The following is a 56,033-nucleotide window of genomic DNA, read 5'->3' on the forward strand; positions in this document are numbered from 1 at the left end:
CAAGGGCGAACCGGAAGACGTCAACGCCTTTGGCCGCTTCCCCTGGAAGGCCGGCCAGTTCCTCGACCGACCGGAAGCGACACCACCCGCGGATGCGCCGGATGTCCTGAATGACGACGAGCGGCCACGCCGATAGCGAAGCCTGGTAGCCGAGGGATGGGGCGACTACGCTGCGCGAGGGGCGCCGGGGACAGGTCGTAGCGGAGGTTTCGATGCCAGGGATGGCATCGGTAGCGCCCAGGGATGGGTTCACAGCGCCTCCGCGAAGGCCTGTCGACGGATCAGCCCCGAGCTTCACTACGCCAGAGACGCCAGAGAGTCATCCGCGTCCCTCTTGCCCCGCCAACTGGTGCGCTTTGACCGGGTAGCCGCGGTCCTTGTAGGTCTTCCAGCAGGCGCGCTTGGCCCTCAGCACCTCCTGGTGCTGGTTGATGATCTCGGCGACCCGTTCGAAGCGCGAGAACCATTCGGGGATCTCGGGATGCAGGTTGAGCATCGCCTGGGGGTGCTCCTCGGCGGGGTCCGGCGGCCCCTGCCAGCCGATCACCACCGGCACCTGGCTGGCCATCTCGCTACCGGCCAGGGCGTGGGGCACATAGGCGTCGGCGCGGAAGGTCCACAGCAGCTCGTCGAGCTGGTGGGCCATGGCCTCGTCCTCGGCGTGGAGGTGCAGGCGGTAGCCCTTGCGCTGGATGGTCTCGGTGAGCCGGCAGGCGAAGGTCAGCCGGGCCTCCAGCGTGGTGTCGGGTAGGACGTAGAAATCGACTTGAGTCATACGGCTCGCCAAAAGGTGTGCTGATTATGGCATCGAGGCGGGGCTCTCCCGGCGACAGGGCGACGAGGGGGCACTACTTGCGCCCTGCTTCGTTCTCGCATCCTGCTCCGCTTGCAGGACCGGTGCTGGCCATCCATGGCCAGCCCGTTCGGAGGAATCCTCCTCACCCATGGCGCAAACCTCCGCTACGACCTGCCCGACGGCGCCCCGCCACGCTGGTGGCGGGCGCAAGCGCTGAGAGCGCGGATTATACCAGCCGGGTCAGCCAGCCGTGGGTGTCCTCGGCGCGGCCGTACTGCAGGTCGAGCAGGGTGCGGCGGATCTGCTTGGCCACCGGGTTGTCGCTGGGCTGGCAGCGGATGCGCTCATCCTCGCCGACCAGCTCGCCCACCGGGGTGATCACCGCGGCGGTGCCGCAGGCGAAGACCTCGGTGATCTCGCCGGAGGCGGCGCCCTCACGCCACTCGTCGATGCTGATATGGCGCTCTTCCGGCTGCAGGCCGGCGTCGCGGGCCAGGGTCAGCACCGAGTCGCGGGTCACGCCCTCGAGGATGGTGCCGGTCAGCTTGGGGGTGACGATACGGCCGTCCTTGAACACGAAGAACAGGTTCATGCCACCGAGCTCTTCGATCCATTTGTTTTCGGCGGCGTCGAGGAAGGCGACCTGGCCGCAGCCGTGGGCCTCGGCCTCCTTCTGCGCGGCCAGCGAGGCGGCGTAGTTGCCGCCGCACTTGGCGAAGCCGGTGCCGCCGGCGGCGGCGCGCTTGTAGTTCGACGACAGCCAGATCGACACCGGCTCGACGCCGCCCTTGAAGTAGGCCGCCGCCGGTGAGGCGATGACGTAGTAGTCGACCTCGTGGGAGGGGCGCACGCCGAGGAAGGTCTCGCTGGCGATCATGAACGGGCGCAGGTAGAGGCTGCACTCGTCAGCTTCGCTAGAGGGTGTCGGTACCCACTCATGGTCCTGGGCGAGCAGCGCCTTGAGCGAGCCGATGAAGTCCTCGTCGGAGAGTTCCGGCAGGGCCAGGCGGCGTGCGCTGCGGCGGAAGCGTTCGGCGTTCTTTTCGGGGCGGAAGGTCCACACCGAGCCGTCGGCGTGGCGGTAGGCCTTGATGCCCTCGAAGATCTCCTGGCCGTAGTGCAGTACCGCGGCGGCGGGGTCGAGGGTCAGCGGCCCGTAGGGGCGTACCTCGTGGCCGTGCCAGTCGGCGTCGAGGGTCCAGCGGATATGCGCCATATGGTCGCTGAAATAGCGGCCGAAACCGGGGTTGGCAAGGATGTCCTTGCGGATGATGTCCGCCGTGGGTTGGGCGTTGGGCAGTTGGGCAAAGCTTGCAGTGGGCACGGCAAAGGGTCTCCGCTACACCTGAGGCGCGTCATGGGCCCCCAGGGTGATACAGGAACACCGAGTCGCCGGGCGACTCGGTGCGTGAACAGTCGTCAGGCCTACCATGAGAAAGTCGCCGTGGAAAAAAGGCAACCCCCTTGGCCGGTCTGGCGTCATTCGTCGCCGGTTTCGACCTCGGCGTCGGCCTCGCGGTCGAGCAGGTACTGGGTCAGCAGGCCCACCGGGCGGCCGCTGGCGCCTTTCTGCTTGCCGGAGGTCCAGGCGGTGCCGGCGATGTCGAGGTGCGCCCAGGGGAACTGGTCGGCGAAGCGCGACAGGAAGCAGGCGGCGGTGATGGTGCCGGCCGGGCGCCCGCCGATATTGGCCAGGTCGGCGAAGTTGGAATCAAGCTGCTCCTGGTACTCCTCCCACAGCGGCAGGTGCCAGGCGCGGTCCCAGGCGGTCTCGCCGGCTTCCAGCAGGTCCAGAGCGAGGTCGTCGTCGTTGGACAGCAGGCCAGTGGCGTGGTGGCCCAGGGCGATGATGGCCGCTCCGGTGAGGGTGGCGATATCCACCACGCTGGCCGGTTGGAAGCGCTCGGCGTAGGTCAGGGCGTCGCACAGCACCAGGCGCCCTTCGGCGTCGGTGTTGAGCACCTCGACGGTCAGCCCCTTGAGGGTCTTGATGATGTCGCCAGGCTTGGTGGCCAGGCCGTCGGGCATGTTCTCGGCGGCGGCGACGATCGCCACCAGGTTGATCTTGGGGCGGATGGCCAGCACCGCGTTGACGGTGCCGAACACGCTGGCCGCGCCGCACATGTCGAACTTCATCTCGTCCATGGCTTCGCCGGCCTTGAGCGAGATGCCGCCGGTATCGAAGGTGATGCCCTTGCCGACCAGCACATGAGGGGCGTCGTCGGGATTGTCGGCGCCCTGGTACTTCATGACGATCAGCCGCGATGGCTCGGCGCTGCCGCGGCCCACCGACAGCAGCGAGCCGGCGCCCAGCGCTTCCAGCGCCTCTTCGTCGAGGATCTCGACCTCGAGTGCGCCATCGGAGCCCTTGCCCAGCGCCTCGGCCTGCTCGGCCAGGTAGCGCGGCGTGCAGACGTTGCCCGGCAGGTTGCCCAGGGTGCGGGTGACATTGATGCCGGCCCCGATGGCGGCGCCGATGCGTGCGCCCTGCTTGGCCGCCTCGGCGTCTTGGCCATCGCCGACCAGCAGGGTGACGCGCTCCAGCTTGGCCGCGGGAGCCGGGTCGGACTTGAATTCGACGAAACGGTAGATGGCGCGCTCGGCGGCTTCCAGGGTCATGCGTGCCTTCCAGGCACAGCCGTGCTCGCCGACTGGCACGTCGGTGAAGGCGGCAGCGGCGTCGCTCACCGGCAGCTTGGCCAGGGTGGCGAAGGCGGCGTCCAGTGCCTTGCGAAAGGCAGCCTCGTTGCATTTGTCGCGCTCGCCCAGGCCCACCAGCAGCAGGCGTTCGCCGCTGACGCCGGGGGCAAAGGGAATCATTTGCACGTTACCGAGCCCGGCGCTGAAGTCACCGCGCTCGATCAGCTGTCCAATCAGCCGCTCGCTGGCATCGTCGAGCTTGGCTGCAGCTGGCAGCAGGTCGCCGTCCTTGAATACCGGTACCACGAGACAGGCCGTTTCGACCTTGGCCGGATTGGCCGTCTGAACAGTGAATTCCATGACGTCTCCACAAGACAAGCGAAAGGGGATTCTGGATAATGCCGGCACGACGCCTTGGCGCAGCCGAATGCCGTCCAGTGTACGCAATGCGCTGCGCCATTGCATGGGGAGCGATACCTGCCCTGCATGGAGCACCGGGAGAGTTTCTTGATCATATTTCGCTACCTGACCCGCGAGATCCTGCTGACCATGGCCGCCGTGGCTGGGGTCCTGTTGCTGGTGATCATGGGCAGTCGCTTCATCCGCTATTTTACCGATGCCGCCGAGGGCGATATTCCGGCCAGCATCCTCGGCACCCTGATGCTCTTCCATCTGCCGGGCTTTCTCGAGCTGATCCTGCCGCTGGCCTTCTTTCTGGGTATCCTGCTGGCCTACGGCCAGCTCTACCTCAACAGTGAAATCACCGTGCTGGTGGCCTGCGGCACCAGCCCACGGCGGCTGCTGACCATCAGCCTGGTGCCGGCCACCCTGGTGGCGATCCTCGTGGCGCTGTGTAGCCTGTGGCTAACCCCGGCCGGGGCGCTAAACAATGCGGTCACCCTCGAGGAGCAGCGCAGCCAGCTTGACTTTTCGGCGCTGGCGCCGGGGCGTTTCCAGGACCTGGGAGCCGGTCGCACGGTTTATGTAGAGGGCTTCACCGACAACCAGACGCGCATGCAGAACGTCTTTATCAGTGAACGCCAGCGACGCACCGACGGCACGCCGGAAGACAGCGTGACCCGCGCTCAGAGCGGCTACCAGACCGTCGACGATGATACCGGCAGCCGCTTCCTGGTGCTGGCCGACGGTGAGCGCTACAGCGTCGATCCGGGACGCTTCGAGGCCGAACGCCTCGAGTTCGCCACCTACGCGGTGCGTTTGTCGCGGGCCGATGAAGTGGTCGAGATCGACTCCCCCGAGTACGCCACCACGCTGGCGCTGCTGGGCAGCGATGACCTCCGCGCCCACGCCCAGCTGCAGTGGCGCTTCGGGCTGCCGCTGATGGTCTTTATCCTGACCCTGATGGCGATGCCGCTGTCCAAGGTCAACCCGCGCCAGGGGCGTTTCGCCAAGCTGCTGCCGGCGATTTTCCTGCACATCAGCTATCTCAGTCTGCTGCTCGCCGCCCAGGATGCCATCGGTCGCGGTGCTCTGCCGGTGGCGGTGGGCATGTGGCCAATCCACGCCGCCTACCTGGCAATCGGGCTGGTGATGATGCAGCGGGCTCAGCAAAAGGGGATGCGCTGATGATCGCCGACCGCCTCGACCGCTATATTGCCCGCAACGTGCTGGGCGCGATCATCGTCGTGCAGCTGGTGCTGCTGGGTCTCGATTTGGTGATCTCCTACATCAACGACCTCGACGACGTCGAAGGCGACTACGGCGCTTTCCAGGTGCTGGTCTACCTGATCATGCGCCTGCCGTGGCGCTTTTATCAGTATGCCCCGGTAGGCGTGCTGATCGGCGCCCTGATCGGCCTGGGTAGCATGGCCTCGAGCAACGAACTGACCGTGATGCGCGCCGCCGGACGCTCGCTGTCACGCATCCTGTGGGGGGTGATGAAGCCGATCATCCTGGTGGTGGTGGTCGTGTTGCTGGTGGCTGAATACGTCAGTCCGCGTACCGAACAGTTCGCCAGCGCCTGGCGCATCGAACAGATGCAGGGCGAGGGGGCGGTGTTGACCCAGCGTGGCGGCTGGCAGCGCGAGGGTGATGCGGTCTACCGCTTCGGTGCCATCCGCGGCGACAACACCGTGCTCGACCTGACCCGCTACGAATTCGAGGGTGAGACGCTGCGTGCCGCCACGACGGCCGAGCGCGCGGTATGGAATGATGGTCATTGGGTACTGGAGGAGGTCTCGGTCACTCGCTTCGAGGAGGAGCGTACCGAAGCCGAGACACGCGAGCGGCTCGACTGGCAGACCAGCCTGACGCCGGATCAACTGAGTCGCCTGCTGCGCCCGGTCAATAGCCAGGCGCCCAGCGAACTGTGGGCCTATGCACGCTACCTGCAGGACCAAGGGCTGCAGGCGACCCAGCCGCTGCTCTATTTCTGGCAGAAGATGCTGATGCCACTGACCATGGCCTCACTGGTGCTGGTCGCCGCCTCGTTCGTGTTCGGCCCGTTGCGCACCGTAGCGGCCGGCACCCGGGTGTTCTACGGGGTGATCACCGGACTCTGCTTCAAGTACTTGCAGGACCTGCTGGCGCCGGCCTCGATGGTATTCGGCTTTTCGCCGGCGTGGGCGGTGCTTGGGCCGACGCTGATCTGTGCTGGACTCGGGTTCTATCTGTTACGACGCTCAGGCTGATACGAGGACGCTATGCGACGACGCTTTTCCGATCTTGACAGCGTGTGGCCGGCTGGTCTCGGCCGCCGCCTTGGGGCGATGCTCTACGACAGCTTCCTGGTGATGGCGATCTGGGTGTGTATGGCCTTAATAGCGGTGGCGCTCAACCAGGGCGAAGCCAACGAGTCGCCGCTGTTTCAAAGCCTGCTGTTTACGGCCACTTTTGCCTTTTTTGCCTTCTGTTGGATGCGCGCCGGCATGACCCTGGGCATGCAGGCCTGGCGGCTGCGCGTGCAAACCCTGGACGGTGCCAGTATCACCCTGGTGCAGAGCCTGGTCCGCTTTCTCGTCGCCGGCCTATCGCTGGCGCTGCTGGGCCTCGGCTACTGGTGGGTGCTGTTCGACGGCCAGCGTCGTAGCTGGCCGGATATCGCCTCGGGCACCCAGGTCGTGGTGCTTCCCAAGCCAAAAAAGACATCGATCTAATCAATAGGTCGTAGTTGCACTTGCAATGCTCTCTGCGAATCATTTACATTCGTCGTGTAGATGATCAGCGAGGTGATGGCATGTACGTGTGTCTGTGCAACGGGGTAACCGACAAGGCGATTCGCGAGGCCGTAGACGGCGGCGCGCGCAGCTGGCGTGAAGTGCGCGAGTCCACCGGTTGTGCCACCCAGTGCGGCAAGTGTGCCTGTGTCGGCAAGGCGCTGACCCGTGAGGCTGTCGTCACCAGCATGGTCGAGGCCAACCAGGATCTTGCCTATGCCGTGTGAGGCTGACTGACGCCCGTCAGTCATTGCTATCCGCGACTTTTCACAAATGCGAGAACGTCTCGCTAACTCACTGTCCTTATTGGTTTTTTTGCCTTTTCTCGGTTTTTTGTCGATACTGGTGACACGACGTCGCGCCCTGCGGCGACTCTAGCGTTTAGTGTCATGCATTTAGGAGACGATCGATGAAAGGCGACGCCAAGGTCATCAAACACCTGAACAAGGCCCTCGGAAACGAGCTGGTGGCCATCAACCAGTATTTCCTGCATGCCAAGATGTACAAGGACTGGGGCCTCAAGGCGCTGGCCAAGTGGGAGTACGACGAATCCATCGAGGAGATGCAGCACGCTGATCGCCTCATCGAGCGGATCCTGTTCCTCGAAGGGGTGCCCAACCTCCAGGACCTCGGCAAGCTGCACATCGGTGAGAACGTGCGCGAGATGCTCGAAGCCGACCTCAAGATCGAGCATGACGGCCGCAAAGACTACATCGAGGCCATCACCTACTGCGAACAGGTCAAGGACTATGTGACCCGTGATATCTTCCGCGACATTCTCGCCGACGAAGAGGATCATATTGATCATATCGAGACCGAGCTCGGCCTGATCGACAAGGTGGGTATCGAGAACTACATGCAGCGCCAGATGCAGATGGCCGGCGACGAGTGAGTCGTTAGGCGCGCCCAGCGCTCTGCCGCTTAGCAAACTCCGACACCGGCCCAATGGCCGGTGTCTTGCGTTGAGGAAAGCACGCTGTGGGTATCGTTGAATGTTCTATGCTGGTGCATGAGCAGCCGATCCCTGCACCTGAGGGGCGTTCGGGGGGCGCATCACGCCTTGCCATACGTGACGGTGAACGATGGTTCCGGGATGGCAAGAAACCTGCATGCTCAATAATGACAATCTCGTAACGCTGAGGCCCTTACCATGCATCGACCCCTGTCACGCTGGCTATTTCTTGGCACCACGCTTGGTGCGACCCTGCTGAGCGCCTCCGCTAGCGCCGCTACCGATATTCGTTTCCAGCTCGATTGGCGCTTCGAGGGGCCGTCTGCCCCCTTTCTGATGGCGGTAGAGCGCGGCTATTTCGAAGAGGAGGGGCTCAACGTCGAGATCGACTCCGGCAGCGGCTCGGCGGGGGCCATCAATCGGGTCGCCAGCGGCGCCTACCAGATGGGCTTCGGCGATCTCAATGCGCTGGTCGAGTTTCTGGCCGAGAACCCCGACGGCCCGGGGATCCAGGGCGTCTATGTGGTCTATGACGGCTCGCCGGCGGCGGTCTTCGCACGCAAGGATCGCGATATCGAGACGCCCGCCGACCTGGCCGGCAAGACCCTGGCGGCACCCACCTTCGACACCGGCTATCGGGCCTGGGGTATCTTCGCCAATGCCAACGACCTCGACGCGGATGCCGTAACCTGGCAAAGCGTCGATCCGGCGCTGCGCGAGACGCTGCTGGAGCGTGGCGACGTCGATGCCATCACCGGTTTCTACTTCACCAGCCTGCTCAACCTCGAGGCCCGCGGCATGCACGAGGATGCGCTCACCATCATGCCGTTCCCCGACTATGGCGTGCCGCTCTACGGCAACGCGATCATCGCTAGCGAGCAGTTCGCCGAGGAGCATCCCGAAGCGGTGGAAGGCTTCCTGCGCGCCTTCAACCGTGCCCTGGGCGAGACCCTGGCCGACCCAGAGGGTGCCATCGACTATGTGCGCAATCGCGACGGCCTGATCGATGTCGAGCTCGAGACCCGGCGTCTGAAGCTGGCCATCGAGGGTGCCATCGACACCCAAGACGCCCGCACCCACGGCGCCGGTGCCATCGACGAGGCGCGCCTGGCGGAGTCGATCCGGCTGGTCGCCGAGGCCTATGACCTGCCCGAGGTGCCGGATGCCGAGCGCGTCTTCACCTCGCGCTACCTGCCGGACCAGGAAGCGCGCATGATCTTCCCCGATTAACGCCAAGGGGTCCCATGACCGCCACGACCACTGAGACGCCCGCCGCCACGGCGGCGGGCAGCGAGCGCGCCTTTGTTGACTTCGAGGGTGTCAGCCTCGCCTATGACGATAGCGGTAACGCCATCGAGGACATCAGCCTGTCCATCCGCGACGGCGAGTTCGTCGCCATCGTTGGCCCCTCGGGCTGCGGCAAGTCGACCTTCATGAAGCTGTGCACCGGCCTGCATGGCCCCACTCAGGGCAGCGTGCGGGTGGCCGGCGAGCCGGTCACCGGGCCGCTGAAGATCTCCGGCATGGCGTTTCAGAACGCCAACCTGCTGCCGTGGCGCACCACCCTGGACAACGTGCTGCTGCCGCTGGAGATCGTCAGACCCTACCGCTCGCAGTTTCGCAAGCGGCGCGCGGAGTTCGTCGGCTGGGCACGCGAGCTGCTGCGCACCGTGGGGTTGGAGGGCTACGAGGATCAGTTTCCCTGGCAGCTCTCCGGGGGCATGCAGCAGCGCGCCTCGATCTGTCGGGCGCTGATCCACCAACCCAAGCTGCTGATGCTCGATGAGCCCTTTGCAGCCCTGGATGCCTTCACCCGCGAGGAGCTGTGGTGCGTGCTGCGCGACCTGTGGCAGGCACAGCGCTTCACCGTGGTGCTGGTGACCCACGACCTGCGCGAGGCGGCCTTCCTGGCCGACACCGTGTATGTGATGAGCAAGCGGCCGGGGCGTATCGTCGAGCGGCGCGAGATCGATCTGCCGCGCCCGCGTGAACTCGAGACGACCTACCGCGAGCCCTTTACCAGCCTGGTGCTCGAGCTGCGCGCCCAGATTGGCGAGATTCGTGGAGGTGCGGCATGAAGGCCACCACCAAGGAGCGGCTGGCGCCATGGCTGGCGGTGATCGCGCTGCTGGCGATCTGGGAGGGCACGGTGCGCGCGCTGAACGTGCCGCCGTTTCTGTTCCCCGGCGCCTTGGCCACCTTCGAGGCCATGATCACCTTCGCTGGGCCAATCAGCATGCACTCCTGGCAGACCCTGTGGACCACCGTGGTCGGCTTTGGCCTGGGGGTGGCGGTAGGGCTGGTGCTGGGCTTTATCATCGGCTCGTCGCGCTTCATGTACCGTGCCTGTTACCCGCTGCTGGTGGGGTTCAACGCCATCCCCAAGGTGGCTTTCGTGCCGATCCTGGTGGTGTGGTTCGGGATCGGCTCGGTGCCGGCCATCCTGACCGCCTTCCTGATCTGCTTCTTCCCCATCGTGGTCAACGTGGCCACCGGACTGGCTACACTCGAGCCGGAGCTGGAGGATGTGCTGCGGGTGCTAGGCGCCAAGCGCCTCGACGTGCTGCTCAAGGTGGGCCTGCCGCGCTCGTTGCCGTACTTCTTCGCGTCGCTCAAGGTCGCTATCACCCTGGCCTTCGTGGGGACCGTGGTCTCCGAGACCGTGGCCTCCAACCAGGGCATCGGTTACCTGATGATGAGCGCCGGCTCGCAGATGCGCATGCCGCTGGTGTTCGCCGGGCTGATCGTGATCAGCGCCATGGCCATGGTGATGTACGAGCTGTTCGCCGTGCTCGAGAAGCGCATGACCCGCTGGGCGCATCGCGGCCAGGATCGCTGAGCGCCGACTCTCCGGCCGCAGCCGCTGTCACTGGGCTGTAAAACAAGCGCAGTACCCTCGATGAGAATGACTCATCGAGGGTACTCCCATGCATAAGCGCTTCCTGGCTAGCGTGCAGGCATTGCTACTGGTGGGGCTGGCGCTACCGGCCCTGGCCGACCAGCAACTGGTGCTCTACACCAGCCAGCCCAACAGCGATGCCCAGCAGACCGTCGACGCCTTTCAGGCGGCCCACCCGGAGATCGAGGTGCAGTGGGTGCGTGACGGCACCACCCAGCTGATGACCCGACTGCGCTCCGAGCTCTCCGCCGGCGTCAGCAACCCCGACGTGCTGCTGATCGCCGACAGTATGACCATGGAGTCGCTCAAGCAGGAGGGGCACCTGCAGGCCTACCTGAGCCCGGAACGCGAGGTCTACGGCGCCGAGCTCTACGATTCCGAGGGCTACTACTACGGCACCAAGTTGATCACCACCGGCATCGTCTACAACACCGGCGCCGAGCATCAGCCACACAGCTGGCAGGAACTCATCCAGCCGCAGTATGCGGGCCAGGTCACCATGCCGAGCCCGCTCTATTCCGGCGCTGCTTTGATCCACATGGCGGCGGTCGAGGCCCACCCCGAGCTGGGTGAAGGCTATTACGAGGCGCTGCAGGCAAACCGTACCGAGGCCCAGGGCGGCAACGGCGGCGTGTTCAATGCGGTGGCAGCAGGTAGCAAGCCCTACGGTATCGTGGTCGACTTCCTGCCGATTCGCGAGGCGGCCAAGGGCTCACCGGTAGCGTTCGTCTTTCCCGAAGAGGGGGTGAGCGCGGTAACCGAGCCGGTTGCCATCATGCAGGGCGCACGCAACCTCGACGCGGCGCAGAAGTTCGTCGACTTCGTACTCTCGCGGGAAGGGCAGCAGCTGGTCAGCGAGCAAGGCTACCTGCCCGCCCATCCCGAGGTCGCCCCGCCCGCAGGCTTCCCTGACCGTGACGATATCTCCTTGATGCCGCTGGATACCCACAGCGCGCTGGCCAGGGAGGCCGAACTCAAGCAGCGCTTCGGCGAGCTGTTCGGCAACTGATCATGGCATCGGGTCTAACTGCGAGCGGCCAGCAGCGCTGGCTGCTCACCCTGTTGATGGTCACCATCGTCGCGCTCAGCCTGGTGCCGAGCCTGCGCCTGCTGCTGGAAGCCCTTGGCGATCTGGCCCAAGGCAGCGAGTCGCCGCTGTGGCGGGTGCTGCAGGCCGAGAGCACCTGGCGGGCAGTGTGGCGTAGCCTCTATACCTCAGGGCTGGGCATGCTGATTGCGCTGCTCCTGGGCAGCCTGTTCGCCTTCGTGATCACCCTCACCGACATTCGCGGCAAGGCCTGGCTGGTGTTCTGCTTCATGCTGCCGATGATGATCCCGCCGCAGGTCACGGCGCTGAGCTGGCTGCAGCTGTTCGGTCCCGCCAGTCCGCTACTCAAGAGCATCGGCATGGCGCCGCCGCTGGGCAGCCCGCAGCCGCTCTACTCCGCCGAGGGTATCGCCCTGTTGCTGGGTATCCAGAGCGCGCCGCTGGTGTTCCTGGCGCTGCGTACCTCGCTGCTGTCGCTGCCCCGCGAGCTGGTCGAGGCGGCGCGCATCAGCGGCGCCCGCCAGTCACAAGTATGGGGCCAGATCATCCTGCCGGTGACCCGCGGTGGCCTGGGCGCAGGCGGCGCCATGGCCTTTATCTCGAGCCTCGGCAATTTCGGGATTCCCGCTATGCTGGGCATCCCCGCCGGCTACTACGTGCTGCCGACGCTGATCTACCAGCGCATGGCCAGCTTCGGCACCGGCGTGCTGGCCGAGATGGCCTCGCTGTCGCTGCTGATCGGGGTGCTGGCGCTGGTTGGGGTGGCGCTGCAGCAGGCGTGGATGAAGCGCAGTCGCTTCGGCCTGGTGGGGCACTCGGGCCGTGCCCACGATTTCTCGTTGGGGCACTGGCGCGGCGGGGTGACCGCGCTGCTGGTAGCGCTACTGCTGGCCATCCTCGTCGCGCCCTTGGCGGCATTGGTGGTGAGTTCGCTGGTGCCTGCCGTAGGGGTGCCGCTCAACCTGGAGACCGTCACCCTGAACGCCTATCACGAGGTGATCGGCCGCCAGGGCGCGACCTGGCGTGCGGTGCGTAACAGCCTGTGGCTGTCGGGTGGCGCCGCGCTGCTGCTGATGCTGTGCAGCCTGCCGCTGGCCTACCGTGTGCAGCGCCTGCCACCGCGCTGGCAGAGCCTGGCCCTGAGCGCCATCGAGCTGCCCTATGCGCTGCCTGGTGTGGTGCTGGCGGTGGCCTGCATCCTGCTCTTCGTGCGTCCGGTTCCGCTGGTCAATGTGGCCCTCTATGGCACCCTGGGGCTGATCTTCGTCGCCTACCTGGCGCGCTTCCTGGTGGTGTGCCTCAAGCCGGTGGCTGCCGGCCTCGGTCAGCTCGACCCTTCGCTGGAGGAGGCCGCCCAGCTTGCCGGGGCCGGTCCCTGGCGGCGCCTGGCAGGCATCGTGCTGCCGCTGGTGGCACCGGCGCTGTTCGCTGGCGGGCTATTGGTGTTCCTGCTGGCGGTCAATGAGCTTACCGTCTCGGCGCTGCTATGGAGCGCCGGCAACGAGACCCTGGGTGTGCTGATCTTCAACCTCGCCGAAGGCGGCGAGAGCGTGCTGGCTGCGGCGCTGTCGGTACTGGTGGTGGCGATGGTGGCGGCGCTGATGCTGTGCCTGAGCCTGCTGGCGAAGCACCTTCCCAAGGGCGTCATACCATGGCAGGGCTGAGCATCGAGCGTGTCTCCAAGCGTTTCGGTGAGCACACCGCTGTCGATGCGTTATCGCTGGATATCGCACCCGGTGAGTTCGTCGCGCTGCTCGGCCCCAGCGGCTGCGGCAAGACCACCATGCTGCGCATGCTGGCCGGCTTCGAGTCGCTTAGCGCGGGCGAGATTCGCCTGGGCGGCCGTACCCTGGCCAGCCACGAGCGGCAGCTGCCGCCGGAGCAGCGCAACATGGCCATGGTGTTCCAGTCCTACGCCCTGTGGCCGCATATGAGTGTGGCCGACAATGTCGGCTACCCGCTCAAGCTGCGCCGAGTGAGTGGCGAGGTGTACCGTCAGCGGCTGGCCCAGGCGCTGGAGCTGGTGGGGCTCTCGTCATATGCCGAACGCTCGCCCCAGGATCTGAGCGGTGGCCAGAGGCAGCGTGTAGCGCTGGCCCGCTGCCTGGTCACCGATCCGGATGTGGTGCTGCTAGACGAGCCGTTGGCCAATCTCGACCGCCACCTACGGGCGTCGATGGAGCAGAGCTTTCGCGACTTCCACCGCCGCACCCGGGCGACCCTGGTCTATGTCACCCACGACCAGGGCGAGGCGATGGCCTTGGCGGACCGCATCGCCGTGATGCGTGACGGTCGGCTGGAACAGTGGGCCACGCCAGAGACGCTCTATCGCCAGCCGCGCACGGCCTGGGTGGCAGGCTTTATCGGTCAGGGCAGTTTGCTGTATGCCGCGGCAGGCGAGCCGGGGGTGCGCCTCGAGGAGGCGGATCTGATGCGCGGGCTGGCCGCGGTTGTCGCCGAGCGCACCCAGCCGTTGCTGGTGCGCCCGGAGCACATCTCGGTGCTGGCCGATGCGCCTTCAGGGCAGGGGTTGCCAGCATGGGTGGAGGGGGGCACCTTCCGCGGTGAGCGCTACGAGCTACACTTGCGTCTTGCCAGCGGTGAGGCACTACTCGCCTATCATCCCGTGGCGCTCGATGAAGGGCAGCCGGTGGAGGTGGTCCTGCGCGAGGGCTGGTGCCTGGAGCGCGACAGCCAGTGATCGCATTGGAGGAGGCAGGATGATAGCAAAGGGTGACGCGGTGCTGCTGGCCAGGCCGTTCGTGTTCATTCGCCACGGCGAGACGTCGCTCAACCGTGCGCAGTGCATCTGTGGGCGCAGCGATGTGCCGCTGACGACCCTGGGCGAGACCCAGGCCCGGCAGGCGGCCACCTGGCTGGCGCGACCCTGGAGCCGCGTGGTGACCAGCACCCTGCAGCGTGCCTGGCGCACCGCAGAATTGGCGGTGCAAGGGCAGTTGGCCACGCGCCTTGGCGGACTCGACGAGCGCGACTGGGGGCGGCTGGACCAAATGCCGCTCGCCCAGCAGACCGCCTATGAGGCGACCCCGCCGGAGGGCGAGAGCTGGGCAAGCTTCCAGGCCCGGGTGCTGGCGGCACTCAATGGCGTACTGGTGGACTCTGAGATGCCGCTGGTGGTGGCACACTCCGGCGTGTTCCGGGTCATCCGCGCTCAGCTGATCGGCACGCCGCATGGACCGCGACTGCCCAATGCGGTGCCTTTTCTGATCCGCCCGGGCCCGCTCGGCTGGACCATCGAGCGCCACGGCTCGGCAGGCGGCTAGAACGCCTTTATGAGGGCGAAGCGCGGCAGCGTTTCGCCCTGGATCTCCACCGTCTCGCAGAACATCGCCAGCGGCCTGACCCACAGGCCGTAGTCGCCGTAGAGCGCCCGATAGACCACCAGCGCCTCTTCGCTTTCGCTGTGCTGGGCAACGCCCAGTACCTCGTAGTCGGCGCCCTTGTAGTGGCGGTAGATGCCCGCCACCGGGGGCTTGGGATCATGCATGCTGGCTCTCCTGAGGATTGGCTTCGGTTGTGGCCGAGCGCTTGGCCAGGCGCGCCATCACCCGTGCCGCGGCGGCGAAGCCGAAGGCGCCGGTAACGAAGGTGGCGGCGCCGAAGCCCGAGGCGCAGTCGAGCCGGGTGGCATCCCCGGATCCCGGCTTGGTCAGGCACACTTCGCCGTCGGCACCCGGGTAGACCAACTGCTCGTCGGAGTAGACGCACTCCACCGAGAAGCGGCGCTTGGGATTGCGCGAGAAACCGAAGTCGCGGCGCAGCATGGCGCGCACCTTGGCCAGCAGCGGATCGTGCTCGGTGCGGGTCAGGTCGGCGACGCGAATGCGCGTCGGGTCGGTCTGGCCGCCGGCCGCGCCGGTCACGGTGAGCGGGATCTTGCGCCGCTTGCACCAGGCGATCAGCGCCGCCTTGGCCACCACGCTGTCGATGGCGTCGAGCACGTGATCGGCATCGTCGGGAATTCGCTCGGCGAGGTTATTTGGCGTGACGAACGCCGTGTCGGCGATCACTTCGATGCCGGGGTGGATGGCCCGGCAGCGCTCGGCCAGCACCTCGACCTTGGGGCGGCCGATGGTACCGTCGAGGGCGTGGAGCTGGCGGTTGACGTTGGAGACGCAGACGTCGTCGAGGTCGATCAGCGTCAACTTGCCGATCCCGGCGCGGGCCAGCGCTTCCACCGACCAGCTGCCGACGCCACCGACGCCGACCACTACCACATGGGCGTGGCGGAAGGCCTTTGCGGCGCGGCTGCCGTAGAGCCTGCGGATGCCGCCGAAGCGCAGGTCGTAGTCGTCGGCGGTGTTAGCGCCGGAAGGGGGGGCGTCGATATCGGTCATGGGGCGGTGGCGAATGTCGGTGAGTCGGTGTCATGCCAGGCAATGTCATGCTGCGGCAGGTGGGCGGCCCAGCCGAAGCGTTCGAATAGCTGCTGCATGTCTTCCTGCAGCGGTGCGCTGACCTGCAGCTGCCTGCCCTCCAGCGGGTGCGGGAAGCGCAGCTCGACGGCGGCCAGCAGCAGCCGCGGGCAGTCGAGTCGCTCCTTGAAGAAGCGGTTGTGGTTGCCCTTGCCGTGCTTGGCATCGCCGATGATCGGATAGCCGCGCTGCGACAGATGGCGACGGATCTGATGGCGGCGCCCGCTCAGCGGGCGCGCCTCGATCAGCGAATAGCGGCTGCTGGGGTAGCGATCGACCTGCACCGGCAGCTCGACGCTGTCGAGGCGGCGGATCTCGGTGGCCGCCGGCATGGCCGGCATCTGCGCCTTGGGGCGGCTGCCATCCTCCTCGCGCAGCGGGTAGTCGAGCCGTTCGGCGTCGGGGCCGACGCCGCGCACCACCGCCAGGTAGCGCTTGGCGATCTGCTGCTGGGTAAAGGCCTGCGCCAGCTGCGTGGCGACCTCAGGGCTTAGCGCGAACACCATCACCCCGGAGGTGGGGCGGTCGAGGCGGTGCACCGGGTAGACCCGCTGACCCAGCTGGTCACGGAGGGTCTGCACCATGAAACGCGTCTCGCCCCGCGCCAGGGCGCTGCGGTGAACCAGCAGCCCCGACGGCTTGGCCACGACCACCAGCGCCGCATCGCGATACAGGATCGGCAGCGGGGCGCAGGCGTCTTGGCTGGGCGGTGTGGCAGGCATGGCAGCGGCGTCTCGAAATGGGCGGCCATTGTCGCCGCTCGGCGCGCCGCTGTCATCCGTATCGCCTGCGGATATCAGCCGTAGAGCGTCTCCCAGTGAATATCCAGCTTGGGCGCTGCATCGAGCATGAGCTCGGATTCAATATGTTCGAGATGATGCAGCATGAGCCTGATGGCAGCCGCTTCATCGTGATTCTCTATGGCATCGACAATTTGTCTATGTTCGTCTTCGGGGCATGCTGGGGTCTGCGGTGCGTCATAGAGCGCGATGATCAGGCACGTCAAAGGACACAGCTCTGCCATCAGCTTCTCGATGAAGGCGTTGCCTGCCAGCGCTGCCAAGAGCATATGGAATTGACCGGATAGCCGAATGATGCGGCGGCGATCTCCCGTCGCTCGTGCTTGTGCCTCTTCTTCGAGGTGCTGGTGTAGCCGGGCGATGTCCTGTTCACAGGCTCGGGCGATGACGTTACGTACGATCTCAGGCTCCACCAGCCGGCGGGTGGCGAACAGGTCCCTGGCCTCCTCGGCGGAAGGTCGTTTGACGAAGGCGCCGCGGTTGGGATGCAGCGTCACTAGCCCCTCTTTGGCCAGCAGCGTCAGGGCTTGACGAATCTTGGTCCGGCTCACGCCGAAGGCGCCTGCCAGTTTCTCCTCCACCAGCTTGATGCCCGGCGGCAGCCGATGCTCCATCACCGCGTCGGTGATGCGCTCGGCGATCTGCTCGATGGCCAGTTTGGTGGTGGAGGCTTCCATTGCAATCCCCATTGGTCAGTGATGTCCCGATTCAGTATGCCGCAGCACAGCGCAGATCAGAAGCCGCTGGGAGCGCGCAGGTGTCGGCACTTCGGCTGCACCGTAAGAGTGCTGACGATGCATGTTTGCACAATTAATGTGCGTGATCTATCTTAAAAAATTGTATGCAATCCGTTAAACAAAATTTTGATCAATAATATAAACAAAATTTTTAACATTCCAAATCATGGGGTTGCAGGTGACGGCGGCGGTGCGCCAATAACGGCGAGTCCGGCATGGCATAGGGCTTGCTCAGACCTAATGAGGTGACCGGGCGCTTGGCTCGGCTCCGCCATAACAATGATCCGGAGGGTTTCCAGATGTCCAAGTCCCATACTCTGAGAATGGCTACCTTGCTAACGGCGGGGATGCTGCTGTCGTCCTCGGTGCTGGCAACTGAGCGCTTGCGAGTTGCCGGTAATTTCCCCACTGACCACTCCGTATCGAGGGCCATGGAGGTCTTCAAGGAGCAGGTCGAGAGCGCGTCCAATGGAGATATCTCTGTCGAGCTGTTCCCGGCGATGCAGTTGGGCGGGGCCACAGAGAACGTCGATCAGGTGCGTTCAGGCAGTATTTTTGCCGTCTTTACCTCGATCGCTTATTTCACTCGCTCGGTGCCTGAGTACGAGGCGGTCAGCCTGCCGTTCCTGTTCGATAGTCGTGATCAGGCCTTTGCGGTAATGGATGGCCCGGTCGGCGAGCACCTCGATGAAAAGATGGCCGAGCTGGGCTTCGTCAACCTTGGCTATGGCGAGCTCGGTTTCCGGCATGTCACCAACAATCTCCGCCCGATTACGTCGGTCGAGGATTTCGAGGGGATGCGCATTCGCCTGCAGCCTAACGAAGTCCACCTGCAGACCTTCCGCGCACTGGGGGCCAACCCGGTGTCGATGGACGTTTCCGAGCTCTACTCCGCTCTCCAGCAGGGCGTGCTTGATGGTCAGGAGAACCCCTACAACATCATCGCCAGCCGTCGCTTCAACGAGGTCCAGGAGTACCTCTCCGACAGTGGCCACTTCTACGACTTCATCAACGCCGTCGCCAATCAGCGCAGCTATGAGCGCCTCTCCGAGGAGCATCGCGTGATCGTCGATGAGGCAATGCAAGCGGCCATGGAGTGGCAGCGTGAGGCGGCGGCAGAGGAGGAGGAGTCCTGGCGCGAGCAGCTGATCGAGGCAGGTATGGAGTTCACCCCGATCTCTGCGGACCTGCGCGCCGAGCTGCGTGAAGCGACCCTGGAAGTCGCAGAGAGCCTCGCGGAGCGCGTTGATCCTGAGTTCCTTGAACTGGTGATCCAGGAAGCCGAAGCGGCGCTGTGAGGTCAGGCATGACGGACACATCTGCACCACCGCACGACGATGCCAAGGCGCGGGGGCCCAAGCCCCCGCCACGTTCTCGAGCCTTTAGGCGTGCCAAGCGCATCGTGGAGCTGCTCGATGCCACTACCTACTGGGGCATCGTGGCAGTGATGGGCCTGATGGCAACCATCGTCTCCCTGCAGGTGTTCTGGCGCTATGTGCTGGGGTCGTCGATCGACTCTGCCGACGAGCTGTCGCGGCTGTTCTTCGTGTGGGCCATCTTCCTGGCCATTCCACACGGTGTGAAGCACGGGGTGCACGTTGGCATCGATTTGTTCGTCATGCTGATGCCCGAGTGGATGAAGGAGGTGCTGTTTCGCCTCATGGCGGGCGTGTCGACGACCCTGATGCTGATGGTGATGCTGGGGGCCTGGGTGGCGACCCTCGATCGCTGGCCCGAACTGATGCCGACGCTGCCGATCACCTCGGCGATCTATTACATCGCGGTCCTTATCTGCGGTGCCCACGCCTTCCTGCACTTGGCCATGTTGGCCTGGGGCGGGTCGCGAACCTGGGAGGAGCTGACATGACCTGGCTGGCGATAGGGTTGTTTCTGGGCTTGGCGGTGCTCGGCATGCCGTTGGCCTTTGCCCTCGGCTTTGGGTCGCTGGCGGGCCTGTGGATGCTCGATTTCGAGCTGGTGGTGATGCCGCAACGCATGCTGCACGCCGTCAACAGCTTCCCGCTGATGGCGATTCCGCTGTTCATGCTCGCCGGTGAGCTGATGGTGAGAGCCGGGATCATGGACCGGCTCATCTCCTTTGCCAACAGCCTGGTGGGCAGGATGCACGGCGGCTTGGCCCATGTGACGATTACTTCCGGCACCATTTTCGCGTCGGTAAGCGGGGCGGCGGTGGCCAGCGCCAGTGCCATGGGCAGTACGCTGGTGCCGTCGCTGCGCAAGTACTACCCGGATGCCTACTCAGGTGCCGTGATTGCGTCGGCGGCTAATCTGGGCCCGGTGATCCCGCCCAGCAATGCGATGATCGTCTACGCCTTGATGGCCGGCTCGTCGGTGTCGGTGGGCGGGCTGTTCATGGCCGGCATTCTGCCCGGCATCTTGCTGGCCGTGGGCTTCATGGTCATTGCTAGCTGGATCTCCTGGAAGCGCGGCTATCCGCTGACGGGCGAGCGCTTCAACCTCTGTAACGTCGCCCGACAGGCGCGGCGCGCCATCGTCATCATTCTGATGCCGGTGATCGTAGTAGGCGGCATCGTAGGCGGGGTCTTTACCGCGACCGAGGGGGCGGCAATCGCGGTGGTCTACTCGGCGTTCATTGGATTCGTTGTCACGCGTCGTCTGCGTATCGCCGACCTGCCGGGCTGTCTCTACCGCGCCGCGGTGACCTCGGCAATGGTCGGTGCGTTGATCGCGTTTGCGTCGGTGCTGACCTTCATTTTCACCATCGAGATGGTGCCGATGATGCTGTCATCGTTCATCCAGTCGCTGACCGCTGATCCCATGATCTTCATTTTGCTGACCATGGCGCTGCTGGTGGTGATCGGCATGCTGATCGAGTCCAACGCCGCCTACATCATGCTGGTGCCGCTGTTCGCGCCGGTCGCCGTGCTGTACGGCATCGACCCGCTCTATTTCGGCTTTCTGTTCATGTACAACCTGGTGGTCGGCATGATGACGCCGCCGGTTGGTGTGCTCTACTTCGTCATGAGCGGTATCACCAAGGTGCCGATGATGACGTTGGTCAGAGAGTCACTGCCGTTCGTTGCCTTCCAGTTCGCGATCCTCGGCCTTTGCATCGCCTTTCCGCAAATCGTCACCGCGCTGCCTCGTGCACTCGGTTACTGACCCCTGAGGAGCAGACCATGCCGACACCCTCTCCGTTTGACGCCGAGCACCCTGCCGACCTGGTGATTTATGGCGCACGCTTACTGACCGTGGACCCGCTGCTCGGTGAGATCACCTGCGGTCGCTTGGTGATTCATCAGGGTCGACTGGTCGAGGTGGGGCCCCACGCTGCCGGTGAGCCGCTCCCGCCCGCCCGGCGAACGCTGGATCTGCATGGCCGCGTCATCGTCCCAGGCTTCGTCAACGTGCATACCCATACCATCCTGAGCATGGTGCGTGGCGTGGCCGAGGACATGGGCTTCGCCCCGGCCTATACCCCGGGCGTGCCCCACGGCCATGAGGTCAGCAAGGAAGAGGCGGTGGCCCTGGCGCGGCTGGGCGCCGCCGAGGCGCTGCTGTTCGGCTCCACCCTGATCAATGATAGCTATGTGCATGCCGACCTGACGCTGCCGGCGATGGGCGAACTGGGCATGCGGGTGATTACCTGTGGCCGCATCCATGACGTCGATTTCAGTCGCGTCCATGAAGGGGTGTGGGAGCATCGCACCGCGATCGGCGAGAAGACGCTGGGCGAGGCGGTGGCCTTGCATGAGCGCTGGCAGGGCAAGATGGATGGCCGCCTGGGCGTCGAGCTGGCGGCCCATGCACCGGACACCTGCTCCCGAGAGCTGCTGGCGAAGGTAGCCGAGACCCGCGATGCCCTGGGTATCCAGGTCAATGGCCACCTCTCCCAGAGTCGCAAGGAGAATCGCCGTGTCGAGGAGCGCGACGGCATGAGCCCGAGCGAGCTGCTCGAGGATGTCGGCCTGCTCGGGCCGCGCTTCACCGCCGCCCACTGCATGTACGTCAGCGACAGCGACATCGAACGTATCGGTCGCACGGGTACCAATATCGCCCACGTCCCGCGCGGCAACGCCACCGGCGGGCGGATTGCCCCCACCACCCGACTGCGTCAAGCCGGCGCCAACCTGACACTGGCCACCGACAACATGCACGCCGACATGGTCGAGGTCATGCGCTGGGCGCTGATCATGGGCCGCGTGCAGGAAGGCGAGGTGAACGATACCTGGCAGCCTCACCATGTGCTGGAGATGGCCACCCTGAACGGCGCCAAGGCGCTTGGCCTGGGGCATGAACTGGGCTCGCTGACCCCCGGCAAGCGCGCCGACCTGGCGGTCTTCGATTTCCGCCGGCCGCACCTGGTGCCGCTGATCAATGCGCTGGGCAATCTGGTGCATACCGCCCAGGGCCGCGATGTGGAGATGGTGGTCTGCAACGGCCAGGTGGTGGTCGAGGGGGGCGAGCTGTGTCTGGCGGATACGCCGTCGCTGCTGGCCGATGCCCAGCACGCTGCCGATGCACTCTGGTCCCGTGCCCGGGCTCAGGTCTGACCCTGCTAACGGCTCGAGGGAGCGCCCATGAAACTGCTGATCGTCAATCCCAACATCTCGCACAGCGTCACCGAGCTGATCGAGGCCGAGGCGCGGCGTGCGGCCAGCCCGGGCACTCAGTTGACCCTGCGCACGGCCGCGCTGGGCGTGGCCTATATCGAGACCCGCGCCGAGGCTGCCATCGGCGCCTACGCGACGCTCAACGAGCTGGCCGACCATTTCCCAGGGCATGATGCCGCCGTGGTGGCCGCCTTTGGCGACCCGGGGCTTGAAGCAGCCCGTGAGATGCTGCCGATACCGGTGGTGGGCTTGACCGAGAGTGCGCTGATGAGCGCCGCCATGCTCGGCGGCAAGATCGGCATCGTGGCTATCTCGCGGCGTATTCGTGCCTGGTACGCCGAGACCGTTGATCGCTATGGCATGACCTCGCGTCTGGCCGGTATCCGCTGCCTGGACGAGCCGCTGGCGAATATCGGCAGCGTGCAGCAGGACAAGGGCGAGCAGCTGGTGGCGCTGTGTGAGGCGGCGATTCGCGACGATGGCGCGGATGTGTTGATCATCGCCGGCGCGCCCTTGGCGGGTCTGGCGCGCAGCGTGGCACAGCGCATACCGGTGCCGGTGGTGGATGGGGTGAGCTGCGCGGTGCAGCAGGCGGAGCTGCTGGCCCGCCTGGGCCCCGCCAAGGCGACGGCGGGCAGCTATGCCGCGCCGCCGGTGAAAGGTGCCATGGGCTTGTCGCCGGCACTGCGGCAGCTGATCGGCCGAGAGGACGTGGCATGAGTCGTCCTCAGCCGGCGGAGAGCGTCGTATGCCTGCGGCTGGTCTCCCACGACCTCGAGTTCGTGGCCGAAACCCGCCCCGATGCGCCGCATAGCACGGCGGCCTTTCTCGCGCTCCTGCCCTGGCAGACGCAACTGGTGCATGTGCGCTGGAGCGGTGAAGGGGTGTGGATACCCCTGGGGGAGAGGGACTTCGCCCTGCCCTGGGAGAACCCCACCCGCTATCCCGCTCCCGGCGACGTGCTGTTCTACCCCGGCGGATACAGCGAGACCGAGATCCTGCTGGCCTACGGCGCGTGTAGCTTTGCCAGCAAGCTGGGGCCGATCGCTGGCAATCATTTCATGAGCCTCGTCGAAGGGCGCGAGCAGCTCCCGGAACTGGGTCGACGCTGCCTATGGCAGGGCGCCCAGCCGCTGACCATCACTACTCACCCGACCCAAGGAGGCTCCCAATGACCGTGAACCGCAGTCGATTCGGCGTGCTCACGCCTTCGTCCAATACGGCACTCGAGCCGCTCACGTCGGCCATGGTGGCCAAGGTTCCCGGGGTCAGCGCGCACTTCTCACGCTTTAGCGTGACCGAGATCGCCCTCAGCGCGCGGGCGCTGGGCCAGTTCGATGATCGCCACGTGCTGGCGGCAGCTCGCCTGCTGGCTGACGCCCGGGTCGACGTGATCGGCTGGAGCGGCACCTCGGCCGGCTGGCTGGGGTTCGACCACGACGAGACCCTGTGCCAGCGGATTAGCGAAGAGACCGGCATCCCAGCGACGACCTCGATGCTGGCGCTGAATGAGATCCTCGCCGAATACGGGCTGCGAGCGTTCGGTCTGGTGACGCCCTACACCGACGACGTGCAGCAGCGGATTCTCGACAACTACCGCAGTGAAGGATTTGCGGTGGTCGCCGAGGACCATCTGGGCATCAGCGAGAACTTCGCCTACGCCGAGGTCAGCGCGGAAACGCTCACCGCCCAGGTGCGGCGTGTGGCCCAGGCCGGCGCGCCGGCCATCGTGGTGGCCTGCACCAATCTCTGTTCGGCCGATCTGGTGCCTAAGTGGGAAGCGGAGCTGGGCGTGCCGGTGCTGGATACCACGGCCACCGTGGTGTGGAAGATGCTGCGCATGACCGGCCACGGCGATGCGCCGGTGACCGGCTGGGGCCAACTGATGGAAGGAGTGATGGCGCATGGCTGAATTCGATCTGGTGATTCGGCGCGCCCGCTGCGCCACCGCTGCCGATGTGTTCGAAGCCGATATCGGCATCCGCGACGGCGTGATAACGGCGCTGGGTAGCGGCCTTGCCGAGGGACTCGAGGAGATCGATGCCGCCGGTCGCTGGGTACTGCCGGGTGGCATCGACGGGCACTGCCATCTGGACCAGCCCACCTCTGACGGCTCGAAGATGGCCGACGACTTTCTCAGCGGCACCCGCTCGGCGGCTTGCGGCGGCACCACCACGGTCTTTCCGTTTGCCTGCCAGATGAAAGGCCAGAGCCTGCGTGCCGCCGTCGACGACTATCACCAGCGTGCCGAGGGCAAGGCGTGTATCGACTACGCCTTTCACTTGATCGTGACCGACGCGACCCACGAGGTGCTGGCCAATGAGCTTCCGGCACTGATCCGCGAAGGCTACACCTCGTTCAAGATCTACATGACCTACGACGACTTGAAGCTGTCGGACCGCGAAATCATCGACGTGCTGGCGGTGGCCCGTGAGCATGGCGCCATGGTCATGGTGCACGCCGAGAATGCCGACTGCATCGCCTGGCTCACCGAGCGTCTGCTTGCTCATGGCCATACCGCCCCCCGCTATCACGCCGAGGCGCGGCCCATGCTGGTCGAGCGCGAGGCGACCCACCGCGCCATTGCCTACGCCGAGCTGGTCGACGTGCCGATCCTGATCGTCCACGTCTCTGGGCGTGAGGCAATAGAGCAGCTGCGCTGGGCGCACAGCCACGGCCTGCGCATCTATGCCGAGACCTGCCCTCAGTATCTGTTCCTGACCGCTGACGACCTGGGTATCGATGACGACGATCACCACGGCGCCAAGTGCATCTGCAGCCCGCCGCCACGTGACAAGGCCAATCAACAGGTGGTCTGGGATGGCCTGGAGAACGGCGCCTTCCAGATCTTCTCCTCGGATCATGCGCCATTCACCTTCGCTGGCCCCCAGGGCAAGTTTGCGGCCGGCGGCGATGCCAGCTTCGAGCGTATTCCCAACGGCATCCCGGGGCTCGAAACGCGTCTTGCCCTGCTGTTCAGCCACGGGGTGGAGACGGGCCGCTTGACCATGCAGCAGTTCGTGGCACTCACCGCCACCAATGTGGCGCGCATGTATGGCCTCTATCCGCGCAAGGGCTCGATCGCCGTGGGCGCCGATGCCGACCTGGTGATCTGGGAGACCGGCCTGGACCGCCGCATCCGCAACAGCGACCTGCATCACGGCGTCGATTACACCCCCTACGAGGGCATACCGGTGTCGGCCTGGCCGGCGTTGACGCTATTACGTGGCGAGGTGGTGTGGCGCGATGGCGACTACCTGGGTGTCGCCGGGCGCGGCCAGTTCCTGCCCTGCGCCTTGCCCGCACCGGCTCGGCCCAAGCCCCGGCGGCCGGGAGGTGCTGCGTGGTAAGCCGCTCACACATGGCCGAACGTCTCGACGCGCTGAGCGCGAGCGGAGTCTCCCCATGAACACACGCACGTGGCCCGGAGGGCGCCTGATCGAGTCGCTGCTGGCGCTCGCGGTAATCGCGGTGGGGGTCATGTTTCTGCGTATCGTGCATGGTACGCCGCCGCCTTTCGGCGACCCGCGCGATATCGGGTCGGCGGCGTTCTTCCCCGGCTTGATCGCGCTGCTGGTGACCGGCCTCGGCGTAGTGCTACTGCTGTCCGCCTGGCGGCCAGCGTCTTCGGTGGCGTTCGAGTCTGGACACACCGCCCGGGCGCTCCTGGCCTATGCGCTGATGGTGGCCATGGCCGTATCGATCCGCTTCCTGGGCATCTGGCTGGTCACCATGCTGGCCGTGCCGCTGCTGGCAATGTGCTTCGGCGAACGCCGCTGGTATGTACTGCTGGCGCTGGCGGTGGTGCCGCCGACGCTGGTGATCCATCTCTTCGAGGGCGTCATGGGGGTCTACTTCCCCAGAGGGGTGGTGCTGTGATCGACCTGGCCGTACTCCAGCAGGGGCTTGCCATGCTGGCCAGTCCCTGGACCTTCCTGGCGCTGTCGGCGGGGCTTGCCGGGGGCATACTGATCGGCGCCCTGCCAGGCCTCACGGCCACCATGGCAGTGGCGGTGCTGGCGCCCTTTACCTTTTTCATGGAGGCGACCATTGGCATTCCCTTCCTCTTGGGGATCTACAAGGGGGCCATCTACGGCGGCTCGATACCGGCGATCCTGGTCAATACTCCCGGCACGGCGGCGGCGGCGGCCACCGCCCGCGATGGCTATGCGCTGACCCAGCAGGGCAAGTCGCGCAAGGCCCTGGAACTTAGTCTGTACAGCTCGGTGGTGGCGGATTTCCTGGCGACCCTGGTCTTGATCATGGTCGCCATCCCGCTGGCGAGTATCGCCATTCGCTTTGGTTCACCGGAGTTCGCACTGCTTTACCTGATTGCCTTGACCATGATTGCCACGGTCAGCGGCGAAAGCTTCCTCAAGGGCCTTATCGCCGCGGGTCTAGGGCTGCTGGTCGCGTCCATCGGGCTCGACCCGATGTCGGGTTACCAGCGCTTCACCTTCGGCAACACCGATCTGCTGGGGGGCGTGTCACTGATCCCGCTGCTGATCGGCATGTTCGCGCTCAGCGAGATTCTCATGCAACTGACGCACCCCCCGGAGCGGACGAACGATGCCGGGCAGGCGGTGGAGCACGGCGGGGAAAGGCTCAAGTGGGCAGAGTTCTGGGCGCTGCGACCGACCATCCTGCGTTCGACCTCGCTAGGTACTTTTCTGGGGTCGTTGCCGGGCCTGGGCGCAGAAATCGCCTGCTGGATCGCCTATGGCCTGGCTCGCGGGCGTTCCCGCGAGCCGGAAAGGTTCGGCAAGGGGTCGCTCGAGGGGCTGGCAGCGGCCGAGTCCGGCAACAACGCCGTGGTGCCCGCGGCGCTGATTCCCATGACCGTGTTCGGTATTCCCGGTGACACCATTACCGCGGTACTGATCGGCGCGCTGATGGCGCAAGGCATGATGCCGGGGCCGCTGCTGATTCAGCAGAACCCCGGCTTCCTGTTCGGGCTGTTTCTGGTGCTGCTGGTCACCAACGTGCTGCTGCTGATATTTGGTTTGGCGGCGATTCGCTGGCTTAAGCAGGTCACGCGGATCCCGCCCACGGTGCTTTACCCTTGCGTCCTGCTGCTCTGCCTGTGCGGCGCCTATGCGGTCAATTCCAGCACCTTCGATCTGCTGATTCTTGTGGTTGGCGGTGGCCTGGGCTATGTGATGCGCCGCACGCATTTTCCCATCGCACCACTGATCATCGGCCTGCTGCTGGGGCCGGGTTTCGAGAGCGCCGTGCGTCAATCGCTGGTGTTCTCCAACGGCAGTCTGGCGATCTTCTGGTCGCGTCCAGGCAGCCTCATCCTGCTGATCTTGCTGGCGCTGGTCATCCTTACGATGGCGTGGCGTGGACTCGTGAAAGCAGGTGTCATCCGCAAGCGTTCCAAGTCCCATCCAACCAAGTCCAACAACATCTGAGGCAACTCACTATGTCCCGTCCCCTCCTGACCCGTACCTTTTTGGCCGCATCGCTCGCTGCGGCTACCGCCCTCGCCACTGGCCAGGTCCTCGCCGAGGAGAGCCACCTGCCCGATGAGCCGATCCGCTTCGTTACGCCCTATCCTGCAGGGGGCTCCCACTCTCTACATGCCGGTATCATTACCGCGGTTGGCGAGGAGTTTCTGGGCCGACCGCTGATCTCGGTAATCCGCGGCGGTGGCGGCGGTGCGGTGGCCGCCGCCGAGGTGGCTGGCAGTACGCCAAACGGCACCATGCTGCTGTTTGGTGACCCGACCATCAATTCACTGCGCCCCCAGGTCGAAGACCTGCCCTACGAGATGGATGACTTCGTGCCAGTGGCTCGCATCAACTACAGTCCGGCGATTTTCGTTACCACCCCCGACCAACCCTTCCAGAGCATTGGTGAGCTGGTCGAGCACGCCGAGGAGAATCCCGGCGAGGTGGTCTACAGTTCCGACAACCGCAATGGCTTTACCTATACGGTCTTCGAGATGCTCAAGGCGACGGCCGATATCGAGATGCGCGGCGTCGAACTGGGCGGTGGTGGCCCTGCGGTGACCCAACTACTGGGCGGTAACACCATGGCCTACGCCGGCGATCCCAGTGTGGTGGGTGAGCATCTCGAAGCGGGGAGTCTGGTCGGCCTATGCGTCACCGATACCGAGCGTTTCGAGGCCTATGGTGATATCCCCACTTGCCAGGAAGAGGGCTACGATGTGGTCTTCCAGTTCTGGCGCGGGGTGATGGCGCCGGCCGGCACGCCGGATGAAGTCATCGCCGAGTTGAGCGACGGCTTCCAGCGCTTGACCGAAGACGAGGGCTTCCTGCGCCTTATCGGTCAGATTGGTTCCGGCATTCAGTTCCTCGGCCACGAGGAGTTCGCCGAAGCGCTGGCAGCGGAGCAAGCCGCCCTACGCGACGCGTATCTCGACGACTAACTCGACGCCTCACAGCATAGGAGAGTGTCGGCGGCCCCTAGCATGGGGCCGTCGACCGTTTGTGATGACACACAACGCTGACAAGATCACGACACTGCTGGGCGCTCGTCCGCTCAGTGCGGACGGCTCCCATGTCCTGCCATCGCCGATGGATATCGTTATCCGCGGGGGCATCATCGAGGCGATACGGCCAGCGGGGGAGGCTCCCCCGGAAGGGAAGGTCGTCGATGCCTCCGGGACGCTGGCGATACCGGGCTTTATCAACGGCCACCACCACTCCCATGAAAATTTCCACAAGGGGCGCTATGACCGCCTGCCCCTCGAGCTGTGGATGAACTACGTGCGACCGGCCAAGCCCTTGCCGCTGACCGCCGACGACGTCTACCTGCGCACCCTGGTGGGGGCCTGCCAGGCGCTGCTGTCAGGCACCACCTGTATCGTCGATGACTTCAATGCTTCGCCGGTGCTCGACCCTGAGCACGTCGAGGCCGCGCTTGCCGCCTATGACGATATCGGCATCCGCGCGCTGCTCGGCCCCACGCTATTTGATGTGCCGTTTCACGAGAGCGTGCCGTTTGTTCACGAGGAGTGCAGCCCAGAGACGCTGACCAGCCTGGCGCCGAACAAGGTGACCCCGGTGGCAGAGTATCTGCGCCTGGTCGAGTCACTCGCCGCGACGCGTCATCCTCGCGACAACCGCGTCGGTGTGCTACTAGCGCCCTCCGCGCCGCAGCGCTGCAGCGATAGCCTGCTCGGCGAGGTGAGGGCCCTGGCCGACCGAACCGGACTGCCGGTGATCATCCACGTCCAGGAAACCCGTCTCCAGGCGGCCTCGGCCTGGCACCAGCGAGGCAAGACGCTGTTCCAGCATCTCGATGAGCTGGGCTTTCTGGCACCGGGGACCTCGCTGATTCACGCGGTATGGCTAACCCCTGACGATATCGCGCGGATTGCCGCCAGCGGCGCCAGCGTGCAGCACAATCCCAACAGCAACCTCAAACTTGGGTCCGGGCTGATGCCCATGCGTGCGCTGCTGGACGCCGGGGTCAATGTGAGCCTGGGGACCGACGGCTGCGGCTCACTGGAGTCCACCGATATGCTCAGAGTGGTGGCCAACACCGCGCTGATTCACAAACTGCGCGGCGACGACTATCGGCACTGGATTGGCGCTGAGGAGGCGCTGGAGTCGGCCACCCTGGGCGGCGCCCGGGCACTAGGCATGGCGGAGCAACTGGGGCGGATAGCGACCGGCATGCGCGCCGACCTGGTGCTCTACCGGCTGGATGCGCCGGCCTTTACGCCGCTCAATGACCCGCTGCGTCAGCTGGTGTTTGGAGAGAACGGCGGCGGTATTCACTCGGTATGGGTGGAAGGCGAGCAGGTGGTAGCCGATGGTCAACTGACTCGGCTTGATCAGCGCAGGATATCGCAGCGTATTGACCAGGCCATGCAGCGGCTGAGGCCTGCCATCGACGCCGCCGAGGAGATGACCGAAACCTTGCGGCCGGCCTACGAGCGCATCTGGTCACGCTGCCAGGCCCTTCCCTTGGCGCCGGGCACCATTGCGGCGCGGTTCGACGAATGAGCCTCGAGTGGCTGGGTATTCAGCTGCTCGGCGGTGTCGCGGCGCTACTCGGAGTCCTGGCCTTTCAGTGCCGTCATGATATTCGCATGCTGGTGATGCTGTCGGGCTCATGCCTGGTGTGGAGCCTGCACTTTCTACTCTTGGCGCAGCCCACAGCGGCCCTGCTCAATGTGATCACGGCCGTACGCAATCTGGTTGGCATTCGCTGTCGCGGCGCTTGGTTTGCGTCGGGCTTCATTGGTCTGTATCTGGTCACCGGGAGTTACAGCTGGCAGAGTGTATGGGATATCTTGCCGGTCGTAGCGGTAATCTCGGGAAGCGTCGGGGTATTCTTCCTCGCCGGCCTGCCCCGACGCGGGGCGCTGCTGATTGGCAGCCTGCTATGGCTGGTGTTCAACTGGCAAGCCGGGTCGATCCCAGGGGTTCTGGTGATGTTTGCAGACGGCGTCTCCAATAGCTGGCGAATTTATCGCCTAAGACGCCAGGCCCAGCGCAGCGAGCTTTCAGACAGGGGCTAGGCCCTTTGGGCTGGCCGGACGTTTCAGCAATCCATAGCGTCAGCACGTAGACGGGCAGGATGGTGTTACGACGATGACATCCCACTCACCTCACCTGGTGGTCTTCACCGGGGCCGGCATCAGTGCCGAGAGCGGTATCCAGACCTTCCGCGCCAGCGACGGCCTGTGGGCCGATCACGCCATCGAGGACGTCGCCACCCCCCAGGCCTGGCGCCGCGATCCCGAGCGAGTGCTGCGTTTTTACGATGAGCGCCGCACCCAGGTGCGCCGTGCCCGGCCCAATGCGGCTCACCAGGCGCTGGCCTCGCTCGAGAAACAGGGCTTCCGGGTCAGCGTCGTCACCCAGAATATCGACGATCTCCACGAGCGTGCCGGCTCCCGCGACGTGCTGCACCTCCACGGCGAGATTCTCAAGGCGCGCTCCAGCGTCGATGAGCGCATGCGTTACCCCTTGCCGCGCGGCGGCATCAAGCTTGGCGATATCTGCGACAAGGGCAGCCAGCTGCGCCCCGACGTGGTCTGGTTCGGCGAGCCGGTGCCGCGCTATGTGGAGGCCTGCGAGATCGTCGAGCAGGCCGACCTGCTGCTGGTGGTGGGCACCTCGCTGGCGGTGATGCCGGCCGCAGCACTGCTCGAGCGGGCGCCGCTGGACGCCGAGGTGATCCTGGTCGATCCGGCCGCCGAGCGCTTGGCGCCGCCCGGTGTGGCCCGACTGCCCCAGCCGGCTGGTCGCGGGGTCACGGAGCTGGTTCGCCACTGGTCGCGGGAGGGTCGCCTGTGGCTGCCCGAGACGCTGCTCGGCGCGTGACGATTTTCCCTATTCGACGCTTTCGGGCACTATTAGCGGTCTAACCAATGCCGCGGTGGCCGACGTGCTATACCGCAAGGACGCGCCAAGATGCTGATATTCGAACGACTCAACCGCCTCTTCCCCCTCTGGGCCATCCTGTTTGCTGCCATTGCCATCGTCATGCCGCCGCTGTTTACCGGCTACGCGGGACGGATCCAGGTGTTGCTGGCGATCATCATGTTCGCCATGGGCCTGACGCTGTCCAAGGAGGATTTCCTCAACGTGGTCAAGGCGCCGCTGCCCGTGGGCATTGGCGTACTGCTGCAGTTCGTGGTGATGCCGCTGGCCGCGCTGGGTGTCTCGCTGGTGCTGGGCCTGTCGCCGGAGCTGACCACCGGCATGGTGCTGGTGGGCGCCACCGCCGGTGGCACCGCCTCCAACGTAATGACCTGGCTGGCCGGCGGACGCGTGGCGCTGTCGGTGTCGATGACCCTGGTCTCGACCCTGGCCTCGGTGGTGATGACGCCGCTGATCGCCTGGCTGCTGGTCGGCCAGATGGTCGAGGTGCCGGTATGGGGCATGCTGTCGAGCATCGCCCAGCTGGTGATCGCGCCGGTGGCGGCCGGGGTAGTGGTGCACCACTTCGCGGGGCGGTATATCGCGCGTATCGAGCCGGCGCTGGCGACGCTGGCGATGGCAGCGATCGTGATGATCATTGCCATCGTGGTGGCGCTCAACGCCGGCCGGCTGGCAAGCCTTGGGCCAGTGGTAGCGCTGGCGGTGGTTGCCCACAATGGCATTGGCCTGGCCGGTGGCTACCTCGTCAGCCGGCTGTGCGGCCTCGACAAGCGCACCGCGCGGACCGTCTCCATCGAGGTGGGGATGCAGAACTCCGGGCTCGCCGTGACGCTGGCCAACCAGTTCTTCAGCGCCGGCGCGGCCCTCCCGGGGGCGCTGTTCTCGGTATGGCACAATGTTTCCGGCTCGCTGCTGGCGGGCTACTGGAAACGCCGACCGATCGTCGTGGCTGAGCACGGTGCGGAAAGCGCCTAGCACGCCTCATCGGGCGGGTATGCTAGAATGCCCGCCCGTTTTGCTCCATTGGCGCGCTATGCTCGACGATACCTCCTCTGCTGTTCCGTACGCTGAAGATGCCAACAGCGACGTACTCCGGCGACCGCCACGGCGTGAGTTCAAGGCCCGCGGCAGCTTTGTGGAGCGCTGCGAGGGCTGTAACCTGCCGACCCTCAACTGCTTGTGCCCCTTTCGGGTCGAGGCCCAGAGTCGTGCTCAGGTGTGGTTGCTGACACACCCCTTGGAGCACCACAAGCCGACCAACACCGGGCGGCTGATCGGTGACGTCCTGCCTGCCACTGAGGTGTTCACCTGGTACCGTACCGCCCCCGATGCGCGTCTGCTGTCACTGCTCGCGGATCCACGCTACGCGCCCTTCGTGATCTTTCCCGACGACCAGCCGGACTATGCCGAACGGGTCGTGGGGATGGATGCCGTGGTACGGAGCGGGCAGGAGGATAAGATTCCGGTCTTTATCATCATCGACGGCACCTGGCGCCAGGCGCGGCGCATCTTTCGCAAGAGCCCCTACCTCGACGCGCTGCCGGTGCTGCCGCTGCGCACCCAGCGCCAGACTCGCTACCGGCTGCGCAAGCCGGCCTCCCAGGCCCACCTGTGTACTGCGGAAGTGGCCATCGAGCTGCTGCGCCAGGCCGGCGACATCGACGCCGCCGAGATACTCGATGACTACTTCGACGCCTTCAACGACAGCTACGCCTCGAGCCGCATCTACCACAAGATCGAGCAGCCAACCGCCGCCATGCACCGGCTGCTGTCACGCCAGCGCCGGGAAGCGGCCTCAACTGCCGAATAGTGCCCCGGCGATGCGGAAGCCGGCCACCCAGGTGCCCGCCGCCGAGCCAAGGGTGGCGAACAGGAACACCAGCAGGGTGCGCGACACCCGGTTGCGCCACCAGCCTTTCAATGACGTGACATCGTGGCGCAGGTGGGCGAAGTCGCCGACCTTGGGCTTGCGCATGAACAGCTCGACCCCGGCGGCGACGAAACCGGCGCCGATAGTGGGGTTGAGCGAGGTCAGCGGCGCGGCGAAGAAGGTTGCCAGGATGGTCACCGGGTGGGCCAGGGCGATGGTGGTGGCCGCCGCCGAGAGCACGCCGTTGATCAGGAACCACTCGCTGACCAGTTGCCAACCGAGGTCGGTGTTGCGCGAGAACCCGATGGCGAAACCGGTCAGCACCAGCGCGGTGATCGCCCATGGCAGCAGCCGCCAGATCCGCGAGCGCGGCGGGGTGGCCTCCAGCGACTCGCGCTCGGTGCGGGGGTCGTCGGGCAGCGCTTGGCTGAGGTGCTCGGCCATGCCTTTGAGGTGGCCGGCGCCGATCACCACCAGCACATGGCGGTAGCGCCCCGGCGGGCCCTCCTCGCCCAGGCGTAGGGTCATGTAGCGATCACGTTCGCTGATCAGCGGCGTATACAGCGACTCGGACTGCTCGGCGAACTCGTTGAAGGTCGACTCCAGCACGTCGCCCTCCTTGAGCCGCTCGATATCGGCGGCGGAGACTTCCTGGCGCGACATGACGCTGCCGAGCAGCCCAGAGAACAGCGAGAAGCGCTGCCACCAGGGCACGTTGGCGTAGATGCGCTTGAGGGTGATGCCGACGTCGCGATCGATCAGCAGCAGCGGTAGATCGTGGCGCTGAGTCTCTTCCAGCGCGGCGCGCATCTCGGCCCCGGGCTCGATACCCGACTGTTCGGCGACGCGCTGCTGAAAGGCGCCCAGCGCCAGGCTGGCGGCGACCATGCCGGCCTTGCCCTGACGGAATATCTCGAACAGGTCCTGACCGGCCAGGGCGTCGGGTTCCACCAGGCTATGATGGCGCGAGGCGCACAGCTCGATGGCCACGGCGTCGTAGTCGCCGGAACGGATCAGCGCGCGCACCTCGTCGGCGCTCTCCTTGGAGACGTGGGCAGTACCCAGCAGGGTGTAGCGGGTGTCACCCAACTGCAGGGTCTGGCGAGGCCCGCCACTGGGCACGGTGGCCGGCTCGGCGCTGGCGGTGAGATCCTGAGGGTCGGTCATGAAGGCTCGCTGTGACGACAAGATGATCCGGCGATTATCCACGAAAGCCGCTGGCCACGCCAAACTCGGGGACGGCAACGGTAAATCGCAGTAAACGTTCAGCTGCGTTGAGACCGGGACTGATCCGGCGGCAGGCCTACGCGAAGGCGCTGTGAACCCATCCCTGGGCGCTACTTTTGCCCTGCTTCGCTCTCGCATCCTGCTTCGCTTGCAGGACCGGTGCTGGTCATCCATGGCCAGCCCGTTCGGAGCAGTGCTCCTCACCCATGGCAAAAGACCTTCGCTGCGACCTGCCCCCGGCGTCCCTTGGCAGCATCTTCGGCTAGCGCCGCCAGAAGGCCGGGGTGAACAGCACCAGCACGGTGAAGATCTCCAGGCGGCCGAGGATCATCGCCAGCACCAGGATCCACTTGGCCAGGTCGGGAAGTTCGCCGTAGTGGCTGGCGGCCTCGCCCAGCGCCGGGCCGAGGTTGTTGAGGGTAGAGGCCACCGTCGACCAGGCGGTGACCTGGTCGACCCCGGTGGCCATGACGCCGATCAGCATCAGGAAGAACAGCATCACATAGACCGAGAAGAAGCCCCATACCGCCTGGGCGATGCTGTCGGGCACGCTGACCTTGCCAACCTTGACCGCGATCACCGCGTTGGGGTGGATCAGGCGCATCACCTCGCGCATGCCCTGCTTGAGGATCAGGATGATGCGGATCACCTTCATGCCGCCGCCGGTGGAGCCCGAGCAGCCGCCGACGAAGGCGGCGACGAACAGCAGGAAGGGCAGGGCGCCGGGCCAGGCCGAGAATTCGGCGACGCCGAAGCCGGCGGTGGTGGCGATGGAAACCGCCTGGAATAGCCCGTTGCGCAACCCCTCACTGCCAGCGTAGGTATCGGTCAGCCACAGCGTGATCACGGCGATCACGCTCAGGCTGAGCAGGAACAGCAGCAGGAAGCGAGCTTCCGGGTCGCGCAGGTACTGACTGAGGCGCTTTTCGCGCCAGGCGGCGAAGTGCAGGCTGTAGCTCATCGCCGAGACGATCATGAACAGCACGCAGATCATCTCGATGGTGGCACTGTTGAAGTGACCGATGCTGGCGTCGTAGCTCGAGAAACCGCCGATGGCCACCGTCGAGAAGCCGTGGCCGATGGCGTCGAACCAGTCCATGCCGGCGGCCCAGTAGGCGATGATGCAGGTCAACGTCAGGCTGGCATAGATGTACCACAGCGCCTTGGCGGTCTCGGTGATGCGTGGGGTCAGCTTGGAGTCCTTGAGCGGCCCCGGGATCTCGGTGCGGTAGAGCGCCATGCCGCCCACGCCCAGCGTCGGCAGGATCGCCACCGCCAATACCACGATACCCATGCCGCCCAACCACTGCAGCTGCTGGCGGTAGTAGCGCACCGCCTCGGGCAGGAAGTCGATGCCGGTGATCACCGTGGCGCCGGTGGTGGTCAGCCCCGAGAACGACTCGAATACCGCATCGGTCACCGACAGCGCATAGGGGCCGTCGAGCATCAGCGGCAGCGAGCCGAAGGTGCCGAGTACCGTCCAGAATAGCGCCGCGATCAGAAAGCCGTCACGGGTGCGCAGCTCCTTGCGGGCATAGCGATTGGGCAGATAGAGCAGCGCGCCGGTGGCCACGGTGATCGCCATGGCGATGGCGAACGCATCCCACACGCCGTCGTTGAACAGCAGCGAGATCAGGATCGGCGGTACCAGGGTCAGGCTGAAGAGCATCAGCAGCAGCCCCAGGATGCGCAGAATCACGCGCAGGCTCATGCCGTCACGCTCCTTGTCCGGGCGTCCACGCGGTGCTCCCTCATCAGAAGAATGTCAGGCCGACCTGGAACAGCCGCTCCACGTCGCGGATGCGGCGCTTGTCGACCACGAACAGAATCACGTGGTCGCCGGATGCCACCACCACGTCGTCGTGGGCGATCAGCACCTCCTTGCCGCGCACGATGGCACCGATGGTGGTGCCGCTGGGCAGGTCGATCTCGTCGATGGCGCGGCCCACCACCTTGGAGGAGCGCGCGTCGCCGTGGGCGATCGCTTCGATGGCCTCGGCGGCGCCGCGGCGCAGCGAGTGAACGTTGACGATGTCGCCGCGGCGCACGTGGGTTAGCAGGCTGCCGATGGTGGCCTGCTGCGGCGAGATGGCGATGTCGATCTCGCCGCCCTGCACCAGGTCGACGTAGGCGGCGTTGTTGATCAGCGTCAGCACCTTCTTGGCACCCAGCCGCTTGGCCAGCATCGACGACATGATGTTGACCTCGTCGTCGTTGGTCAGCGCGCAGAAGATGTCGCAGTCCTCGATGTTCTCCTCCAGCAACAGGCGCTTGCTGGTGGCGCTGCCGTGCAGCACCACGGTGCGGTCGAGGCGCTCGGAAAGCGTGGTGCAGCGCTCCAGGTCGTGCTCGATGATCTTGACCTGATGGCTGTGCTCGAGATTTTCGGCCAGGCGCTCTCCGATGTGGCCGCCGCCGGCGATCACCACGCGGCGGAAGTCGCGGTCGAGGCGCCGCAGCTCGCTCATTACCGCGCGAATGTCGCGCCGCGCGGCGATGAAGAACACCTCGTCGTCGGCTTCGATCACGGTGTCGCCGCGCGGGATGATCGGCCGGTTGCGGCGGTAGATCGCCGCTACACGGGTGTCGACGTTGGGCATGTGGCGGCGCAGGAAGCCCAACTCCTGGCCCACCAGCGGGCCGCCGTAGAAGGCCTTGACCGCCACCAGCTGCGCCTGGCCGCCGGCGAATTCCAGCACCTGCAGGGCGCCGGGGTACTCGATCAGGCGGCGGATATGGTCGGTGACCACCTGCTCGGGACTGATCAGCACGTCGATGGGCACCGCCTCGTGGGCGAACAGGCCCTTGCGGGTGAGGTAGGCGGTAGCGCGGACGCGGGCGATCTTGGTCGGGGTGCGAAACAGGGTATGAGCGACCTGGCAGGCGATCATATTGACTTCGTCGGAGTTGGTCACCGCGATCAGCATGTCGGCGTCTTCGCAGCCGGCCTGGCGCAACACCATGGGGTAGGAGGCGGGGCCCGAGACGGTGCGGATGTCGAGACGATTATGCAGATCGCGCAGCCGACTGTTGTCGGTATCGACCACGGTGATGTCGTTCTCTTCGTGGGCGAGATGTTCGGCCAGGGTGCCACCGACCTGTCCGGCACCGAGAATGATGATCTTCATGCCACGCCTGTTCCCCTGCGATGCGTCGGCACAGCATAAACCAGCCGCCCGGGGAAGGACAGACGGCCGGCCGTGACGGGCATGGGCTTAGTGGCTTTCCAGGGTGAAACCGACCTTGATGGTGACCTGCCAGTGGCCGATGCGGCCGTGTTCGATATGCCCGCGGGTTTCGGTGACCTCGAACCAGCGCATGTCGTGGATGGTCTGGTTGGCGCGCTCGATGGCTTGAGCGACGGCATCCTCGATGCTCTCGGTGGAGGATCCGGTCAGCTCGATGTGTTTATAGATGTGGGACATGACGTGACTCCTTGTCTGGTTTTACTCATAAAGCGTGCGTGGCATCCACCCCCAGTATAGGACCCAAGGCAGGCCCCCGAGCAAGGGGCCTGCTATTAGGCGCGCGCTTTCTCCAAGCGTGCGTAGAAGAAGCCGTCGTGGCCGGCCTCACGGGGCAGCAGCTGGCGGCCGTCGCCGGCTGGACGTCCCCAGGCAAGGTCGGCCGGCGTCGTGGCGCGAGCGTCCGGTGTGCGGGCCAGGAAGGCCTTGATCTGGTCGGCGTTCTCCTCGGGAAAGATCGAACAGGTGGCGTAGAGCAGGGTGCCGCCGGGCACCAGGAGCTGCCATAGGCGGTCGAGCAGCTGCCCCTGAAGCGTCGCCAGCGCGGGAATGTCCTCGGCGCGGCGCAGGCGCTTGATGTCCGGATGGCGGCGAATCACGCCGCTGCCGGAGCAGGGTGCATCGAGCAGGACGGCATCGAAACGGTCCGTCTCCCAGCCCTCCAGCTGCGTGGCATCGCCCCGCTCGACGCGTGCCGTAAGCCCCAGCCGATCGAGGGTGTCGGTGACACGGGTCAGGCGCTGGGCATCGCTGTCCAGCGCGGTGAGGTCGACATCGAAGGCTTCCAACAGGTGGGCGGTCTTGCCGCCGGGAGCGCAGCAGGCATCGAGCACCCGCGCCCCGGGGCGTGGCGCTAGCGCCGGGCCGAGCAGCTCCACGGCAAGCTGGGCGGCTTCGTCCTGAACGCTCACTTCACCGTCGGCGAAGCCGGGTAGCGCATTGACGTCGCAGGGTGTCTCCAGGGTCAGGCCATCCGGGGCGAACTCGCAGATTCGGCTCTCGAGCCCGCTTTCCAGCAGGCGTTCGCGATATACCTCACGGCTGACGCGGCGGCGATTGATGCGCAGCGTCATCGGCCCCGGCGCATTGTTGGCGATGGCAATCTCGCGCCAGTCGTCGGGCCACGCCTGGCGCAGCGCCTTGAGCAACCAGGCCGGGTGCAGCAGCGCGACGCAGGGATCACGATCGACCTTGGCCTGTAGTGCGCTCTGCTCGCGCTGCAGGCGGCGCAGACAGCCGTTCAGCACCCGAGTGGCCCAGGCCTTGCCCAGCAGGCGCGCGGCGCCGGCGGTCTCGCCAACGGCGGCGTGGGCCGGAATGCGCATGTAGAGCAGTTGGTAGATCCCCACCAGCAGCAGCGCCTGGACGTCGCGGTCGCGGGTCTTGAAGGGGCTGCGCAGCAGCTCGCCGGCGAGGGCTTCGAGTCGTGGCAGGCTGCGACAGACGCCGTAGCAGAGCGCGCGAAACAGCGCACGATCGCGGGGCAACACAGCGCTGTCGTCGAGGGCGGAGAGCGAGCCCTGGGCATCGATCACCGGCAGCAGGGCGCGGGCGGCGGCAGCCCGCAGTGCTTGGCCGTCGTTGTGGTGCGCGCTGGCGTCGTTCATTGGGGGGCCTCCGGATGAGACAGATTGATTCCGGCGGCGAAACGTTCGCCGCGGGCCTTGAGCAGTTCGCACATCGGCAGCGCCTTGCCGCCGGGCAGCTGGGCCTGAGTGACGCGCAGCACCTCGCTGCCCTGTGACCCGCAGGCGATGCGCAGGGCATCGTCGTCGCTGCCCAGCAGCGTGCCGGGCGCCGGTTTTAGGGGGTCATCGTCACGGCGCTCGCCCGGCGTGGCCTGCCATAGCCGCAGGCGCTCGTTGCCCAGCGCACACCAGGCCACCGGCCAGGGATTGAAGGCGCGCACCTTGGCCGACAGGCGGGCCGCAGGCTGTGAGAAGTCGAGCTCGGCCTCGGCCTTGGAGAGTTTGGCGGCGTAGGTCACCCCCGCTTCGGGCTGCGGCGTGGCGACCAGGCCGTCACCGGCCAGGGCATCGAGGGCGTCGACGATGGCCTGGCCGCCGAGCTCGGCGAGGGTGTCGTGCAGCTCGCCGCCGGTGGTCGAGTCACTGATCGACGTGCGACGCTCGAGCAGCATGTCGCCGGTATCGAGTCCGGCGTTCATCTGCATGATGGTTACCCCGCTCTCGCTATCGCCGGCCTCGATGGCACGCTGGATCGGTGCCGCGCCACGCCAGCGCGGCAGCAGCGATGCGTGCACGTTGAGGCAGCCAAGTCGAGGGGTGTCGAGCACCGCCTGGGGCAGGATCAGGCCGTAGGCGACCACCACCATGATGTCGGCGTCGATGGCGGCCAGCTCGGTCTGGGCGTCGCGCTCCTTGAGTGACACCGGCTGATACACCGGCACCTGATGTGCCTGGGCCAGCGCCTTGACCGGACTGGGGGTGAGCTTGCGGCCGCGACCAGCGGGCCGGTCGGGCTGGGTATAGACGGCCACCACCCGGTGCTGGCTATCGAGCAGCGCCGCCAGGTTGGTGGCGGCGAAGTCGGGGGTGCCGGCAAAGATGACGCGTAGTGCTTGGGTCATGACGTCGGGCCTTGAGGAGTCGGAAAACGATGCGCCCATGATAGCCGATCGGCCACCTGCGGGGGGCAGCGCCGGGCCATAAGCAAAGCGGCCCGCAGCGCTGCTGCGGGCCGGCTCGGGGGGACGTAAAGGCTTACGCGTCTTGCATCAGCTTGTGGCGCTTCTGCATCTTCTTGAGCACCCGCTCACGCTTGAGCGGCGACAAGTAGTCGACGAACAGCACACCTTCGAGATGGTCGTACTCGTGCTGAATGCAGTGCGCCAGCAGACCGTCGGCCTCGAGCTCATAGGGCTGGCCGTCGCGGTCCAGTGCCGTGAGCTTGACGCGCAGGGCGCGCGGCACCTCGGCATAGTACTCGGGTATCGACAGGCAGCCTTCCTGCAGTGGTTCGCGCTCGTCGCCGAGCGGCGTGTACTCGGGGTTGATCAGCACCCGCGGCTGACTCTGGTCGTCGCTGACGTCCATCACGATGACGCGGCGATGCACATCGACCTGGGTCGCCGCCAGGCCGATGCCGCGCGCGTGGTACATGGTCTCGAGCATGTCGTCGACCAGCTGGCGTACCTCGTCGTCGACGCTGGCTACCGGCGCGGCCTTGGTGCGCAGGCGCTCGTCGGGATATTCGAGGATGGGTAACTTGGCCATGGCGTTGAAATCACCGTTATGCTGTTATCAAGGGATATGGCCATATTGTAGTGGGCGGCTGCGCGCAGTGAAACCGCAGGTTGTGTTATGCGCCATCGATAATAGCGATAAACCCGTTGAACGGGACGGTACCAAAGGGAAGCGACAGGATGAATATGAGCAAGGCGAGGTGGGGGGCGTGGCATGGCTGGCTCGCGGGATGGGCGCTGCTGGCCATGCTGTTCAGCCTGCCGGCCATTGGCCAGGGGCTCAGCGATGCCGGTCTGCGTGGCGATGCGCCAAACCGCTACACGGTGGTACGTGGCGATACCCTATGGGACATTTCCGGGCGCTTCCTGCGTCATCCCTGGCAGTGGCCTGACGTGTGGGAGGTCAACCCGCAGATCCGCAATCCGCACCTCATCTACCCCGGCGATACGGTTTATCTCTACTACCAGAACGGTCAGCCGAGGCTTGGCCTGGAACGCGGGCGCGGCGAGGTCAGGCTGTCGCCTGAGGTGCGCCGTACGCCGCGGCGCGAAGCGGTGCCGCCGCTGCCGCTGGAGCGGATCGAGAACTTCCTCACCGAGTACCGCGTGCTCGACGACCCGGCGGTGGCCGACGAGCAAGCCTACGTGGTGGGCGGCGACGACCGTCGCCTGATCAGCGGCGCAGGCGATCGCATCTACGCCCGTGGCGATCTGGCTGAGGGGGGGCGCCTGGGCATCTATCGCCTCGGCGAGACCTACGAAGATAGCGTTACCGGCGAGTTCCTGGGGCTCGAACTGGTCGGCGTGGGGCAGGCACGCTGGCTGCGCAGTGAAGACGATATCGCTACCCTCGATGTGCTGAGTGCCTCTCAGGAAGTGCGTAACGGCGACCTGGTGCTGCCGGTAGAGAGCGGCGAGCTGGTCACCGAGTTTCTACCGCGGGCGCCTGAGCGGCCGGTGGAGGGGCGACTGCTGGCGGTGCCGGGCGGCGTTCAGTTCATCGGGCGCCTAGAGGTGGTGGCGCTGGACCGCGGCCGCCGCGATGGCCTGACACCGGGCCATGTGCTGAGCGTTGAGCAGCGCGGTGAGCTGGTCACCGACCCGGTCACCAACGAGTCGCTGCGTCTGCCCGGCGAAGAGGCCGGTTTGGTGATGGTGTTCAAGAGCTACGACAGGATGAGCTATGCGCTGGTGATGCGCGCCAGCCGCAGCCTGTCGGTGGGCGATCGAATCTTCAACCCCGACCGCATCGAATCAGTGGCACGGCGTTAGCGCCGGCGAAGGAGGAGCCTGCATGACGGCCAGGGAGTGGCTGATACTCGCGACACTACCGGGACTCGGCCCTAGGCGTCTGGCGCAGCTGATCGAGGCTGCCCCGGCGTGGCCTGACGGCTGGCTGGCAGCGATGCCCGAACCGGCGCGCAGCCACCTGCGGCTGTGGCTCGATCATCCCGCACGCAGCCCGCTGCAGGCCCAGCTCGATGCGGCGCTGGATTGGGAGGCTGCGGCCGACCGGCATCATCTTCTGACCCCCGCCCACGACGATTGGCCCGCGCTGCTGGCACAGATTCCCGATCCGCCCCCGGTGCTTTGGGCCAGCGGCGATCTGGACGCACTGGTGCCGCCGGGCCTGGCGATCGTCGGCTCGCGGCGGCCAAGTCGCGATGGCCTGCAAAACGCCCAGCGCTTTGGCCGCGAGCTCGCCGAGCAGGACTGGTGTGTGATCAGTGGCATGGCCCTGGGCATCGACGGCGCCGCCCAGCAGGCCGCGCTGGATGCCGGCGGGCGCAGCGTGGCAGTACTTGGCTGTGGGGTGGACGTGATCTACCCCCAGCGTCATCGCCAGTTGTATGCCCGCCTGCGCGACGAAGGCGGGCTGCTGCTCGCCGAGCATCCTCCCGGGACTGGCGCACACCCGGCATTCTTCCCGCGCCGAAATCGCATCGTCACCGGCCTGTCGCAAGGCGTGCTGGTGGTCGAAGCGGCAGAGAAGAGCGGCTCGCTGGTCAGTGCACGGCTGGCCACCGAGCAGAACCGTGAGGTGTTCGCGGTGCCCGGTTCGATCCACAATCCCCAGGCGCGCGGCTGTCTCGCGCTGATTCGCGATGGCGCGGCCATGGCCACCTGTGTCGAGGACATCCTCGCCGAGCTGGGGCACTGGGTGGCGCCCAGCCAGGCGCTGCCGTCTGCCGCTGCTGGTGAACAAGACCCGCTGCTGGCCTGGCTTAGCGACCGGCCGACGCCGCTCGACGCGCTAGTGGCACTCAGCGGCCACGAGGTCAGTGACTGCCAGCTGCGACTGCTCGAACTCGAGTTGGAGGGGCTCGTCACCCAGGCAGTGGGAGGCTGGATCCGCCTGCCGCGCTAGGCTTTGTCCGAAAAGTGTCTGCGCTCGGCCATACGGCGTTAAAAATCGGCTCAAAGTACTCATTTACACCCCGTAAACTCCGTCTTTTCACCGATTTTTGCCTTGTCTGACCATCGCTCGTCGACTTTTCAGACAGAGCCTAGGATTTATCACCGGTCTGGCCGGCCATGGTAAACTCTGCGCCCTATGATCTCGGCCAGGAGTCCTGTCATGTCTGAACGCGCGACGCCGCGCCTGTCGGTGGCCTCTGCCGCCAAGGCACTGGCCCGCGGCGAGCTGGTGGCTTACCCCACGGAAGCGGTCTGGGGGCTAGGCTGCGATCCCGCCAGCGGCGAGGCACTCACCGCCTTGCTTCGACTCAAACAGCGAGACCCGGCCAAGGGATTGATCCTGGTAGCCGGGGATATCGCCCAGTTCGCGCCCTGGCTCGATGGCCTGCCAGCGGCGCTGCATGCGCCGCTGGTGAGCAGCTGGCCGGGGCCCAACACCTGGCTGGTACCGGATAACGGCCACAGCCATCCGCTGGTGCGCGGCGGGCATGACCGCGTGGCGCTGCGGGTAAGCGATCATCCGCTGGTGCGCGAGCTGTGCGACGCCTTCGGTGGCCCGCTGGTCTCGACCTCGGCCAACCCGGCCGGCGAGCCCGAGGCGCGCTCCGCGGATCAGGTCGATGCCTATTTCGGTGCCGCTCTGTACGGCCTCGTCGAGGGGGAACTGGGCGGTCGCGATGCCCCCAGCATGATTCGCGATCTGGTCAGTGGCCGGGTGCTACGCGGCTGACGGCAATTTCTTTCCATCCATCGATGAATCCAGGGAGGCAGCGTGGCCCACGCGCATCTCGATGAGGTCAAGCACTATCTGCTCGATCTGCAGGACCGGCTATGCCAGGCGCTGGCCGCCGAAGACGGCCAGGCCGATTTCCGTGAAGACAGCTGGACCCGGGAGGAGGGCGGCGGCGGCCGCTCGCGGGTGATCGAGAACGGCGGCGTATTCGAAAAGGGCGGCGTCAACTTCTCCCACGTTTACGGCGCGCAGTTGCCGCCTTCGGCCACCGCGGCACGGCCCGAGTTGACGGGGCGGAGTTTTCACGCCGTGGGGGTCTCCTGGGTGCTGCACCCCGAGAACCCCCACGTGCCCACCAGCCATGGCAACGTACGCTTCTTCATCGCCGAGAAAGATGGCGAAGCGCCGGTATGGTGGTTCGGCGGCGGCTACGACCTGACGCCCTTCTACCCAATGCTCGAGGACGTGCGCCACTGGCACCGTGTAGCCCGCGATGCCTGTGCGCCCTTTGGCGATGATGTCTATCCGCGCTATAAGGCGTGGTGTGACGACTATTTTTACCTCAAGCATCGCGACGAGACCCGCGGCGTTGGCGGGCTGTTCTTCGACGATCTCAATGCCGACGGCTTCGAGCACTGCTTCGCCTTCCAGCGCGCGGTCGGCGACAGCTTTCTCGACGCCTACCTGCCGATCGTCCAGCGCCGTCGCGGCGATGACTACACCCAGCAGCAGCGTGACTTCCAGCTCTATCGCCGTGGACGCTACGTGGAGTTCAACCTGGTGTGGGATCGCGGCACTCTGTTTGGCCTGCAGAGCGGCGGTCGCACCGAGTCGATCCTGATGTCGCTGCCGCCGCTGGCTGCCTGGGAGTACGGCTTTACGCCGGCGCCAGGGAGCCCGGAAGAAACCCTGTATCGTGACTATCTGCGCCCCCGCGACTGGTTGGGCGAGGAGGCCTCATGACCGACCGTTACTGCGTATTCGGCAATCCGGTGACGCACTCCAAGTCGCCGGCCATTCATGCCGCTTTCGCCGCCGAGCTGGGCGATGATATCGACTACACCGCCATCGAGGCGCCGCTGGAGGATTTCGCCGGCGCCTGGCAAAGGTTCATCGCCGAAGGCGGTCGCGGTGCCAACGTCACTGTGCCGTTCAAGGAGCAGGCCTATCGGCTGTGTGACAGCCTCAGCGAGCGCGCCCGCCGCGCCGGGGCGGTCAATACCCTGGTGCTGGGTGACGAGGGGCTCACTCACGGTGATACCACCGACGGTGTCGGGTTGGTCGGCGACCTGACGAACCACGGCGTGACGTTGGCCGGCGCTCGAGTGCTGGTGCTGGGCGCCGGCGGCGCGGTGCGCGGGGTGCTCGAGCCGCTGTTGGCAGCCGGCCCTGCCAGCGTGTTGGTGGCCAATCGCACCGCCGAGAAAGCCGCGGCCTTGGCCACCGACTTCCAGGATTTGGGCGTGATCTCGGGGGGAGGGTTCGCCGATGTGGATGGGCAATACGACCTGGTGATCAACGGCACCAGCGCGAGTCTCGCCGGTGACCTGCCGCCGCTACCGGATGACCTCTTCGCCGAGGGTGCCACCGCCTACGACATGATGTACGGCGCCGAGCCCACGGTATTTCTGCGCTGGGCCACCGCGCGCGGTGCGCGCCCGATTGACGGCCTTGGCATGCTGGTCGGCCAGGCCGCCGAGTCCTACCGGCAGTGGCGCGGCATGCGCCCCGACACGGCGCCGGTGCTAGCCGAGCTGCGCCGCGGCCTCTAGTCTTCTGCCTCCCGCTTGATGACGCACCCCCGCCGGGCCTTGTCCGGCGGGGCGTCGTCGTTTCGCCATGGTCGTTGCGTTTAATCGAGCGTTTGACGCCAGTGGCGAGCTTTCCTAGCCTGGCCAGAAGTCTTTATCCTAAAGACGCCTAATCTCCGAATAACAACGCACAATGAGGCGGAAAACAGTGAAAATTTTTGTAGAGTCGCGTTTTAAGAGAACGCTGCTGGCGAGCGCCATGGGCTTGGCCGCGGCTTCACTCGGCGCTCAGGCGCTGGCCCAGGAGGCGGTGCCCTCGATTGATCTGATGACCACCACCGAGTCCTACGATCCGATCCGCTATGAGGCGGCCTTTATGATCGCCGAGCGCTGGGAGGAGCTGGGCTTCGAGGTCAATGTCCAGCCCACCGAGTTCAGCACCGCCCTGGAGCGGTTCTACGACCAGCAGGACTTCGATGCCACTATCCTTGGCTGGAGCGGCCGCACCGACCGCCTCGATCCGCAGTTCTTCCTTAGTACCCTCGACTCCCGCCAGGCCAACCCCGGCGGCAACAATCCAGGCGGCTACGACAATCCCGACTTCGATGCGCTGTTCGATCAGCAGTCCCAGGCCTTCGATCCGGATGAGCGCCAGCGGCTGGTGATGGAGATGCAGGAGCTCTACAAGCCGGATGCGCCGCTGGTGGTACTGTTTCATCGCGATGAGGTGGTGGCCTACAACCACGAGGCGTTCGGCGGCTTCGAGCCAATGGCCGGGGAGGGCCTCTACAGCGAGTGGGGCCCGATGGAGGCGACGCCGGTGGGTGATCGCAGCACCCTGCGCATCGGCGGGCCTCAGGAGCCCGACAACCTCAATCCGCTGGCCTCCACCTCGGTATGGGGCTGGAAGTGGATGCGCCTCTACTACGACCGTCTAGTGCGCCTGTCGGCCGACGTCGAGCCGCTGCCCTGGGCCGCTGAGGAGGTCGATCAGGTCGATGACACCACCGTGGCGGTGACCCTGCGTGAGGGCATGACCTTCCATGACGGCGAGCCGCTCACCGCCGATGACGTGGCGTTTACCTGGAACTACTACCTCGACCAGGACTACAGCTACTTCAATTCCTACCTGGCCGCACTGGATAACGCCGAGGCCGTGGACGAGTACACCGTGCACTTCCATCTGAGTGAGCCATCGGCGTCGTTCGCTAGCATCTCGCTGTCGCAGATCCCGATCCTGCCCGGGCATATCTGGTCGGAGATCGACGACGCTTCGACGCTGAGTCCCGACGAGGTTCCCACCGTAGGCTCCGGTCCCTTCCAGTACGAGCGTTTTGACCGCGGCGAATTCATGGCCATCAGCAAGTTCGACGACCACTTCCATGCCGACGAGATCGCCGTCGACGGCGTCGAGTTCATCATCTATGCCGACATGGAGGGCGTCTATACCGGCCTGCAGACCGGCGAGATCGACGTGACCGCCTGGCGCATGGAGCCCGGTCAGATCAGCCTGGCCGAGAGCGAAGATCACCTCACCGTGGTCAACGTGCCCGACTTTGGCTACTTCCATATGACCTATAACCTGCGCCGCGCGCCCTTCGATGATCGTGCCGTACGCCGTGCGCTGACTATGGCCAGCGACCGCGAGCGCATGGTCAACGTGCTGCTCGACGGCCGCGGCGAGGTGGGCTCCAGCGTGATCGCGCCGGTCAATACCTTCTGGCATGAAGCCTTTATCGAGCGCTTCGACTTCGACATGGACGCGGCTCGCGCCGAGCTGGAAGAGGCTGGCTACAGCTGGGATGAGGACGGTCGCCTGATGCGCTGAGCGCATCCCTGAGACCATCTCCTTCATAGAGGTGCCGCCACCCCACGATGCTCACAAGGCGGCGTGGGGTGGACGGCCGTTCACAGCGAGTCCGTCATGTCGTCACGCAGAAGCTACCTGATACGCCGTGTGCTGCACGGCTTCATGGCGCTGTTCATCATCGCCACCCTGCTGTTCTTCCTGTTTCGCTTGGGGCTGCCCGACCCCACTGCCGCGCTGATCACCGAGGGGCTGACTCCCGAAGAGCGTGAGCGCATTCGCGCCAGCTTCGGCCTCGACCGGCCGATCTGGGAGCAGTATTTCATCTACCTGGCGAATATCGTCCAGGGCGACTTCGGCTACTCCTTCCACTACCGTGCGCCGGTGGCGGATATCATCTGGGAGCGGCTCGGCAACACCATGATCCTGATGCTGCCGGCCATCGTGCTGGCCTATGGGGTGGGGGCACCGCTGGGTGCCTGGCTGTCGTGGCGGCGCGGCAGCCGCGCCGACACCAGCGGTATCTTCGTCGGCCTGATGTTTCGCTCCGCGCCGATGTTCTGGACCGGCATGATCGCCATTCTGATCTTCGGTATCGGGCTCGGCTGGCTACCCACCAGTGGCATGCGCACGCTGCCCTACGAGGCTTCGGGCTTCTTCGACAAGATATTCACTCTCGACTTCCTGCATCACCTGATACTGCCGGCGCTGGTGGTGGCGCTCTACTACCTGGGGTCGCCGCTGCTGATAATGCGCAACACCATGCTCGAGGTGTACGGCGAGGACTTCATCGAGATGGCCCGCGCCAAAGGGCTGCCGGAGCGCCGTATTCTCTATGCCCACGCCGCGCGCAATGCGCTGCTGCCGGTGGTCACCCAATTGGCGGTCACCATCGGCCTGGCCGCTGGCGGTCAGGTGGTGGTCGAGGTGGTGTTCTCGTGGCCGGGGCTGGGGCGCGAGATCCTCAACTCGGTACGCACCTCTGACTTCCCCCTCGCCCAGGCCAGCTTCCTGGTGATGGCGGCCTTCGTCATCACCCTCAACCTGCTGGTCGACATCCTTTACACCATGCTGGACCCGAGGGTGAGCTTCAAATGAACCGATCACGACTGATGAAGAGCGCCCAGGAGCCGATCAGGGCGATCCTCGGCGACCGGCTGGCGCTGGTGGGGCTGGCGGTGCTGCTGTCGATCATCGCCATGGCGCTGTTCGCTCCGCTGCTCTCCACCCACGCCCCGCTGGCGGTCAACGAGCGCGAGGAAGGCTCGCTGTTCACGCGCAGCGTCGACGGCGAGCAGGTGCGCTGGCTGGCCTCGCCGCCGCTAGGCAATGCCACCCTGAATGCCGCCGACTACCGCGATGGGCTGGGCATGGCAGTGGGCCGTGATGGGGTGGTGTGGCGCTACGCAGAGGGCGACTGGTCGCGCCTCGACACGCCGCTGTCGACTACCCTGCACGCGGTCAATATTCGCGAGGACGGCGCCACCCTGGTGGCCGGCGCTCGGGGCACGGTGGCGCTGTGGACCCCCGACGGTAGCTGGCAGACCTATGACATGCCTGAGCCGTTGAACGTCAACGGTATCGCTTGGCGCGATGCCGGCACCGCGCTGCTGGTGGGTGGCGGCGAGACCATCTGGCGCCTCGACATGGCCAGCGGCGAGGTGACGTCGCTGGAGAGCCCTGTGGGCCGCGGCTTCGACCTCAACGCCGTGGCGCTCGACGTCGACGGCAGCGCCTGGCTGGTGGGTGACCGCGGCCTGGCGCTGCACCTCGCCTCCGACGCCGACACCCCGAGTCTTGAGCGACTACCCGGCAACCGTGAGCTCAACCATATCCATATCGCCGACAGCGGGGCCGGTCTGATCGTCGGCGAGCGCGGCACCCTGCTGGTACGCGATGACGCCGAGGCAAGCTGGCAGAGCCAGGATGCCCCGGACTCCCGCGCCATGCGCGCCGGCTGGATTACCGACGACGGTCATGCCTTTGCGGTGGGGCGTAGCGGCATCGTCTTCGAGCGTGAGCCGGGCGGCGACTGGCAGTTGATGCCCAGCGACGAGGAGCGCCATCTGCGTACACTGATGGTCACCGAAGAGCACTACTTTGCGCTGGGGTCGGATCGTTTCGTCAACCGCCTGGCGCCGCCCTCCGGCGAGCACTGGTTCGGCACCGACCATCTCGGCCGCGATCTGTTCAGTCAGAACGTTCACGGTTCGCAGATCGCCCTGCTGGTGGGCTTTCTTGGCGCCGCCCTGGTGGTGCTGATCGGCGCCAACGTGGGTCTGGTGGCCGGCTACTTCCGCGGCCGTACCGAAACCGTGCTGATGCGCACCGTGGATGTGATGTACGGGATTCCCTTCGAGCCCTTTGCGCTGATCCTGGTGCTGCTGTTCGAGCCGAGTCTGTTTATCGTCATCCTCGCTGTATCACTGCTCACCTGGCGCACCGTGGCGCGGCTGATCCGCTCTCAGGTGCTGAGCCTGCGCGAGCGGCCCTTCGTCAAGGCGGCGCGGGTCGCCGGGGCGTCGGACCTGCGCATCATGTATCTGCATATCTTCCCCAATGTGATGCCGCTGGTGTTCCTGGAGTTGGCCATCATCGTCGGGGTGTCGATCATCGCCGAGGCGACGCTGTCGTTTCTCGGGCTGGGCCCGCCGCAGTCGATCTCCTGGGGTGGGATCCTGCACAACGCGCGGCTCTCAGGGGCCTGGCGCGAGGCCTGGTGGTGGAACCTGCCGCCGGGGCTGCTGATCATGATCACGGTGCTCTCCGTGTTCTTCATCTCCCGCTCGCTCGAGCTGGTGGCCAATCCACGACTGAGGGCACGTCGATGACTGCACCAACGTTACTGACCGTCGATGACCTGGCCATTCACTATCAGACCGGCGCCGGCCCGGTGCAGGCCGTGGACGGGGTGAGCTTCACCCTGGCGCCCGGCGAGGCGCTGGGGCTGGTCGGGGAGTCGGGCTGTGGCAAGACCACCGCGGCCAAGGCCATGCTGCGGCTGCTACCACCCAACGGCCAGGTACCCCGCGGGCGTATCGACTTTGCTGGCCGCGACCTGCTCGGCCTCGATCCGGAGGCGATGCGCCAGGTGCGCTGGGACGAGATTGCCTGGATCTCCCAGGCGGCGATGAATGCCCTGGATCCGGTGTACACCGTCGGCGACCAGATTCTCGAGGCGATGAGCGCGCACCGCAAGATCGAGCGCAAGGCGGCCTGGGCCCACGCAGAGCAGCTGTTCCGCGACGTGGGGATCGACCCGGCGCGGCTCTCTGCCTACCCCCATGAGATGAGTGGTGGCATGAAGCAGCGCGCGGTGATCGCCATGGCGTTGGCGTTAGACCCGCAGCTGATCGTCGCCGACGAGCCGACCACCGCGCTCGATGTGGTGACCCAGGCGCAGATTCTGTCGCGGCTGACCAAGCTGCGCCGCGAGCGCGGCCTGGCGCTGATGTTCATTACCCACGACATCTCGGTAGTGGTGCAGACCTGTGACCGGGTAGCGGTGATGTACGGCGGCCAGATCATGGAGACCGGGCCGGTGCGTGAGGTCTTCGCCAGCCCCTTCCACCCCTACACCATGGGACTGACCAACGCTTTCCCGACCCTGGAAGGCGCCCAGCGCGAGCTGATCTCGATTCCCGGCAGCCCACCGGATCTGCTCGACCCGCCGTCGGGCTGCCGTTTCGCTGAACGCTGTCCCTTCGCTACCCAGCGCTGCACCCGCGAGACGCCGGCGCTGGCCGAGGTCGGCGAAGGACGCCATGCGGCCTGCCACTATCCCGATCAAGCGGTGGATTTCCGCCAGCGGGCGGCGCAGAACGCTACCTGGCAGATTGCCGGCGAGCGCCTCGGCGAGCAGGTCCAGGGCGCCGGCAGCCTGGAGCGGCGCATGAGTGAGACGCCGATTCTCGAGGTCGAGGGGCTCAAGAAGTATTTCCCGGTGGAGCAGGGCTTCCTCGACGGCCTGCGCGGCAAGCGCCAGGAGCGCCAGGTCCACGCCGTCGACGACATCGACGTCGATCTGCGCGAAGGCGAGATTCTCGGCCTGGCCGGTGAGTCGGGCTCGGGCAAGACCACTACCGGTGAGATGTTGGTGCGCCTGCAGGACGTCACCGCCGGCGAGATCCGTTTCGACGGCGTCAACATCGCCGCCCTCAAGGGGCCTGCGCTCAAGGCGTTCCGGCGCAGCGCCCAGATGATTTTCCAGGACCCGTACCAGACCCTCAATCCCCGCTTCACCATCCACGACATCGTCGCCGAGCCGCTGATCATCCACCGCCTGGCCGAGGGCGATGCGCTGGAGCAGCGCGTGGTCGAGGCGCTGGAGCGGGCCGGACTCAAGCCGGCCGGTGCCTATCAGGATCGCTTTCCCCACGAGTTGTCGGGCGGCCAGCGCCAGCGGGTGGCGATCGCCAGGGGGATCATCCTCGAACCGCGTTTCATGGTCGCCGACGAGCCGGTGTCGATGCTGGATGTGTCGATCCGCGCCGGGGTGCTCAACCTGATGCGGCGTTTTCGCAACGAGCTGGGCATCTCCTTCGTTTACGTCAGCCACGATCTGCCGACGATTCGCTACGTCGCCGATCGTACCGCGATCATGTATCTCGGTGAGATCGTCGAGGTGGGACCCACCGATACTTTGATCCTCGAGCGCAAGCACCCCTACACGCAGCTGTTGCTGGATGCCAGTCCCGAGCCGGACCCGGCGGTGGTCAAGGCGCCGCTGGAGAGTGCCGGGGAGATTCCCAGCGCCGTGGAGCCGCCCAACGGCTGCCATTTCCACACCCGTTGCCCCAAGGCCATGACACACTGCGGCTGGGAGGGGCGCGACGTAGCCACAGCGCTCAGCGAGTGGCGGATTCAGGGCGGGGAGATCCGCTATCTGGGTGGCGTCAGTGTGACCGGCTTGACCGCCCAACTGGCGCTGGCGGAAGGCGCCGACGAGGCGTCGGCCCGCGATGAGCTACAGGCGATTCTCTCGGCCAAGCACCCCTCGCTGTGGCAGGCGGCCCGGATCGAGGCCCGGGAGGGGAGTCTAGGCGTCGTGTTCTCGGCTCAGGCCTCGCCCAAACGGCGGCTGATTGCCCGTGAGCATTCAGTGGCCTGCTATCTCTACGAGGAGGTGGGAACTGCGTAGCGGGTGCGCCCGCGCGGTCCGCGGGGCGCATCCTGAGGGGCCGGTCAACGCTGCTTGATGTAGAACCCCACCATACACAGCACTAGGCCGAGTACCGACAGCAGCATGCCGCCGTTGACCAGCAGCGGGTAGCGCTCCAGCCAGGAGACGAACGGCTGGGGCGTGTCGCGGCAGACGCCGTCGAGGTAGTCCCAGTAGCCGCCGGAGAGGGTGCACTCGCGGACGTCACCGAGTTCCCAGAAGTAAACGCCCATCAGTAGCACGACGGGCACGATCATGAGCAGCAATCCAAGTCGTATCATCGGTTCGTGGGCACCTTAACTTGGACGCGGGCAGTTGGGTTGGCGTCCGGCGCTGCGCGCCTGCTCGTAGCGCGCCATGGCATCGTCCATATTGGCTTGGAGACCGGCCATGCGCTGGCCCTGGCTGGGGTGGGTCGACATCCACACCGGTGGCTGGCCGCCGCTGGCTGCCTGCATGTTCTCCCACAGCGTCACGCTGGCACGGGGATCGAAGCCGGCCTCAGCCATCAAGCGCAGGCCAATCACGTCGGCCTCGCTCTCGTGGCGGCGCGAGAAGGGCAGCAGGATGCCGTACTGGGCGCCGGCGCCAAGCAGGCCTAGCATCTGCTCGCCTTGTGGGCCCTGCAGCCCGGCCACCGAGGAGAGCACCGACATGCCGACCTGGGTCGCCGACTGGGTCGAAACCCGCTCGTTGGCGTGGTTGGCCACCACGTGGCCCATCTCGTGGCCCACTACCGTGGCGACCTGATTCTGGTCGGTGGCGATGTCGAGCAGACCAGTGTGGATCCCCATGTAGCCACCGGGCAGGGCAAAGGCGTTGGCCGAGTCATCCTGGAAGACGCGGATCTGCCAGTTGTAGTCGCGGTCCCGGCCGGAGAGCTCGGCCACCAGGGCGTCGGCGATGCACTGGGCGTAGCGGGCGTGAGCGCCGCCGACCACTGTCATGTCCTGCTGATATTGCTCGAAGGCCTGCTGACCCATCTGGTTGAGCTGCTCATCCGAGTAGAGGGTGAACTGCTGCCGCCCGGTAGGGGAGCTGGCGCAGGCAGCGAGCGATACGCACAGCGCACCAATGGCGAGTCGGGGGATCCAGCGCATGGTCAAACGTCCTCGTAGTCCGTCCTTAGGCAGTGGACGAAAGCCACTGATCTGCCACAAGATACCCGGATACTCACCCAGGTCAACACAGGGAGACCCCGTTCATGGATGCCGAGCTTTCAGCGCGACTCAGCAAGCTGCTCGATCGCGTCGAGGCCTTCTTGCCGCCCTCGCCGCGGCGCATCGACTGGTCGCGTGATGTGGCGGCGCTGTGGCAACGCCATCCACTGGGTGGACAACTTCTGCCGGTGGCGGTTCGCGATGCCGCGACCCTCGACGACCTGCTCGGCGTCGAGCGCCAGAAGCACGCCCTGCTCGCCAATACGCGCGCCTTCCTGCAGGGCCTGCCGGCCAACCACGCCCTGCTGTGGGGCTCACGGGGCAGCGGCAAGTCATCGATGGTACGCGCGCTGCTCAACACCCTGGCCGGCGAAGGCCTGCGCCTGATCCAGGTCGATCGCCACGACCTGGCCGGCCTGCCAGGGCTGGTCCAGCAGCTGCGCGACCAGCCGCAGCGCTTCGTGGTCTATTGCGACGACCTCTCGTTCGAGGCCAACGACGACGCCTACAAGGCGCTCAAGAGCGTGCTCGACGGCACCCTTACCGGGCCGCCCGACAACGTGTTGCTCTACGCCACCTCCAATCGCCGCCATCTGCTTCCCGAGTCGCTGTCCGATAACCAGGAGACTCAGCTGGTCGGCGATGAGCTGCACCACGGCGATGCCGTCGAGGAGAAGATCTCGCTATCGGATCGCTTCGGCCTGTGGCTGGCGTTTCACCCCTTCAACCAGGCCACCTACCTCGAGGTCTGCGAGCATTGGGTGACGCGGCTGGGCAGCGGCGAGGACTGGCACGCCGGGGCCCGCGAGGCAGCGATCCGTTTCGCCACCCTGCGCGGCGGCCGGAGTGGCCGCGCCGCCTGGCAGTTCGCCTGCCAGTGGATAGGTGAGCAGCGGCTGGCGTCGCAGCCCCAGGCCTAGGATTGTGGCGTCAGGCTGCCGTCAGGATTGACGCTAAAGCGCACCGTCGGCATCCACAGGCCCGGTGGTAGGCTGACCCCCAGCCCGCGAACACCGCCCGGGGTGATGGCAAGCTCGCTGCCGGCGGGGAGTTCGCCGCGATTGGCCAACTGGCTGGCCAGCTGCACCATCGGCGCGAAGCGCTGGCGGTCGCCGAGCACGTCGAAGCTCACCGGTAGACGCAGGTCGGCGTCGTCGCCCGGGGTGAGCGCCACGCGCTCAGCGTAGTTGCCGCTGATCGGCTCGGCGTCAGGCACGTCGAGGGTCCAGCGAAAGCCGTTGAGCTCCACCGGTGGCATGCCGCGCGGCAGCCCCAGGCCCATGGCCAGGGTAGCCTGCACCGGTAGACTGCCGGTGCCGAGACTGGAGGCGATCAACGAGGTGATGTCGGAGGTGTCGAGACCGGCGCGGATGGCATAGGGGCCGATACGTACATCCTCCACGCCCAGCGAGGTCACCGCCAGGCGCATGGCGAACAGGCTGGTCTGGGGCATCGCCAGGCAACCGGCAAGCAGCAGCGCCAGGCCGGTGGGCAGCAGCAGGCGCCAGCGGCGGCGCAGACGAAACGCAACGAACGACATGATCACTGACTCCTGGGCATGGAATAATGGCCGGGCGGTTCCCGGGAGGGACGCGGGGCGCGCGGATTTTAGGGCCAGTGTAGCTGGCTGCCAAGTTATTTTGTGCCAACCGACTGCTAAGGAAAGCCGATGATGGCGAGAGGCAAAGCAGCGCTGCTGGGGTTTTTACTGGCCGTGCTGGTAACGACCCTGAGCGGATCGCTGATCCAGACCCAGTTCAACCTGGCGGCGCTCACCGCGCTGGGGGCCGAAATCAGCCTCGCCACGCGTCTGACCACTACCGCCCAGGACCTGGTCGGTTTCGCCCCGCTGTATGCCAGTCTGGTTGCGGTCACATTGACGGTTGCACTGCCGCTGGCAGCGCTCAGCCGGCGCTGGCTACCGCTCCCGGCCGGCCTGCTGTATGCCTCGGCGGCGGCACTGGGGTTGTGGCTGGCCTTCATGGTGGTCGATGCACTGGCGCCGATGCCGA

General features: G+C 65.9%; 56 protein-coding genes (1 of these 56 cut by a window edge). 39 read left to right on the forward strand and 17 right to left on the reverse strand.

What is annotated here, in order from left to right:
* Window positions 1-319 precede the first annotated feature (319 nt).
* The 3 genes from BLT16_RS14585 to BLT16_RS14595 all read right to left on the reverse strand — a co-directional run bounded on the left by BLT16_RS14585 (window position 320) and on the right by BLT16_RS14595 (window position 3,796).
* Window positions 320-775, reverse strand: coding sequence for a DNA polymerase III subunit chi (locus tag BLT16_RS14585; protein ID WP_089659245.1), 456 nt, complete (start codon window positions 773-775; stop codon window positions 320-322).
* 247 nt (window positions 776-1,022) lie between these two features.
* Window positions 1,023-2,120 carry a branched-chain amino acid aminotransferase gene (locus BLT16_RS14590; RefSeq protein ID WP_089659246.1) on the reverse strand — a complete coding sequence of 366 codons (1,098 nt, stop codon included), beginning with the start codon at window positions 2,118-2,120 and terminating at the stop codon, window positions 1,023-1,025.
* 155 nt (window positions 2,121-2,275) lie between these two features.
* The gene (locus tag BLT16_RS14595) at window positions 2,276-3,796 is read right to left on the reverse strand and encodes a leucyl aminopeptidase (RefSeq protein WP_089659247.1); all 1,521 of its coding nucleotides are present in this window, start codon (window positions 3,794-3,796) and stop codon (window positions 2,276-2,278) included.
* Window positions 3,797-3,943: 147 nt separating this feature from the next.
* On the opposite strand from BLT16_RS14595, the gene lptF reads away from it, so the two are divergent.
* From lptF to BLT16_RS14655, 12 genes are all read left to right on the forward strand, one after another.
* Complete coding sequence (gene lptF / locus BLT16_RS14600; protein WP_176817248.1) at window positions 3,944-5,023, forward strand: LPS export ABC transporter permease LptF; 1,080 nt, start codon at window positions 3,944-3,946, stop codon at window positions 5,021-5,023.
* Window positions 5,023-6,087, forward strand: coding sequence for an LPS export ABC transporter permease LptG (lptG, locus tag BLT16_RS14605; RefSeq protein ID WP_089659249.1), 1,065 nt, complete (start codon window positions 5,023-5,025; stop codon window positions 6,085-6,087). The genes lptF and lptG overlap by 1 nt, the downstream gene beginning before the upstream one ends.
* Before the next feature lie 12 nt (window positions 6,088-6,099).
* Complete coding sequence (locus BLT16_RS14610) at window positions 6,100-6,552, forward strand: RDD family protein (RefSeq protein WP_089659250.1); 453 nt, start codon at window positions 6,100-6,102, stop codon at window positions 6,550-6,552.
* Window positions 6,553-6,632: 80 nt separating this feature from the next.
* The gene (locus tag BLT16_RS14615) at window positions 6,633-6,839 is read left to right on the forward strand and encodes a (2Fe-2S)-binding protein (protein ID WP_089659251.1); all 207 of its coding nucleotides are present in this window, start codon (window positions 6,633-6,635) and stop codon (window positions 6,837-6,839) included.
* Between the two features lie 182 nt (window positions 6,840-7,021).
* Entirely contained in the window at window positions 7,022-7,504 is a 483-nt protein-coding gene (gene bfr / locus BLT16_RS14620) for a bacterioferritin (protein ID WP_089659252.1), read from the forward strand.
* Window positions 7,505-7,762: 258 nt separating this feature from the next.
* On the forward strand, window positions 7,763-8,794 hold the full coding sequence (locus tag BLT16_RS14625) for an ABC transporter substrate-binding protein (protein ID WP_089659253.1): 1,032 nt from the start codon (window positions 7,763-7,765) through the stop codon (window positions 8,792-8,794).
* A gap of 14 nt (window positions 8,795-8,808) precedes the next feature.
* The gene (locus tag BLT16_RS14630; RefSeq protein WP_089659254.1) at window positions 8,809-9,642 is read left to right on the forward strand and encodes an ABC transporter ATP-binding protein; all 834 of its coding nucleotides are present in this window, start codon (window positions 8,809-8,811) and stop codon (window positions 9,640-9,642) included.
* The gene (locus tag BLT16_RS14635; protein WP_089659255.1) at window positions 9,639-10,403 is read left to right on the forward strand and encodes an ABC transporter permease; all 765 of its coding nucleotides are present in this window, start codon (window positions 9,639-9,641) and stop codon (window positions 10,401-10,403) included. Before BLT16_RS14630 ends, BLT16_RS14635 begins: the two co-directional genes overlap by 4 nt.
* Window positions 10,404-10,491: 88 nt before the next feature.
* Window positions 10,492-11,472, forward strand: coding sequence for an ABC transporter substrate-binding protein (locus BLT16_RS14640; RefSeq protein WP_089659256.1), 981 nt, complete (start codon window positions 10,492-10,494; stop codon window positions 11,470-11,472).
* Window positions 11,473-11,474: 2 nt separating this feature from the next.
* The gene (locus BLT16_RS14645) at window positions 11,475-13,175 is read left to right on the forward strand and encodes an ABC transporter permease (RefSeq protein ID WP_089659257.1); all 1,701 of its coding nucleotides are present in this window, start codon (window positions 11,475-11,477) and stop codon (window positions 13,173-13,175) included.
* The gene (locus BLT16_RS14650; protein WP_089659258.1) at window positions 13,163-14,212 is read left to right on the forward strand and encodes an ABC transporter ATP-binding protein; all 1,050 of its coding nucleotides are present in this window, start codon (window positions 13,163-13,165) and stop codon (window positions 14,210-14,212) included. The genes BLT16_RS14645 and BLT16_RS14650 overlap by 13 nt, the downstream gene beginning before the upstream one ends.
* Before the next feature lie 19 nt (window positions 14,213-14,231).
* Window positions 14,232-14,795, forward strand: a complete 564-nt coding sequence (locus BLT16_RS14655; RefSeq protein WP_176817249.1) for a histidine phosphatase family protein — start codon at window positions 14,232-14,234, stop codon at window positions 14,793-14,795.
* Here BLT16_RS14655 and BLT16_RS14660 read toward each other — a convergent pair.
* From BLT16_RS14660 to BLT16_RS14675, 4 genes are all read right to left on the reverse strand, one after another.
* Window positions 14,792-15,019 (reverse strand): DUF1653 domain-containing protein, encoded by a 228-nt coding sequence (locus tag BLT16_RS14660; RefSeq protein WP_089659260.1) that lies wholly within the window; start codon window positions 15,017-15,019, stop codon window positions 14,792-14,794. The two genes, BLT16_RS14655 and BLT16_RS14660, sit on opposite strands and share 4 nt — an antisense overlap.
* Window positions 15,012-15,869: a tRNA cyclic N6-threonylcarbamoyladenosine(37) synthase TcdA gene (gene tcdA / locus BLT16_RS14665; RefSeq protein ID WP_089659261.1), complete on the reverse strand. Its 858-nt coding sequence runs from the start codon at window positions 15,867-15,869 to the stop codon at window positions 15,012-15,014. Before tcdA ends, BLT16_RS14660 begins: the two co-directional genes overlap by 8 nt.
* On the reverse strand, window positions 15,866-16,669 hold the full coding sequence (locus BLT16_RS14670; protein WP_089659262.1) for a pseudouridine synthase: 804 nt from the start codon (window positions 16,667-16,669) through the stop codon (window positions 15,866-15,868). The genes tcdA and BLT16_RS14670 overlap by 4 nt, the downstream gene beginning before the upstream one ends.
* Before the next feature lie 74 nt (window positions 16,670-16,743).
* Window positions 16,744-17,424, reverse strand: coding sequence for a GntR family transcriptional regulator (locus BLT16_RS14675; protein ID WP_089659263.1), 681 nt, complete (start codon window positions 17,422-17,424; stop codon window positions 16,744-16,746).
* A 359-nt stretch (window positions 17,425-17,783) separates the two neighbouring features.
* Here BLT16_RS14675 and BLT16_RS14680 point away from each other — a divergent pair, with 359 nt between their 5' ends.
* The 16 genes from BLT16_RS14680 (at window position 17,784) to BLT16_RS14755 (ending at window position 33,254) form a co-directional block, all read left to right on the forward strand.
* Window positions 17,784-18,782 (forward strand): TRAP transporter substrate-binding protein, encoded by a 999-nt coding sequence (locus BLT16_RS14680; RefSeq protein ID WP_218124457.1) that lies wholly within the window; start codon window positions 17,784-17,786, stop codon window positions 18,780-18,782.
* 8 nt (window positions 18,783-18,790) lie between these two features.
* Window positions 18,791-19,351, forward strand: a complete 561-nt coding sequence (locus tag BLT16_RS14685; RefSeq protein ID WP_089659265.1) for a TRAP transporter small permease — start codon at window positions 18,791-18,793, stop codon at window positions 19,349-19,351.
* A complete protein-coding gene (locus BLT16_RS14690) occupies window positions 19,348-20,628 on the forward strand; it encodes a TRAP transporter large permease (RefSeq protein ID WP_089659266.1) in 1,281 nt (426 codons plus the stop codon). The genes BLT16_RS14685 and BLT16_RS14690 overlap by 4 nt, the downstream gene beginning before the upstream one ends.
* Before the next feature lie 17 nt (window positions 20,629-20,645).
* Entirely contained in the window at window positions 20,646-22,019 is a 1,374-nt protein-coding gene (locus BLT16_RS14695) for an amidohydrolase family protein (protein ID WP_089659267.1), read from the forward strand.
* A gap of 27 nt (window positions 22,020-22,046) precedes the next feature.
* The gene (locus BLT16_RS14700; protein WP_089659268.1) at window positions 22,047-22,799 is read left to right on the forward strand and encodes an aspartate/glutamate racemase family protein; all 753 of its coding nucleotides are present in this window, start codon (window positions 22,047-22,049) and stop codon (window positions 22,797-22,799) included.
* On the forward strand, window positions 22,796-23,254 hold the full coding sequence (locus BLT16_RS14705; RefSeq protein WP_089659269.1) for a DUF3830 family protein: 459 nt from the start codon (window positions 22,796-22,798) through the stop codon (window positions 23,252-23,254). The genes BLT16_RS14700 and BLT16_RS14705 overlap by 4 nt, the downstream gene beginning before the upstream one ends.
* On the forward strand, window positions 23,251-23,991 hold the full coding sequence (locus BLT16_RS14710; RefSeq protein ID WP_089659270.1) for a maleate cis-trans isomerase family protein: 741 nt from the start codon (window positions 23,251-23,253) through the stop codon (window positions 23,989-23,991). The genes BLT16_RS14705 and BLT16_RS14710 overlap by 4 nt, the downstream gene beginning before the upstream one ends.
* The gene (gene hydA, locus BLT16_RS14715) at window positions 23,984-25,429 is read left to right on the forward strand and encodes a dihydropyrimidinase (RefSeq protein WP_089659271.1); all 1,446 of its coding nucleotides are present in this window, start codon (window positions 23,984-23,986) and stop codon (window positions 25,427-25,429) included. The genes BLT16_RS14710 and hydA overlap by 8 nt, the downstream gene beginning before the upstream one ends.
* Before the next feature lie 55 nt (window positions 25,430-25,484).
* On the forward strand, window positions 25,485-25,958 hold the full coding sequence (locus BLT16_RS14720) for a tripartite tricarboxylate transporter TctB family protein (protein WP_176817250.1): 474 nt from the start codon (window positions 25,485-25,487) through the stop codon (window positions 25,956-25,958).
* Window positions 25,955-27,493, forward strand: coding sequence for a tripartite tricarboxylate transporter permease (locus BLT16_RS14725; RefSeq protein ID WP_089659273.1), 1,539 nt, complete (start codon window positions 25,955-25,957; stop codon window positions 27,491-27,493). Before BLT16_RS14720 ends, BLT16_RS14725 begins: the two co-directional genes overlap by 4 nt.
* A gap of 11 nt (window positions 27,494-27,504) precedes the next feature.
* A complete protein-coding gene (locus BLT16_RS14730) occupies window positions 27,505-28,473 on the forward strand; it encodes a tripartite tricarboxylate transporter substrate binding protein (RefSeq protein ID WP_089659274.1) in 969 nt (322 codons plus the stop codon).
* A gap of 64 nt (window positions 28,474-28,537) precedes the next feature.
* Window positions 28,538-30,058 (forward strand): amidohydrolase family protein, encoded by a 1,521-nt coding sequence (locus BLT16_RS14735; RefSeq protein WP_089659275.1) that lies wholly within the window; start codon window positions 28,538-28,540, stop codon window positions 30,056-30,058.
* The gene (locus BLT16_RS14740) at window positions 30,055-30,576 is read left to right on the forward strand and encodes a YgjV family protein (protein WP_089659276.1); all 522 of its coding nucleotides are present in this window, start codon (window positions 30,055-30,057) and stop codon (window positions 30,574-30,576) included. Before BLT16_RS14735 ends, BLT16_RS14740 begins: the two co-directional genes overlap by 4 nt.
* 73 nt (window positions 30,577-30,649) lie before the next feature.
* Window positions 30,650-31,384, forward strand: coding sequence for an SIR2 family NAD-dependent protein deacylase (locus tag BLT16_RS14745; protein WP_089659277.1), 735 nt, complete (start codon window positions 30,650-30,652; stop codon window positions 31,382-31,384).
* 90 nt (window positions 31,385-31,474) lie between these two features.
* Entirely contained in the window at window positions 31,475-32,419 is a 945-nt protein-coding gene (locus BLT16_RS14750) for a bile acid:sodium symporter family protein (protein WP_089659278.1), read from the forward strand.
* Between the two features lie 58 nt (window positions 32,420-32,477).
* Entirely contained in the window at window positions 32,478-33,254 is a 777-nt protein-coding gene (locus BLT16_RS14755; protein ID WP_089659279.1) for a tRNA-uridine aminocarboxypropyltransferase, read from the forward strand.
* Here the strand turns inward: BLT16_RS14755 and BLT16_RS14760 are convergent.
* The 7 genes from BLT16_RS14760 to def form a co-directional block, all read right to left on the reverse strand.
* Window positions 33,240-34,481 carry a TraB/GumN family protein gene (locus BLT16_RS14760; protein ID WP_089659280.1) on the reverse strand — a complete coding sequence of 414 codons (1,242 nt, stop codon included), beginning with the start codon at window positions 34,479-34,481 and terminating at the stop codon, window positions 33,240-33,242. The two genes, BLT16_RS14755 and BLT16_RS14760, sit on opposite strands and share 15 nt — an antisense overlap.
* A gap of 322 nt (window positions 34,482-34,803) precedes the next feature.
* On the reverse strand, window positions 34,804-36,252 hold the full coding sequence (locus tag BLT16_RS14765; RefSeq protein ID WP_089659281.1) for a TrkH family potassium uptake protein: 1,449 nt from the start codon (window positions 36,250-36,252) through the stop codon (window positions 34,804-34,806).
* A gap of 43 nt (window positions 36,253-36,295) precedes the next feature.
* Window positions 36,296-37,669, reverse strand: a complete 1,374-nt coding sequence (gene trkA, locus BLT16_RS14770; protein WP_089659282.1) for a Trk system potassium transporter TrkA — start codon at window positions 37,667-37,669, stop codon at window positions 36,296-36,298.
* Window positions 37,670-37,756: 87 nt separating this feature from the next.
* A complete protein-coding gene (locus tag BLT16_RS14775; RefSeq protein ID WP_089659283.1) occupies window positions 37,757-37,966 on the reverse strand; it encodes a dodecin in 210 nt (69 codons plus the stop codon).
* Window positions 37,967-38,061: 95 nt separating this feature from the next.
* Complete coding sequence (gene rsmB, locus BLT16_RS14780; RefSeq protein ID WP_089659284.1) at window positions 38,062-39,393, reverse strand: 16S rRNA (cytosine(967)-C(5))-methyltransferase RsmB; 1,332 nt, start codon at window positions 39,391-39,393, stop codon at window positions 38,062-38,064.
* The gene (gene fmt, locus BLT16_RS14785) at window positions 39,390-40,376 is read right to left on the reverse strand and encodes a methionyl-tRNA formyltransferase (RefSeq protein WP_089659285.1); all 987 of its coding nucleotides are present in this window, start codon (window positions 40,374-40,376) and stop codon (window positions 39,390-39,392) included. The genes rsmB and fmt overlap by 4 nt, the downstream gene beginning before the upstream one ends.
* 133 nt (window positions 40,377-40,509) lie before the next feature.
* On the reverse strand, window positions 40,510-41,022 hold the full coding sequence (gene def, locus BLT16_RS14790; protein WP_089659286.1) for a peptide deformylase: 513 nt from the start codon (window positions 41,020-41,022) through the stop codon (window positions 40,510-40,512).
* Window positions 41,023-41,171: 149 nt separating this feature from the next.
* Between def and BLT16_RS14795 the strand changes: the two genes are divergently transcribed.
* The 9 genes from BLT16_RS14795 (at window position 41,172) to BLT16_RS14835 (ending at window position 52,840) form a co-directional block, all read left to right on the forward strand.
* Complete coding sequence (locus BLT16_RS14795; protein ID WP_245701694.1) at window positions 41,172-42,263, forward strand: LysM peptidoglycan-binding domain-containing protein; 1,092 nt, start codon at window positions 41,172-41,174, stop codon at window positions 42,261-42,263.
* Window positions 42,264-42,285: 22 nt separating this feature from the next.
* Window positions 42,286-43,359, forward strand: a complete 1,074-nt coding sequence (dprA, locus tag BLT16_RS14800) for a DNA-processing protein DprA (RefSeq protein ID WP_089659287.1) — start codon at window positions 42,286-42,288, stop codon at window positions 43,357-43,359.
* A gap of 210 nt (window positions 43,360-43,569) precedes the next feature.
* Window positions 43,570-44,139, forward strand: coding sequence for an L-threonylcarbamoyladenylate synthase type 1 TsaC (gene tsaC, locus BLT16_RS14805; protein WP_089659288.1), 570 nt, complete (start codon window positions 43,570-43,572; stop codon window positions 44,137-44,139).
* A 42-nt stretch (window positions 44,140-44,181) separates the two neighbouring features.
* On the forward strand, window positions 44,182-45,105 hold the full coding sequence (gene hemF, locus BLT16_RS14810; RefSeq protein ID WP_089659289.1) for an oxygen-dependent coproporphyrinogen oxidase: 924 nt from the start codon (window positions 44,182-44,184) through the stop codon (window positions 45,103-45,105).
* The gene (gene aroE, locus BLT16_RS14815) at window positions 45,102-45,914 is read left to right on the forward strand and encodes a shikimate dehydrogenase (RefSeq protein WP_089659290.1); all 813 of its coding nucleotides are present in this window, start codon (window positions 45,102-45,104) and stop codon (window positions 45,912-45,914) included. The genes hemF and aroE overlap by 4 nt, the downstream gene beginning before the upstream one ends.
* A gap of 187 nt (window positions 45,915-46,101) precedes the next feature.
* Window positions 46,102-47,721 carry an ABC transporter substrate-binding protein gene (locus BLT16_RS14820; RefSeq protein WP_245701695.1) on the forward strand — a complete coding sequence of 540 codons (1,620 nt, stop codon included), beginning with the start codon at window positions 46,102-46,104 and terminating at the stop codon, window positions 47,719-47,721.
* 96 nt (window positions 47,722-47,817) lie between these two features.
* Entirely contained in the window at window positions 47,818-48,798 is a 981-nt protein-coding gene (locus BLT16_RS14825) for an ABC transporter permease (RefSeq protein ID WP_089659292.1), read from the forward strand.
* The gene (locus BLT16_RS14830; protein ID WP_089659293.1) at window positions 48,795-50,531 is read left to right on the forward strand and encodes an ABC transporter permease subunit; all 1,737 of its coding nucleotides are present in this window, start codon (window positions 48,795-48,797) and stop codon (window positions 50,529-50,531) included. Before BLT16_RS14825 ends, BLT16_RS14830 begins: the two co-directional genes overlap by 4 nt.
* On the forward strand, window positions 50,528-52,840 hold the full coding sequence (locus BLT16_RS14835; protein WP_089659294.1) for a dipeptide ABC transporter ATP-binding protein: 2,313 nt from the start codon (window positions 50,528-50,530) through the stop codon (window positions 52,838-52,840). The genes BLT16_RS14830 and BLT16_RS14835 overlap by 4 nt, the downstream gene beginning before the upstream one ends.
* Before the next feature lie 44 nt (window positions 52,841-52,884).
* On the opposite strand, the gene BLT16_RS14840 is transcribed toward BLT16_RS14835, so the two are convergent.
* Both BLT16_RS14840 and BLT16_RS14845 read right to left on the reverse strand, forming a co-directional pair.
* Window positions 52,885-53,142 carry a hypothetical protein gene (locus BLT16_RS14840; protein ID WP_089659295.1) on the reverse strand — a complete coding sequence of 86 codons (258 nt, stop codon included), beginning with the start codon at window positions 53,140-53,142 and terminating at the stop codon, window positions 52,885-52,887.
* A 15-nt stretch (window positions 53,143-53,157) separates the two neighbouring features.
* Window positions 53,158-53,961, reverse strand: coding sequence for a M48 family metallopeptidase (locus BLT16_RS14845; RefSeq protein ID WP_089659296.1), 804 nt, complete (start codon window positions 53,959-53,961; stop codon window positions 53,158-53,160).
* Between the two features lie 104 nt (window positions 53,962-54,065).
* Between BLT16_RS14845 and BLT16_RS14850 the strand changes: the two genes are divergently transcribed.
* Window positions 54,066-54,941 carry an ATP-binding protein gene (locus BLT16_RS14850; protein WP_089659297.1) on the forward strand — a complete coding sequence of 292 codons (876 nt, stop codon included), beginning with the start codon at window positions 54,066-54,068 and terminating at the stop codon, window positions 54,939-54,941.
* Here the strand turns inward: BLT16_RS14850 and BLT16_RS14855 are convergent.
* Complete coding sequence (locus BLT16_RS14855) at window positions 54,938-55,561, reverse strand: hypothetical protein (protein WP_089659298.1); 624 nt, start codon at window positions 55,559-55,561, stop codon at window positions 54,938-54,940. The genes BLT16_RS14850 and BLT16_RS14855 overlap by 4 nt on opposite strands.
* Before the next feature lie 132 nt (window positions 55,562-55,693).
* On the opposite strand from BLT16_RS14855, the gene BLT16_RS21050 reads away from it, so the two are divergent.
* Window positions 55,694-56,033: the 5' portion of a hypothetical protein gene (locus BLT16_RS21050; protein WP_089659329.1), read on the forward strand. Its footprint extends 104 nt past the window's final position; 340 of the gene's 444 nt are visible here — the first part of the coding sequence; it begins with the start codon at window positions 55,694-55,696; the stop codon falls past the right edge of the window.

Source organism: Franzmannia pantelleriensis (genome assembly GCF_900102875.1).
GTDB lineage: Bacteria > Pseudomonadota > Gammaproteobacteria > Pseudomonadales > Halomonadaceae > Franzmannia > Franzmannia pantelleriensis.

Coding starts and splice junctions, on each gene's coding strand:
- fmt (WP_089659285.1), bottom strand. CDS start 40,376: ATGACCCAAGCACTACGCGTCATCTTTGCCGGCACCCCCGACTTCGCC.
- BLT16_RS14695 (WP_089659267.1), top strand. CDS start 20,646: ATGCCGACACCCTCTCCGTTTGACGCCGAGCACCCTGCCGACCTGGTG.
- BLT16_RS14685 (WP_089659265.1), top strand. CDS start 18,791: ATGACGGACACATCTGCACCACCGCACGACGATGCCAAGGCGCGGGGG.
- BLT16_RS14760 (WP_089659280.1), bottom strand. CDS start 34,481: ATGACCGACCCTCAGGATCTCACCGCCAGCGCCGAGCCGGCCACCGTG.
- BLT16_RS14690 (WP_089659266.1), top strand. CDS start 19,348: ATGACCTGGCTGGCGATAGGGTTGTTTCTGGGCTTGGCGGTGCTCGGC.
- BLT16_RS14635 (WP_089659255.1), top strand. CDS start 9,639: ATGAAGGCCACCACCAAGGAGCGGCTGGCGCCATGGCTGGCGGTGATC.
- BLT16_RS14825 (WP_089659292.1), top strand. CDS start 47,818: ATGTCGTCACGCAGAAGCTACCTGATACGCCGTGTGCTGCACGGCTTC.
- BLT16_RS14855 (WP_089659298.1), bottom strand. CDS start 55,561: ATGTCGTTCGTTGCGTTTCGTCTGCGCCGCCGCTGGCGCCTGCTGCTG.
- BLT16_RS14765 (WP_089659281.1), bottom strand. CDS start 36,252: ATGAGCCTGCGCGTGATTCTGCGCATCCTGGGGCTGCTGCTGATGCTC.
- BLT16_RS14735 (WP_089659275.1), top strand. CDS start 28,538: ATGACACACAACGCTGACAAGATCACGACACTGCTGGGCGCTCGTCCG.
- tcdA (WP_089659261.1), bottom strand. CDS start 15,869: ATGACCGATATCGACGCCCCCCCTTCCGGCGCTAACACCGCCGACGAC.
- BLT16_RS14840 (WP_089659295.1), bottom strand. CDS start 53,142: ATGATACGACTTGGATTGCTGCTCATGATCGTGCCCGTCGTGCTACTG.
- BLT16_RS14740 (WP_089659276.1), top strand. CDS start 30,055: ATGAGCCTCGAGTGGCTGGGTATTCAGCTGCTCGGCGGTGTCGCGGCG.
- dprA (WP_089659287.1), top strand. CDS start 42,286: ATGACGGCCAGGGAGTGGCTGATACTCGCGACACTACCGGGACTCGGC.
- BLT16_RS14700 (WP_089659268.1), top strand. CDS start 22,047: ATGAAACTGCTGATCGTCAATCCCAACATCTCGCACAGCGTCACCGAG.
- BLT16_RS14750 (WP_089659278.1), top strand. CDS start 31,475: ATGCTGATATTCGAACGACTCAACCGCCTCTTCCCCCTCTGGGCCATC.
- BLT16_RS14845 (WP_089659296.1), bottom strand. CDS start 53,961: ATGCGCTGGATCCCCCGACTCGCCATTGGTGCGCTGTGCGTATCGCTC.
- BLT16_RS14595 (WP_089659247.1), bottom strand. CDS start 3,796: ATGGAATTCACTGTTCAGACGGCCAATCCGGCCAAGGTCGAAACGGCC.
- BLT16_RS14835 (WP_089659294.1), top strand. CDS start 50,528: ATGACTGCACCAACGTTACTGACCGTCGATGACCTGGCCATTCACTAT.
- BLT16_RS14730 (WP_089659274.1), top strand. CDS start 27,505: ATGTCCCGTCCCCTCCTGACCCGTACCTTTTTGGCCGCATCGCTCGCT.
- BLT16_RS14705 (WP_089659269.1), top strand. CDS start 22,796: ATGAGTCGTCCTCAGCCGGCGGAGAGCGTCGTATGCCTGCGGCTGGTC.
- aroE (WP_089659290.1), top strand. CDS start 45,102: ATGACCGACCGTTACTGCGTATTCGGCAATCCGGTGACGCACTCCAAG.
- BLT16_RS14755 (WP_089659279.1), top strand. CDS start 32,478: ATGCTCGACGATACCTCCTCTGCTGTTCCGTACGCTGAAGATGCCAAC.
- rsmB (WP_089659284.1), bottom strand. CDS start 39,393: ATGAACGACGCCAGCGCGCACCACAACGACGGCCAAGCACTGCGGGCT.
- BLT16_RS14655 (WP_176817249.1), top strand. CDS start 14,232: ATGATAGCAAAGGGTGACGCGGTGCTGCTGGCCAGGCCGTTCGTGTTC.
- BLT16_RS14585 (WP_089659245.1), bottom strand. CDS start 775: ATGACTCAAGTCGATTTCTACGTCCTACCCGACACCACGCTGGAGGCC.
- BLT16_RS14710 (WP_089659270.1), top strand. CDS start 23,251: ATGACCGTGAACCGCAGTCGATTCGGCGTGCTCACGCCTTCGTCCAAT.
- lptG (WP_089659249.1), top strand. CDS start 5,023: ATGATCGCCGACCGCCTCGACCGCTATATTGCCCGCAACGTGCTGGGC.
- BLT16_RS14680 (WP_218124457.1), top strand. CDS start 17,784: ATGTCCAAGTCCCATACTCTGAGAATGGCTACCTTGCTAACGGCGGGG.
- BLT16_RS14795 (WP_245701694.1), top strand. CDS start 41,172: ATGAATATGAGCAAGGCGAGGTGGGGGGCGTGGCATGGCTGGCTCGCG.
- BLT16_RS14670 (WP_089659262.1), bottom strand. CDS start 16,669: ATGCCTGCCACACCGCCCAGCCAAGACGCCTGCGCCCCGCTGCCGATC.
- BLT16_RS14745 (WP_089659277.1), top strand. CDS start 30,650: ATGACATCCCACTCACCTCACCTGGTGGTCTTCACCGGGGCCGGCATC.
- def (WP_089659286.1), bottom strand. CDS start 41,022: ATGGCCAAGTTACCCATCCTCGAATATCCCGACGAGCGCCTGCGCACC.
- BLT16_RS14640 (WP_089659256.1), top strand. CDS start 10,492: ATGCATAAGCGCTTCCTGGCTAGCGTGCAGGCATTGCTACTGGTGGGG.
- BLT16_RS14650 (WP_089659258.1), top strand. CDS start 13,163: ATGGCAGGGCTGAGCATCGAGCGTGTCTCCAAGCGTTTCGGTGAGCAC.
- BLT16_RS14775 (WP_089659283.1), bottom strand. CDS start 37,966: ATGTCCCACATCTATAAACACATCGAGCTGACCGGATCCTCCACCGAG.
- BLT16_RS14610 (WP_089659250.1), top strand. CDS start 6,100: ATGCGACGACGCTTTTCCGATCTTGACAGCGTGTGGCCGGCTGGTCTC.
- trkA (WP_089659282.1), bottom strand. CDS start 37,669: ATGAAGATCATCATTCTCGGTGCCGGACAGGTCGGTGGCACCCTGGCC.
- BLT16_RS14675 (WP_089659263.1), bottom strand. CDS start 17,424: ATGGAAGCCTCCACCACCAAACTGGCCATCGAGCAGATCGCCGAGCGC.
- BLT16_RS14660 (WP_089659260.1), bottom strand. CDS start 15,019: ATGCATGATCCCAAGCCCCCGGTGGCGGGCATCTACCGCCACTACAAG.
- BLT16_RS14645 (WP_089659257.1), top strand. CDS start 11,475: ATGGCATCGGGTCTAACTGCGAGCGGCCAGCAGCGCTGGCTGCTCACC.
- BLT16_RS14615 (WP_089659251.1), top strand. CDS start 6,633: ATGTACGTGTGTCTGTGCAACGGGGTAACCGACAAGGCGATTCGCGAG.
- tsaC (WP_089659288.1), top strand. CDS start 43,570: ATGTCTGAACGCGCGACGCCGCGCCTGTCGGTGGCCTCTGCCGCCAAG.
- BLT16_RS14850 (WP_089659297.1), top strand. CDS start 54,066: ATGGATGCCGAGCTTTCAGCGCGACTCAGCAAGCTGCTCGATCGCGTC.
- hydA (WP_089659271.1), top strand. CDS start 23,984: ATGGCTGAATTCGATCTGGTGATTCGGCGCGCCCGCTGCGCCACCGCT.
- bfr (WP_089659252.1), top strand. CDS start 7,022: ATGAAAGGCGACGCCAAGGTCATCAAACACCTGAACAAGGCCCTCGGA.
- BLT16_RS14630 (WP_089659254.1), top strand. CDS start 8,809: ATGACCGCCACGACCACTGAGACGCCCGCCGCCACGGCGGCGGGCAGC.
- BLT16_RS14830 (WP_089659293.1), top strand. CDS start 48,795: ATGAACCGATCACGACTGATGAAGAGCGCCCAGGAGCCGATCAGGGCG.
- BLT16_RS14720 (WP_176817250.1), top strand. CDS start 25,485: ATGAACACACGCACGTGGCCCGGAGGGCGCCTGATCGAGTCGCTGCTG.
- BLT16_RS14625 (WP_089659253.1), top strand. CDS start 7,763: ATGCATCGACCCCTGTCACGCTGGCTATTTCTTGGCACCACGCTTGGT.